We start from the raw sequence: 57,671 nt of genomic DNA, 5'->3' as shown, positions 1-57,671 counted from the left end.
CGGCGCCGTCTATCAGCAGCACGGTGTGGCCGGCACGATGCGTTAATTCGTGCAGCCGGCTGACTTCGCCGCTCGCCGGAAACACCTCGATCGTGTTGGGCAGTCGCTGTCCCGGGCCGATCGTTGAGTTTGCATCGCCGAGTACGATCGGAGAGGTGGCGTAGTCGATGTCGAGTTCGGCCTCCGAGATCGATTCGCGATAGCAAGACGCAGGGTCGGTAAATGTGGCCGTGAGTCCCTTGTCGCGCTGGCGTCGTTGTTCCGGGTCGGTGAGGTCCTGAGCTCGTTCGAACTCGTCCCCCGAGAGGGCGTTCTTCTGAGCGACGGGGCGCCGCTCGGCTTCATAACTGTTCAGCAAGTCCTGCGCGCAATGGCGGCCTGCGACAAGAGCCAGCTTCCAGGCCAGATTGAATGCGTCTTGCAGACCACTGTTCATGCCATGTCCTTGCGACGGAGAACAGATGTGGGCCGCATCGCCTGCCAGCAGCACGCGGCCCGCTCGAAAACTGGTTGCAACCTTGGCGTGGCAACGAAAGCGCGTCGGATTGGCAACGTCTGCGAATGCGATCGCCGGAAAATACGGCTGAAGCGTAGCCGCCGCATCGTCCAGCAGATCGGAGTCAAGAGCACTTGGCCTCAGATAGACGCGCCATCGCGATCGAGGCAGCGAGGTGAGGATCACCGGCACCACGTCTAGATATCCATAAATGGCTTCATGCGAACCATGCCAGCCGATCAGCGTGGTATCGAATACGGCCCAGGGATCGTCCGAATCGCTGCCGCGGAGCTCGATTCCACATTGCTGCCGCACAGCGCTATGGTATCCGTCGCAACCGACCACCCAGTCGGCCGAAATAACTTTCGTGGCGCCTTCGCAGAGGATGGTGGCCGTAACACACTCTGACTGCTGGTCCAGCTTGACCAATTGCGATGTGCGAGTAACGCGGCCCCCCTGCCGGTGAAGATAGTCGGTCAGAATCGACTCGGTCACTTCCTCGGAAATGCCGATGTTGAATTCGTACCGGCTGCCGCACAGCGAAAGATCAATGTCACCCAGCACGCATCCCGCCGAGTGCAGCCGGGCGAAGCGTTGCTTCACGCCGCGCTCGAGAAAGGCATCGACGATCCCCAGCGACTCGAACACCTCGAGCGAACGTGGGTGAACGATCGTGGCCCGATCCCACACCGACGGCGTCGGCTGGCGATCGATGATCGTGCAATCGATCCCGCGACGAATCAGCTCGGCAGCCAAGAGCAATCCTGTCGGCCCGGCCCCCACGACGAGAACGGTTGTATCAGCAGCCACGTGGCACCTGTGCGACGAAACGGGATTAAAGCGTGCTCGATTCTCGTTACCTCGCCCAGGAAAATCAATCCAACCTGCGGCGCCGCCGCGACACACCGCACAAATCCGCCCGTGGGCAACGACCAAGGCACGTCATTACAATCTCAGGTCGTGGCTTAGATAGGTTCGTGATGTGCGCGCGGCCAGTGACCGCATGGCACCTGGGCGACGAAACGAGATCAAAGCGAGCCTGATTCTCATTGGCATTGCCGTGAAACTCGATCCGACCGGCCGCTGCGGTGCAACAATGAACGAACGCGTCATAGGTCGATGTGATCGGCGGCAGACTCACGATCAACGCTCACAGCCCTCCCGGTTACCTCGTATTCGCATCATACGGCGACGTGCATTGCCAGGCCCTTGGCGTCTAACCGGTCCGTGCCGTCGATTTGTCGGGCTGCACGATAAGGACTCAAGAGTGCGACCCGCGATACTATCATGCGGGGATCCGTCGAAGCTACGGTCATCAGCCCCCGCGCAGCAACGAGTAAAAGCGCCTCGACAATCCGCTTCCAAGCAAAGCTCCGGCCACCGGCAGAGACTACGCAGGGCAAGTTCTTGGTCCCTTCTTGTCCTGCCAGATACCTGAGCGACGAAACCTGATCAAAGCGACCTTGATTCTCGTCAGCTCCCCCCTGGGATCCAATCCGACCTGGCCACCGCGCTCGTGCCACTGCGCTGCCACACGCCGAATTTAACCCGCCTGCGGGCAACATGAGCTAAGCGGACAATGTCCGGCAGCGTCTCTCGTTGCGGATGTGCTATCCCGTCCCGTCACCGTAAGATCGCCTAACACTGGCTCTACACTGCCGTTATAGTTTTCGAAAGATCCGCTGCTTTCATTCCCCAGGAGAGCTCGATGACGCGCCCCCAGCACACGGAACCTGCACGCAAGAAAGCTGTGGTCGCAGGCGCCTTGGGCGTGAGCGGCCGGGCGATTGTGAACCACCTGACGGCGCTGGGCGATTGGGAGGTTATCGGCATCTCGCGCCGGGCTCCCGAATTTCCAACGTCGGCCCGGTTCCTGACGGTCGACCTGCTCGATCCGTTGGAGGTCGCGCGGTGCCAAGGCGAGTTTCACGACGTCAGCCACGTCTTCTACACGGCGCTGCAGATGCGGCCGAGTCCGTTCGAAGAGGTCGGGCTCAACCTGGCAATGCTGCGGAACGCGGTCGAGGCCGTCGAGCGCTCGTCGAGCCGACTCAGGAAGGTCGTGCTCATGGAGGGGGCCAAGTACTACGGCGCCCATCTGGGTCCCTACAAGACACCGGCCCGCGAGCAGGATCCGCGTCACTTGCCGCCCAATTTCTATTACGACCAGGAGGATTATCTCCAGGCCAAGTCTGCCGGTCGGAACTGGTCGTGGACCGCGCTGCGCCCCTCGTGCATCTGCGGCTTTGCGGTGGGCAACCCGATGAACATGGCCACGGTCATCGCCGTCTACGCGTCGTTCTGTCGCGAGCTTGGCCTGCCCCTGCGCTTCCCGGGCTCGGCCAAAGCCTATGGCGGCCTGATGGAAATGACCGACGCCGACTTGCTGGCCAAGGCCGCTATCTGGGCTGCCGAGAGCGACTGCTGCGATGGAGAAGCCTTTAACATCACCAACGGCGACTTCCACCGCTGGGAGAACCTCTGGCCGCGCTTGGCAGACTTTTTTCAACTTCCGCTCGCGCCCCCCTTACGCCTCCCGCTGACCCAATTCATGGCCGACAAGGAGCCGTTGTGGCGCAGTATGGTTCAGAAGTACGGCCTCTTGGATTACTCGTTCCGCGACGCGGCGGCCTGGCCCTTCGGCGAAGCGGTCTTCAATCTCGAATACGACGTGATGTCCGATACAACGAAGGCCCGACGGTTCGGGTTCCACGACGTCGTCGATACCGAGGAAATGCTACTCCGGCAGATGCAGGACTTTCAACAACGGCGCTTCATTCCCAAACCTTGAGCCGCCGGCCACTCGCAAGGCCGGGATAAAGTTTCCCGTTGGCACGGCCCAGCCATCAACGCTGCAGGACCAGCGAACGGTGGCGATGGCCAGAGAGAATGCTGATAATCGAGCTGTCTCTGGCATAACCTCGGCGGAAGCAGGAGAAGAGAAATGAGACACAGAGAATGCGAGAGTCGACGGTCTCGTGGCGCGATCGAGCCGCAGCCACGTCGGGTGGCCTTGTGCATACTGGTATTGGTAGCGCTGACGAATGCCGCCTACCCACAGCGACTCGCGAGCGGACTCAGCGAGTTTCACCAGGCCGGCACGGCTGAATCCGCCGATGCGTGCAGCGGTGTACCAGCCTCTCGACGCGACGGACCATCAGGCGACTGGCTCGCGCGGCTGGTTACGGATCTTCGCAAGCACAATGAACTTGTTGGCCTTGGGGCTATCGTAGTCGTTGACGGCCAGACTGTAGCGACTGCCGTTGATGGAGAGCGCAAGATTGGCAGTAGTGTGTCCGTCGAACTTGGCGACCGCTGGCACATCGGTTCGGTCACGAAGTCGGTCACGGCCACCATGATCGCGCGCTTGGTCGAGTCGGGAAAGATGCAATGGTCGGACTCGATCGGCGAGTGCTTTCCTGACGCAACGGTCCAAGACGACTGGAAGCGAGTTTCGCTCCTGCAACTGCTGACGCACACCTCGGGTGCGCCGGCCAACTTTCCCATGTGGGTACTGCTATTACGACCTGTGCCTGGTCCCGAGTGCACCCAGAAGCGCCGAGAAGCGGTTATGGATGTGATCGCCAAAAAACCGGCAAGCCCGCCGGGAGACAAGTATGCCTACTCAAATATCGGGTACACGATCGCCGGTGCGATGGCCGAGAGAGCAACCGGCATGAGTTGGGAAGATCTTGTCAAAAAAGAAGTCTTTGAGCCGCTCGCACTCACCAGCGCCGGATTCGGCCCACCAAAAAGCCCGCATGAAACGCTTGCTCAACCTAGAGGTCATCTCAGGACGCGCGATGGGAAAACGAGCGTGAGCGACAACTCAGACATCACTCCGATCATCGGCCCTGCCGGGACCATACACATGACGTTGACGGACCTTGGCACGTATGCCACTGAACACCTGCGTGGCGACCTGGGGACCGGAAGACTACTCACCGCCGAAACCTATAAACGGCTCCATACTCCTAATCTCGAAAACTATGGATGCGGCTGGGTAAAGAAGAATCCAACCGACGAACTCCCGTACACCACATATTGGCACAACGGATCGAACACGATGTGGTACGCGCTGGTCGCATTCATTCCCGATAAGAACATGGCGGTTGCCGTCACATCAAACGATTGCGATATTGCGCGGGCTGAGTCAGTCGCGTGGTCGATCGTCCAGGCCAGCGCGAAGCAGTTCAATGTCGAAGGCGACTGAAGCCGCAGCTGCGGAGTTATCCCCCAGTCGTTTCGACCTAACCGCGCCTGACAGCCAACGGTCGCTGCCGTCAAAGCGGCTCTGGCGATTATTCAGTGAGATACCCACGATGCCAAACGCCGGCCTCAACACCGCAGGTCTAGGTTCATCGTGTAAAGGCGAACCGTTTCCTCCTCCCGCACCACCATCACGATTGCGCCGGAGTGGGCGTGGCCCCAGCCTGGAGTCGTCTTTAGCTTTACCTTGCCCGAGAAATCGCGGAAGCGCCAGTAGACGCCGCCTTGGCTGGTGAACTCGTCCACGGTTGGGTCGGCCCGAAAAATCCGCACGCACCGCGAACGGACGCCTACTTCGACTTTATTGCCTTGCTCGTCAACGGCCGAGGTGATGAGCAAATCGCGACTGTACTTATCGGTGTTGAGCATGAGAATCACCGGCTCGCCGAGCATGAGGCTCTCGGGATATTGCTTGGCTTGCGCTAAAAACGCATCCCGAGTGGTATTGACGTCCGCGGTCTCTGTGGGCTTGTCCGCCTGCTGGCCTAGCGCCAGATCTGCAGTCGTCGCGCCTGCTCCCACGGCCAGCACCGCCGCGAACTTGATTGCGTCTCGGCGACTTACATCGTTTGTCATAGTCACTCCTCGAGATCGGTGCCAAGAAATTAAATAGGCGCGGGTTCCTAAGAAGTGCAACGGGCGACACTAATGCTTGCCGCGCAACAGGTCCTTTAACTAAAGACCGTTTGGCTGCTGTGCAAATCCATTGTACCGCTTCGCTCGATGCCCACAAAAGTTGGGAATCATGGCAGTCGGCCCACCAGCTACAACGATCACGGATTCAAATTCTGTCCGTGGCGTCCCTGTGCCGGTAGCTCGATCGCCTCGCTTAGCGGAGAACTGCTTTCGTCCTTGAGTAGCTTTCGTCCGCCTTGAAGCTGGGCGAAGAAAAAATAAAGGCCGGGAATGATCAAGACTCCAATGGCCGTGCCGATGAGCATGCCGCCCGCTGCCGTGGTGCCGATGGTCCGGTTGCCGATCGCCCCGGCGCCTGTGGCAATGACCAATGGAATCAGACCGGCGATGAAAGCGAAGGAGGTCATCTGAATCGGCCGGAAACGGAGTTTCGCAGCTTCGACGGCCGCGTCCTGAAGCGAGGCGCCTTCCTGCCGCCGCTGGGTCGCGAATTCTACGATCAAGATCGCATTCTTGCCCAACAGACCGACTAGCATGATCAGCCCGATCTGCGCATAGACATCGTTAGCCAGACCCAGTGCTTTCAGGAAGAAGAAGGAACCAAAAAGCCCGACCGGTAACGACAAGACCACTGCCAGCGGCAGGATGAAACTTTCGTATTGAGCGACCAGCACGAGATAAACAAAGACGACGACAATTAGGAAGATATAAACCGCCTCGTTTCCCTTTCTTGATTCGTCGTAAGCCAGGCCCATCCAGCCGAGATCGAAACCGCGCGGCAACGTCTCGGCGGCAACCTCCTTGATGGCCTGAATGGTCTGACCGGTGCTGTAACCAGCACTCGGCGCGCATTGAATAGCGGCCGAGGTGTACAGGTTGTAGCGCGTGATTTCGTTCAGACCTTGCTTCGTCTTCATCGTCAGAAAGGCGGAATAAGGGACCATTTCCCCTTTGTTGTTCTTGACGAATAGGTTGTCGAGATCCGCCGGGTAGCGCCGAAATTCCGGCTTGGCCTGTACGAAAACCTTGTAGAAGTAGTTGAACCGAATAAATCCCTGCTCCCAGGTGCTACCAATGAGAATGTTGAGGCTGTCCATTGCATCCTTGATGGTCACGCCCTTCTGCATGGCCACGTCATTGTCGATGACCAAATCGTACTGGGGGTAATTAGCAGCATAGAAGGTGAACAGGTTAGTCACCTCTTTGCGCTTTTTCAGGGCGGCCATGAACTTGTTGGTCACCTCTCCGAGTCGCTGGTAATCAGCGGAGAAAGTCGTGTCGAGCACCAAGGTCGAGACACCTCCCGCGTTGCCAAACCCAGGAACTGCGGGCGGTTCAAAGAACTCCAGCTTCACGTTGCTCATCTTGCGGCATTTTTCTTCGAGATCCACGATGAGCTGGCGTGCGGTTCGCTTGCGATCCGACCAGTTTTTCAAGTTAATGATGCAGGTACCCGCGTTCGAGCCGCGACCTTCGGTCAGAACCTCGTATCCGGCCAATGAGGTAACCGAGGCAACTTCCGGGACCTCCTTTGCAATTTTTTCCAGCTCATGAGACTTGGCGTTGGTGTACTCGAGCGTGGAGCCCGGAGGTGTCTGAAGGACCGCGTAAATAATGCCTTGGTCCTCGCCCGGGATAAAGCCCGTCGCCAGCTCCGCGTCGACAACAATAATACCGACGCCAAAGCCCACGACGACGGCCATGGTGAGCGTGCGGCGCGTGACGATCCGCCGTATGACGGCAGCATAACCGCCTGTGACCCTCTCGACGGCGCGATCAAACGGCTTACGCACGAATGGCAGGGCAATGAGTCCGAACCCAATCGGCCCCCACAACTCATAGGCCAGATACGTGACGCCGCACAAGACGATCGCCCCTGCGAGCGCAACAAGCACCTTGACTCCGAGCCCGCGCGGCCGCTTCACGTCGCTCGTGTCCATGCCAGGGCTTGTATGCGAGCCAACGCCGTTGTGGTTGTGCGGCTTCAGAATCATCGCGCAGAGCACGGGTGTTAACGTGAGGGCGATCAGGCCGGATAGGACGATGGACGTGGCCATCGTGATCCCAAACTCACGGTAGAAGGTACCAGTCGCCCCGGGTATGAATGTCACCGGCACAAAAACAGACGTCATTACGAGGGTGATGGCAATGATTGCGCCCGAAATCTCGTGCATGACCTCGCCTGTCGCTACGTAGGGCGATAAATGCTTTTGCGCCATTTTGGCGTGCACCGCTTCGACGACCACGATCGCATCGTCCACCACGACCCCAATCGCGAGAACCATGGCGAAGAGCGTGATCAGGTTGATCGAGAGTCCCATCAACCGCAAAACAAAGAACGTCCCGACCAGCGAAACCGGAACCGCTAGTGTCGGGATCAGCGTGGATCGTAAATCCCCGAGGAACATGTAGACAACGAGCGACACGAGGATAAATGCCTCGAGTAGCGTATGCAGCACCTTTTCGATCGAAGCGTCCAGGAACTTCGAGACGTCATAGGCGAATTCGTAGTCCATCCCTGGAGGAAACGACTGCTTCTTGATTTTTTCGAGTTCGGCCTTGATCGCCTCGATGACCTCGGCCGCGTTCGATCCCGGGGCCTGCTTGAGAGCGATGGACGCTGCGGGATGCCCGTTGATGTCGGAATAAATGTCGAAGAACTGGGAGCCTAACTCGACCTCGCAAACATCCTTGAGCCGCAAGATCTCGCCGTCGGGGTTTGCTTTCAAAATGATGTTTTCATACTGCGCCGACTTGTTGAAGCGCCCGATATACGTCAACACGTACTCTTTGGATTGCGATGTCTTCCCAGTGGCCTCGCCGAGTCGTCCGGGCGAGCCGATCACGCTCTGTTCCGACAGAGCCTTCATGACATCCTCGGTAGACACGTCGTAGGCGCGCATGCGGTCCGGATCAAGCCAAATCCGCATCGCAAAGATGCGGTTGCCGAGGTTTCTGGGGATGCCCATGCCTCTGATCCGCTTCAGCCGGGGCATGACGTAGAGGTTGGCAAAGTTAAAAAGGTCCGTCTGGTCGGCATTGGGATCAGTGCTGTAAATATTCAAGTACATCAGCATGCTCGGCACGACCTGGCTGACGAGGATACCCTCGCGCACCACGAGAGGTGGGAGCTGAAACAGCACGATGTTGACCCGGTTTTGCACGTTCACGACGTTGATGTTCGGATCCGTGCCCGGCTCGAAGTAGATAATGATTGTCGCTTCACCGGCACTGGTCGCAGAGGACGAAATGAAACGCATGTTCTGGACGCCGTTGATGGATTGCTCCATCGGGACCAGTACCGAGTCGACCAGGACATTGGCGCTGGCGCCGGGATAAGAAATGGACACCATCACCGTCGGCGGCGCGATGTTGGGGAACTGTGCGACCGGAAGGGTTTTGATCCCTAAAATTCCTAGGAATAGGAGGACGATGGAAATGACGATCGCGAATGCCGGTCGAGTGAGAATTTTCGTGAACATGGTTCCGCGACTATATTGTTTCCGTTCGGTGTCGAGAATCTCGCGAAGGCGCGGCTATTCGGCGTGGAATTTTTGGTTCTTCAGAGCCTCCTCCGGCGTAACAAAGCTGTATTCCACTTTTGTGCCGTCCTCAACCTCTCGCACCCCTTCCAGAACAATCTTGTCTGTCACCTTAAGTCCGCTTTCGATGACAAAAATGTCCTCCAATTCGTACTTGAGGGTGATCAGGGTTTGATGCGCAACGGAGTCCTCGCCTACGACCCAAACGTACCGCTTGTCAAGGATATCGAACGTGGCCCGCTGAGGAATGACGAGGACGTTCTTCAATGGCCGGAGAATCTTGATGGTGCCGGTCTGGCCGTGGCGCAGCAAGCCATCCGGGTTGGGAAAATCCGCGCGGAATTTGACGTTTCCATTTTCGTTGTTGAAGTCGGCCTCGATTGCCCCGATTTTGCCGGCCTGCGGAAACACCTCGCCGTTCGCCAGCACGAGCTCAATCTTGTCGTCCGTCTCACGCTGCTTCTTGGTCGCCATGTAATGCAGGTAGTATTTCTCCGGTACGTTGAAGTACACCCACATGGTGCTGTTGTCTGCCAAAGTGGTGAGGACGTCCCCCTCCTTGACCAGGCTGCCCTCGCGCTGCAGAAGGCGGTCGACGAGGCCGTCGAACGGTGCTTTCACGTCGGTAAACTTCAACTGCGCGTCGGCATAGTTCGCCTGGGCCTGGGCCTCTTCCATTTCGGCCTTCTGGAGTGACACTTCATTCTGAGAGACTACCTTGTCGTCGGCCAACTGCTGGGTGTACTTATACTTCTGTTGCGCGACGCTGGCCTTCGCCTGCTCGGCGTCCAATTTTGCCCTGTAAAGAACGGGCAGGATTTCGAACATCAAATCGCCCTTCTTCACCGCCTGACCTTCGTTGATCGAGATTTTGTTGATATATCCACCCTCTAAGGTGCGAACGTCGATATGGCGTTGCGAGCGAATCTGGCAGACAAATGACTCGGTAATGGTGACGTCTTCGACCATGGGAGTGGTTACTACGATTTTCTGCTCATTCTGCGCCTCCCCCTCGTCCTTATGTGAATTCGACTTGAACCTGTCGTTGACAAACTGCCGTATGGATTTCATTCCAAACAAAGCACCAGAGGAGCCATCGGCCCCCATCTTCGACAATCCAAGAATTCCGCCAATGGCGAGCGCAACGAATACCACGAGGAAGATGACGGGGCGCCGCGTGACAAGGCTAATGGGTTTCATCGCGCTTGCTGCTCCGAAAATGGGACTCATGTCCAATACTGCTCGTGACTTGTTTTCGGCCGAAGAACTCCGGCGTCGTCCGCCCCGGGTGTCTTGCGTCACACCGTCGGGTTGCTCCTGGCACTGCCGGCCGTTCTCTTGCCATATCGAATCCGCTAATTGAGGAGCTTTCAAAGGATGCGCTGCGAATGGCTCCCGCAGGCAACGATGAGATCGAATTCGGCATCTATGGATCTCGCAGGTATGATTCGGCGGCCTAGCTGAATTTTTCCGAAAAAAGAGGTTAAATGACCTGGCCTTTATTTTCCACCTGTCGACTCCTCAGGCCGAGGTGTCGACGTTGCTACGCCAGCACTCGGCCGGACCAGCCCACGAACGCGCTCGACGGCACTCGGGACTTCTATCGGGTGGCTGCGTATCAGCCATTGATCCTGAAGTTGCAGAGTGGCTCGAAAGGCATCGTAAGTTGCGTAATGCGGCCGGCATTCGCTTGGTGGTCTGTAATGGCCATCCTCCGGGTATCGCAAATGATCGTTGTGCCCGTTCGCATGGAAAGCAATTCATTGACAGTTGCGATTAAAGCCAGCAACCACTGTGCCCCTCGCGAAGAATTCTCGTCAACGGCGTGCGCTAGACGGGTAATTGGCACCGCCAGCGTCGAATCGTTAATCTATCGCAGGGATGGCGTACTCTCCAACTAGCCAATTGTGGGGTAACGTCTTAAGGCTGTGGTGCTGAATCGGGCGGAACCCATACGATACTGTATGGTAGCTGTTGCCGCCTCCTACCTGGCGACCTTCTAGCAGCGTGTTGCCGGCTGATCCGATAGCACCTCAAGATTTGGCCCGTCGACCAATCGATGCCTCGGGGAATAGTTCGGCAGCCCTTTGTCGATCAGCGTCTGTGCTGTCGTTCCAAAGGAAAGCCGATCCTTCTGGCAATACGCGGAGATTCTGCGTGGTCTGCTCGATTCGGATATTGCCTTGGGGACCGCATTACCACATGGATCACCCCGAGATCGATCATGCTCGCAGTCACCACGATTCTTCGCTCATACTGCGATTTTTCTTAGCGGCGACGGCGACAAGTCAGCAATACGAGTCCGCCGAGCGCGGCGAGGATGAGTGTCGAGGGCTCGGGCACGACCGCCGCCTGCTCCATAGGTTTGCAGCCAATGCGTAGCAATCACATTGATGTCGAGCCCGTTCACCGTGCCATCGCCGTTCGCATCACCAGGCAGAGTGGCCGGACTGCCTGTATGCAGCCATTTGTTGGCTATCAAGTTGATGTCGAGCCCGTTCGTAATGCCGTCACCGGTTACATCGCCGGGAATCGACACACGCAGAATCCCTTGCGTGTATAAGAGCGATGTATCCCAGTGCAGGCCTGGATCCAGCGACGGCAGCGTGACTGAGGAAAACGTGCCGCTTTCCGATCCGAATTTAAGCAGGTGAAACTGCTCACCGTTATGCGGGTCGTCACCGCCTGCAAACGTTACAGCAAGGCTGCCCGTCGCCGTCAGGGCGCTGGTCACGCCGAGCTGGCCGTACTGCGTGCCGAGCGTGCCCCCGGCGAGCGCGAATTGCACAGCGCTACCGGATTGCAGCATAAGGTTGGATTGAAAGTTTAAAGTGCCACCGCTGGCGCGCGACAGCGTGCCACCGCTCGTTGCGCTTGACACCACATTCAGTATTTGCCCGCTCGCAGCCTGCACAGTACCGCCAACATTGTTGAACGAACCAACGATGTTCCCTGCACCGTCGATCAATCCGTAGTTTGTGACCGATGTCGCGTTCAACATGGCATGCGCGGCATCCGTAAAACGAATCTCTGCGCCCGCGCTGTTGTACATTGCTGGCCCGTCGAGTGGGGGCGCATTTGCATTGAAGGTTGCGTTGCCGATCTGGAGTAGTCCTCCAGATTGTGTGCGACAAAGACATCTCCGGCGGAGTCCGTTGACACGGATTGAGGCGACGACAGTCCGAAACCGAGAGTGCCCACGTGCCCGGCAGAATCGACGTATTCCACGCGGCCGTTACCGCTATCCGCGACATAGAGTAGCCCGTTAGTGCTGTCGTAAGCCAGGCCCGTCGGAAAGCTGAACTGTCCGACAGCGCTGCCGGCTCCTCCGAAGGAATTCAGAAAGGTCTGACCATGCGAGTCGGTCACGCTCAACACGCAAGTGTCATAGCCGCGTAGGCGATTCGACGGTCGCTTGTCATGACGTTTCTCGCGATCTTGTGGATAGCCGCGCGCCAGTGACCGTGCGAATAGTGAATACGGCCGTAACGTGCCAGATAGGTTGAGCTAATGATGACAAGCTCGCGACCCAATTGCGCCTAGATGGCGGAAGCGTAATCTGGGAGCGCGCACGTTCTGCCGGATTTGCCCTTTCGGAAACTGGTTTCCTAGAGGCGCGTGAAACGGCCACAAGCGCCTTGGGGATCGTTGCGGCCTAATGGCGTCAGTTCATGCGAGCGGGCATGCACTCTGCCGATACCGCATCGGTTCCCGACATCAACGAGAGCGAATAAAACAAAGGCCGCCCCGTCGGACGGCCTGTCGTTTTGATTCACTCTCGGCAGCTAGGCTTTACGCTTTCGCAGGCTATAGCCGACGAGCGAAGCAATGCCTAATCCCAACAGGATCGCAGTCGACGGCTCAGGTACAGGGTGGGAGCTAGACGTAACTAATCCTTGCGCGTTTGAGCCATCGGAGTTGTAAGGGCTGATCCATATCACGTCGCTCAACGGGCTCGTGTTGGTTCCGAGCGCCGCAAGATCCGCATTGTAGAAACCTTGGATAGCAGCACTCGTCTCTCCCGGCCCGGTGGCCAAGCCAAAATTTGCGCCGAAAACCTGCGACCAGATCGCGGCCTGCAAACCTTCCTGAGCATCTGCCGACGTCGCTCCGGGGGCAATGTTATCCAATAGCCAGGCGACCTGTCCCGCATTCGAGAGAAGACCACCATGAACGATCCCGGCATCGGAAAGCGTGGCGAAGTAAGAGCCGGGAACGTTTATGTTCGTGGTAATCTCTACGCAGTAGAGATACGGCACCGGTACGCCATCCAAAAAGCTTGGCGAGATACTTCCACTGCTTGTTTGAAAGGGCTGGCCATCATTCGCACCGGTAAGGGTGATGTAGAGGGGCCCGTTTTGAAAGTTGGCACCGGCGTCGAGAGTCGTGGCACCAACATGGTTCGAGAAAGCCAGCAGCGCAGTGGCTGCTATGGCTGCACGACGAAAGAGTCTCATTAGCGTTCTCCTGTGGTCCGAATGGTGATACTCAACATGCCTTCTGTTCGATCGACGCCAACCGATGATCGTCAACTTCGGACGACGTCAAATCGATCCAGGAATCGCAGTGGTTCCCAGCGTAATCACGGACTTTCCGTAGTCGAGAGTCCGCCGGGGTTTTCGCACCTTATTCTCGCCGCGCATCGCCATTCGCTTTGCTTTGTAGCGACATTACTCGAAATGCGCAGCAGACAAGCAACGTCGTACGCTGGTACGAACGATTTGCTGGACGCGAATTCAGTCTGTTGCTAGGGACGATTCACCGGGCGCTGCAATTGAGGACGGTGTTACGGATCGAACTGCCTGCGGGCACGACGGCATGGCCGTCAGCAAAATGGCAATAGGCTGCCGATCATTTGCTTCAGGCGATCAGCGCCGTGCAAGTGCGGCAAAGAGTGCAGTCGTGGCTGCCGTTCGTGTCACACCGGAAGACGCAACGCGTTCTGGGCAGATGCTCCGGCGATGTCCGCGGAGTTGCGAGTGTCATGAACGTCTCTATGACAACTGGGCGGTAGGGATTTTTCTCCCCGCCTCGCCCACCTCAGTAGCCGTAGTCAGGTATTGCGACGGTATCGCGCAGATCGCGACCGATGAAGAAATCCGTAACGCATGGTAGTCCCATCAGCCGGGTGACGATGTTGCGGAACCGAATTCCGAAAGCACTCTTCGGGGCGAAAGAGCTGGCGAATTTCGCCGCCGATTTCTGCTTGCGCTTCAGCAGCGGCATCATGCGCTCCTGATAGCGGGCAACGGCGATGCAGTGGCCCCCCCCGCAAACGCAAAGCTCACCGGCAAGCACGTAGGCCTCTAGCATCGCCAGTCCGGTGCCTTCACCCGCGAGCAGGGAAACGCAAGCTGCCGCATCACTAATCAGCGCCGTGCGGCCAGTTGTCCAGCGATCCATCCGAATCTGACTGGCCTGGTCGAAATAGATTTCACTGGCCTTCTCCATGGCGGCAAGGATCTCGGGACATTCCCAGCCGAGGCCGGCAAAGACGCTCCTCAGCGCGGATTTGCCTTCTTGTTCAGTCGAGATGTTCTCGACGGGCAAGTATTCGTCACGAAAAACGAAGAGAAAGAGCGTCTTGTTCTCGCGCATGGAAAATCGAGAAATCTGTTTTCCCGGAACGCCGTAGCTGACGTAAACGAGTTCGTCACGCGGCCGGTACCCCTCGACCTCAAACGCAGCGACGTGATAACCCAGCGAGACTTCAAACCCTGCTTCGGGCCCGAACGCGAGCCGGCGGACGCGCGAATGCAGCCCGTCGGCACCGATGACTAGGTCGGCCTCGCGCGGGGCGGCATTATCGAAGCTGACCCGCACGCACTGCCCCGCGTCCTCGACCCTGGCAATGGAGTCGCCGAAGATCGTTTCGACTTGATCATTCAGCGCTTGGTAGATCGTGGCGGAAAGATCAGAGCGCCGTAGGCTTGTGAACCGGCCATGAGTCAGCCGGCCGAAAACGTCGACCGAGAAGCCGCCACGACGGAGCTGTGGCGCCTCCTCAACGAGCGCCACGTCGTGACCGGACTTCGATAGCCAATACGCGAGTGTCGGACCGGCGATGCCTACCCCATTGATAATGATCCTCATCAATGCCTCAGTCGCCTGTTCAGTGAAAAGGTTATCCCGGTCTCTTGGATTACTCGTTCCGCCACGCCGCCGCCTAGCCGTTCGGTGAAGGGCGGTAGATCTCGTCAGCGGATGCCGGGGCGACTCCGAGTTCGCTGGCGACCGCGTTGACCGCCTGCTGAGCAACGTTGAGATCTACCCGACCGTCAGACGTGAAGTAGGGGCCAATGTAGCGATCGTAGTATTGCTGCACTTCATCACGCGTCAGCCGGTTTAGGAAATAGGCGATGTAGTCGATGGCTAACTGGGGTTTTTCGGCGATTGTACGAAGGGCGCGCTGGTTGGCTCGCACCAGCGCCAAAAGCGCCGGGTCGTCGAGCGGGATATGCGTGGGGTCCACAGCGATCCCCACGGTGGGAATCTGAAAGTGGTCGCCGACCCAGGACAGGACCGAATAGCCCTCCTCGGCCGCAACCTGTTCGGGCGCCAAAGTGCTGCCCACGTAGGCCGCATCGATCGAACCGTCGCGAAGGCGGCGTAGATCCATCTGGTAGTCACCCGGGAATCGTGCTAGGCACTGCAGATCGCGATCGGGGTCGAGACCGTGCTTGCGGAGCACGATCCGCGCGAAACAGCCGGGTGCGGTGCGGGGTGGGTGGACCGCCAATCGGCGCCCGCGAAGATCCTGCATGGATTTCACCTCGCCGCGCCCAAGGAACCAGAACAGGGGACGATGCGTGTTGACGGCCAGCATATTCCAGGGGATGCCATCGGTCAGCCGTGACAACAAGGTCCGACCTAAACCGATGGTTGCGCCGCCGCGCAATCGTTCGGTCTTCCACCTGATTCCGTCGCGGACCGCGACGTGGATGCCTTCATCCTCGAAATACCCCTCCTGATCGGCCACAAATGCGATCAGTTCTTCGTGGAGTCCGCGGCCGACGAAGGCCAGATCGATCGTGTGCGCAGGCGGCATAGCCTGTCTCCTTATCTCGGAATCTAGGATCGTGCGTTCGCGCTTGCTGCATTTAGTCCATTGCCAGGCCGCCGTTGACGGGAAGGTAGTGGCCGGTGGTGAAGCCGGAATCCTCGCTTGCCAAGAAGGCAATTGTCTTGGCGATATCTTCGGGCCGCACCAGCCGACGCATCGGTGTGGCGGCGGCCAGCTCGCGCAGCCGCTCGGCCGTCAATTGCTCGGTCACCCTGGTTCCTTCCACCGTAGACGGAGCGACCAGGTTCGCGGTAATTCCCTGCGACGCCAGCTCCAGAGCGACGTACCGCACGAACTGGTCCAGGGCCGCCTTGGCGGTGCCCAGCGCGATCATCCCCTCGCGCGCGTGGCGCGACAGCCCGGCAGTCAGATAGATCAGCCGACCATATCCGCGCGAAGTCATTCCCGGCACAACGGCTTTGGTCATCAGAAAAGCGGCATGCAGCTCACTATCCAACTTGCCGCCGAGTTGCTCCCAGCTCAGCTTGGCGAACGAGGTGATCACGAACGGCGTCATCGCATTGTGTACGAGCACGTCCGTCCCACCCCACCGCCGATCGATTTCATCGACCATGGCGGTGACGTCGTTAGGCACGGTGACGTCGGCTTTAATCGCCACCGCTTCCCCGCCGGCCGCTGCGATGGTGGCCACCACCTCCTCGGCATGCGGCGCACTGGCGCGGTGGTTGACGACCACCCGGTATCCCTGTTTGGCCAGTAACAATGCGGTTGCCGCACCGATTCCCCGGCTGGCACCCGTGATTAGTGCGACTCGTCCCATCGTCTTTACCTCGTCTTCGGTGAAAGTTGAATGAACTCAGGTCGCTGGCACTCCCGGCTTGCCGGTTCGATCAAACCCATCCATCCTTCGGCGCCTAGGCGCCGAACCAGTGTTCGGTGATTACTTTCTTTCGTGTGTAGAAAGCGACGGCGTCAGCCTGCGCATCGACATCACCGTAAAGCGAATTCTTCCAGCCGCCGAACGGAAAGAACGCCATCGGCGCCGGCACGCCGACATTGATGCCGAGCATCCCAACCTGAATGCGCTCGCGGAAGATGCGCGCCGCTGCGCCGGATTGCGTGAACAGTGAGACCGTATTGCCGTATCGGCTGCAGTTCGTCAACGTAATCGCAGCGTCCAGGTCCGCGGCGCGCATCACGCTCACCACCGGGCCAAAAATCTCCTCCCGCCCCACGAACATCTCCGGCGTTACATCGTCTAAGACCGTCGGCCCGATGAAGCAGCCGCGCGGCCTATGGGGGACTGTTTGGCGACGGCCGTCGAGGCGAAGCCGCGCTCCTTCCGTCACCCCGCGCTCGATCGCAGCCCGAATCCGCTTTTCCTCCTTTGCGTTCACCACGGGACAGAGCGTCGCGGAGTCGTCCAGGCCGTCTCCCAATTTCAGTTCACTCGCCGAGCGAATGAAGGCATCGACGACAGCGTCCTGTCGCGCCCGATCGCCGACCGCCACCAGCACACTGCCGGCCAGACAGCGCTGTCCGGCAGAGCCGAAGCACGATCCCATCAAGGCGGGTAAGCTGCGCCCCAAGTCAGCATCAGGCAGGACGATCAGATGGTTCTTCGCTCCGCCGTGCGCCTGAACGCGCTTGCCGTGCGCTGCCGCGATGCGGTAGACCGACTCCGCCACCGCCGATGTTCCGACAAAGGAAATGGCCTGGACATGTGGGTTGGCGATGAGCCGTTCGCTTACTTCCTTACTGCCCTGCACGACGCCGACGACACCCGGCGGCAAGCCGGCCTCAGCGAACAGCTCGATCAGTCGCGTGCCCGTGAGGGGTGCCTTCTCGGCAGGCTTAAGGACGAACGTGTTCCCGCAGGCGACGGCGAGCGACATCATCCACAGCGGAATCAAGGCCGGGAAATTAAATGGCGGAATGCCGACCACCACACCCACAGGTTCGCGGATCGTATGGCAGTCGACGTCGCGCGAAATGCCGGTCAGCGACTGTCCCATCAACTGAGAGGGTATGCCGCAGGCAAATTCGACGACGTCAAGCCCACGCCGTAGCGAACCATGTGCCTCGCTGAGCAACTTGCCGTTTTCGCGGACGATGCTGTGCGCCAACTCAGAGAGGTTCTGTTCCAATAGGCCCCGGAACTTGAACAAGACATGAGCCCGATCCGGCGCCGGCGTAGCGCGCCAGCCAGGTAAGGCACGGGCGGCGGCAGCGCAGGCCTCGTCCACCTGCTCCGGCGCGGCTTCGCGCACCGGCGCCAACAGCTCGGCCGCGTCGGCCGGATTGCAGATATCGCGGCTCGCGTTCCCACGACCGTCGATCCAGGCTCCGCCAATCAAATTCGGCGCGGAAGCCGATCGCGAAGATGTTGCAGTCGACCGATCAGGGACAGCATTGGTGCCCATGAAGTGTTCCAGAAGCTAATGAGTGCCTGTCCAGGGACAGATGCCTATCGAATCATCGGACTCGCTGGCAGAAAAACCCGGGGCCGATGTCGGACCAGAACGGCCCATCGAGAAGTTCGCATAAAGCCTCACTACTCCATCGATCTCGATCTGGGCCATACATGGCGCTACACCGGCTTGGTCGTGTTGGAACGATGAGTTTCAAGCCGAGGAACATCTCAATATCACTTCTCTCTCGGAATGAACCCGGGAACGCCAGTCTCCACAACGGCGTTAAACCTGACCCGCGACGTGATTCCTTCGTTAATCTCCCGCATGGCATCTTCTGGAATCGTCGAGATGTCAAAGTTCTCGTTGATCCAGCGAGGGGTCGTCGCCGTGGTCAGGAGTGCCGTCCCGCGTTGGATCGCCCAGGCGAGCAAGACCTGGGCTGGCGTCTTGTTGACGCGCTTGGCAATTGCGGTGACGACAGGATTTTCGATTAACTTGGGCTCGCTACTGTGTCCCAGCGCCGCGAATGCTTGCAGCACGATGCCATTCGCTTTGCAATAGTTCAAAAGGTCCCATTCGGGGAGGTATGGATGGGACTCAACGTGAACGACCGCAGGCTTGATTCGCGCGGCTTCAAAAATCTCCTTCGCCTGTTCCAGGCTGACGTCGGATAATCCGATGGCTTTGCACTTGCCACCGTCCACGAGGCCCTCCAACGCCCTCCATGTATCCAGGAGCGTCACCCCTTTGTCATAGAGCACATTGCCATTTGCATCCCTGGGGTCTTGCTCGTCTCCAGGTTGAAACGCAAAAGGAGTGTGGATGAGATAGAGATCAACGTAGTCGACTTGGAGTCTCTTGAGGCTGGCCTCGAAGGCGGGTTTGACGCGCTCGGGGCGATGGTTGTTATTCCAGAGCTTCGTGGCGACGAACACTTCCTCCCGCTTGATCCTCCCGGCCTTGAATACCTCCTGCACCGCTTCGCCGACCTCCTTTTCATTTCGGTAACGTTCCGACGCGTCGAGCGCACGAAATCCTGTCTCCAGCGCCGCCTTGGTCGCGGTTCTGGTTGCGATGGGGTCGGGAATGAGTGTGCCAAAGCCGAGCGCGGGAATTGCGCCCGATCCATTGTTGAGGGCGATCTTTGTATAGCGAAGTTTGTCGTTATCGACCATTGTCGCACCGCTCCGTATAACGCAGGTGAACGTCAGCCACGCGACGTCGCAGGGCCATCTCTAGTCAGTGGAACGCCACTGCCCGGTAACTGTTCGGATTGTTCTTGATCGTCCCGGTCGAAGCTGTGCAAACAATCGCCAACTCGGCAGCCAGTGCGACGACTTGCGACGCGTCAAACGCAACGTCCAGTGCGATCATCGCAAATAACCCGGCGTTGGCTTGCCGAAGGGCGGCAGAACTCGCAGCCGGGGGCGACTTCCTGCGACATGAGTACCAGCGCCCTCCGTGTAGAACCTTGTAACGACACCCAAATCGGCTGCTTTCAGTGCCACGGCGTAGTTCGCGAAGACAGAGACAATCCCGGAATGGTTTTTCGTCATCGCGACTGCTTCATGCTGATGGCGCGCAACATATGACGGTCTGCAGCGGGAATCAACAAGTGCCGCCGTGTATTGCGGACTTGTAAGGAGTCATCGAGTGACGACACTCAAATTCGCAACCCGCCGCGTGTCCAACTGCCGAGCCCTAGTCTGCACACCATCCGTCGCATTGTCGCGCGAATATACAAGAAACGACAGACGACGTTCGTCCCTTTCGCGAAATTGTGCCAGCGGATGTGCAAGAGTTCTGACGGGCCGGAAGCCCGGCAAGGATTCCTTCAAATGAAACAGAACCGGCACACCGTCAGCGCGGGCATGACTGGTTACAGAATCAGCCCGAAGCTAGTGGTGCAGGACCGCAGCGGCAAAGCCCAGATTAGCGGGAGGACGGAGAGACGATCGGCTATTTGCCGACCGACGCTTCATCCTTTGTTGGCTTGACGTCAAAGCCCAGATCCTCGCCTTCGTGCGTCACCAAGCCGATCTGCTCCAAACCACCACGACGACCGTTGTACCACAACATCCAGTGCCCGCCGTCGAATATTGCATAAGGCTTATAGCAGGCGTCGTGATCCCATTGGTTCTTGCCGGGCCGCACGATCGGATTTGCCCCGTGACGGCACCAATTCGTGACGCCATCCTTGGATCGTGCCAGGCCGATTTGAGCCGTGCTCTCGTCGCGAAAACCAATATAGAACATGACATAGCCGTCGGGTTGCTGAATCACCTGACAGGCAGTGACTTTGTGCCGCTCCCAAATACTTTGCGGATCTGGCACGAAGATGGGGTTGCCCGAGTGCTTCTTCCAGGAGAGGCCATCCCTGCTTGTGGCATAGCCAATGGCGTTAGGCTCGTTTCGCTCGCCCGCGCTGTACCACATTTTGTAAAGCTGTTCAGCATCGTCCCAAAGCACGTGCGGGCACATCACGCACGCTTCTTCCCACGGCTGATCGGAAATGAGCACTGGCTTTTCGCTCATGCGTTGCCAATTGCGGCCATCATGGCTTGTGGCGTAACCCAGGGCCGACCCCTTTGCGTTGAAGCCTGTGTACCACATGTGATACGTCTTGCCGCGTTTCAGCACGACAGGACGGTTGATGTCATCTTCCCATCCGCTTTCTGCGCGCGGAGCGACGACGATTTCCGGCGGCGTCCAATGCAAACCGTCGAGGCTTTCGACTAAAGCGACCGACGCCTTCGGCCGCCAAGAAAGCCACATGCGATATTTTCCGTCGTCCTTCAAAACCGATATATCAAAGCACGTCCCCAGCGCGCCGCCCAGAAACGGATTGCCCTTCGATTTAAGCCAACCCGCGGTTGTCTGCGGCCCGGTGGTCGTGGCCGGTGCTGCGGAATTGCTTGTGGCAAATTGCCACTGACGAGGCTTCAATCCGGCGGCTTCGGCGTGTGCTCGCACGCGATCGGCTGAAAGCACCGTGCGATAGATGGCGACTTCTGCCAACGACCCCATGAGCGACCTGCCTTTCAGCCACGGATCGCCACCGCACTGAATCGGACGGTCGTTGACAATGCTGCCTCCGCCGTCAGCGGCCTCGTTCGCCAATCCTCCGTCGACGTAGAGCCTATTGAGTCCCCGACTCGACCGCGTCCACACAAGATGATGCCAAGCTCCGTCGTTGAGGGCGCCGGGAGATTCGACCAACACATCGTGTGCCGTTTTTGGTCCCACTCCCACGATCACGCAGCCTTGCCGATCGCCATCCCGGGTCGACCCGCCCAGCAGGGCCCAATCGCCCGAGCCATCGCCCGCGGTCGCGTTGCTGATCAACGTCGCACTCGCGGGCCAAAAAGGGGCTACCCAAGACTGCGTCGATTTCAACCACAACTCAACGCTCATTTCGTCGAGCGCGAAATCCGCATGCGAAGGTATCTCAACATAAGCGGACTTGCCGTCAAATCGTGCCGCTTTGCCGCCAGTCGCGGGTGCGTCCACATCGAGCGTTATACCGCCGTGATAGACTCCCGGGTGCCGACCGATCTCATCCTTGGCGAGCATGCCCTCGTCGGCGGACTCATCAACAAACCGCCAATAGCCGATCGGCAGATCTTGTCGGACTTCATCGGGGTAATCCGCGAGCGCCACGGTCCCCAACAAGGCCATGACCCAAAAACCCGCTAAGTGGCCGCACGATCTAAGCATGAATGCACCCAGTACGGAGTCCGCTACGCTTCAACGACATAACGCACTTGAATCTGGCCGCGAGCTGGGTCTGCAACACTGGATGCTACACTGACGAGCCGAAGCGTCCGGTGCGGTAGCTGCGCGGGACAGCCCTTGGTCCTTTCTCGCCGAGACTGCATCCATTGGACCACTTCCGCCAAACAGCCAGCGACGCGCGCACGTCGGGTCGCAAATGCCTGCCAAATGCTGGCTGCCGGAATACGACGCGTATGCTGCTTCGATCGGTCAGGATTTTTTAGGGCTCGCGACCCTTGCGAATTTTTGATCTCGCGGGCGCGCGAGCTAGCCGATCCTTTTTCGTCTCAAGCGGCGCACACCCACTGGCGCCAGACAGGCCAGCCCGATTCCGATCAGCGCCATGCTGGTGGGCTCCGGCACGACCGCAAAGGCCGCGATTGAACCACTAAAGGTAAAGCTGATCGTGCCCGTCGCACTCGGCGAGAATCCCGTAAGCGTTTCGGTGATCGTCGTCTGGAACGGAATCGAGAGCCGCAATAATGTCTGGCCCGCGCCCAGGGGCACAGAGGTCAGATGGGCTGCGACGTCATTTGCAGGAGAGAGGGTAGTGCTGCCAATCGAGCCGGAGCCAAGGAAGCTAGGATACTGCACCCCTAGAGATGCGCTGCCGGTCATGTTGTAGTCTAAATCGGCCGAGGTTAGGCCGAGGCTTAGGTTGCCAGTTGTTGGGAATGTCTGGTCTCCGGCCGGCCCCGAAAGTGGTGCGCTCGACAGGGGCACCGTCTGGGCAATGTCCCCTACGACATTCCGCAACGCAGCGTTGCCATTTATGGGCGCAGTGGCGATGGAGGAAAGCATCAGCCGAATGCCGAAGTCGGCGGGAGCTTTTCCAGGAGTAGCGAGCGTGCCGCCACCAATCGCAGGCGCCAGTGAAAAAACAGGGTTTCCAGGGGTTTCAGCGTATGCCCTGTTGTAGTTGATGCCAGCGATGTTACTGCCGCCCGTCAATGCGATCGAGGATGGATTGGCAAGGTTGTCGAGATCGACATTGAGTGTGCCGCCGAAGAAACCGGTCAGACTGCCAGGATCGCCTGTCGGAAACGAGCCGCTGCTCGTTGATGTGGCTTTGAGATTGCCGGAGGCCGCGACCGGACTGAAGGGAACGTTCATGTTTCCGCTGAGATTCAAATAGCTACCGGCGGCGTAGATGCCACGATTGGCCGCGGTCGGCGCGACCCCCACTAGACCATTGGCCGTGCCGCTGGGATCGATCGTGAATTGAATCTGCGTCGCGTGGACTGATGGCGCCAAAACGCAAAGGTAGAGGGCGGCAAGACCGCCATATAGAACGCGACTACTGATCTTCATTAGCGTTCTCCCCGTTGAAAATTCTCGGCTAACTTCCCGATGGTCTCGAGTGCGTCTGTTGGGACGCCAGCCTAGAGCACTATACGAGCCATATGGGTGAACACAAGCAAAAAGACGCTCCCGTGCCAACGGCGTCCAGTGCGGCCAATGGTACCGTCCGCCTAGGCGATTTCAGCTCATGACGCTGTTCGCCGGGCCGTCCCCCAGGAGCATTGCAAAGTCGCTGGGTGCCTGGGGTCGGCGCATTCGCCGCCCCCCAGATCTTGGCGACAAACTAGGGGCTTGCTCCGCTCGACCCGAGCCACCCCAAAAAAAATTGGACTTCGCAATCGTCCGAGGCCGTCCCCCCCAAATCAAAAATGCAAACGGCTTCCATATAGGCTGAGGCAGCCGTTTGCGTTTCTGCAATGGGCCTGCACTCCCGTCGTCGATGTCCAGGGCTGCGAAGCAAAAAAGCCCCGCCAGGCTAACGCGTCGGGCGGGGCTGGAGCGGGAAGAAATTACGCGGCCGGGGCGCGCTGAACGTGGCGATTTGTTTTCCGCATCGCGACAAGGATAAGCCCTGCCAGGCCTGCGATGCCGAGGACGAATGTCGAGGGCTCCGGCACGAGCGGGCCAACTACGGCGATGCCAAATGGCTGAAACAATCCTGTGACCAATGCGGCATTGATCGGGCTCCCGGTTGCGATATCGTATTCACCAATCGAACCGCTGCTAGACGTTCCGGCGGTTTCGTTCGTGACAAAAAGGCTGGTTCCAAACACCGCGAGATATTGAGGGAAATCATTCAGTCCGGTCACCAACGCGGCATTCACCGTCACCCCTGCGGTAGTGTACTCTCCGATCGAACCGCTCACGGCACCACCGCCGTTATTTACGACAAACAGGTTCGATCCAGACACCGTAACCCCTACGGGATAATTCAGGCCCGTCACTAGCGAGGGGTTGATGAGCGCACCCGTGGTTGCGTCGTATTCGAGAACCGATCCGGCGCCCACAGTGCCATCGCCAGTTGTCGTGACAAATAGGTCATTACCCGAGATGGCAATGCCAGACGAGCCGTCCAAGCCGGTGACCAGCGCCGTGTTTATCGCTGCGCCTGTGACGGCATCGTACTCGCCAATCGTGCCGAGATTAAAATTCGCGACATAAACGTTCGTACTCGATACCGCGATCCCTGTTGGGCTTGTCAGCCCAGAGACCAGCGGCGTATTCAAGGACGCGCCTGCAATTGTGTATTGGCAATCGAACCGTCGCTAGCAAGGCCGCTGCCGAAGTTTGTGAGGTAGAGATCCATTCCAGACACTGCCAAGTCGTAGGCGACATCAACCCCTGTGATCAACGACGGGTTCAACGTCGCACCATTGTTATAGTACTCGCGAACCGCCCTGTTGTCGGCGACCAGTATCTGCCCGTACGCGATGGTGGGCATGACCCAGAGTGCTGCGGCGCTGAGCACCGTGCAGACGATACGCCGGCGCACGTCAGATTTGACGTTGTGTATTGAGGACGCGCAGGATTCGCGAGCTGTTACGCTCCGCACAACACGGACCCGTCGAATGTTCGAATGCACGGGCATCCTCCTTTCTGACATTTCCGACAAAACGTGAGCACAGAGACGAGCTCAGACAGCCAATAGCGGCGATTATAGTAACTGGTCCTTTCCATGGTCCAGCACACGGTAAAAGTTCCTATGGATATTCTCTCCCGCCCTGTCTTTCCGGCCTCGCCTGGCTAGGAAGTGCTGCAATGCCGGCTGGGCTAGGGGCGTAGCCATTTGCTTAAGTTCGTGGCCCGGTTCGTCGTTGTCGTTTGCCGAGGAGCCAGATCGTTCCATTGGGATCGGCAGAACGATTTGCCACGCGGTGAACCCTAACGCGCGCCGTCGGGCTTCCTCCACGATGCACCGTCGGGACACGCGGAATATATCCAAAGCGCAACGGTTGCGGAGTTGCACTGCGCCTGCCGCTCTGCGTTGTGTCGCGCCGTCGGCGAGAGCGATTGCGGGCAGCCGGTTGGGGAAGTCTCCTTGGGCGGCGCGCCCTAAAAGGTGGCACGTGACGCCGTCGCCGCGGTCGGCAATTCGGCCTGCGGGGCCGGGGGGGGCGGTGGCAAAATTCATTATCGTGATGGCCAGCCGAGAAAAACCGCCCCGCGGACAGAATCGGACGCAATACGTCGATTTCCCTGGGAATTTGTGCACGGTCGTCGGTCAAGTGATCAATTCTCCGACCGGTGAATAATTCCATTAATTGAATAAATCGGAGCGCCCCGGACGGCGACAAACTGGGGTTTTTACCCCAATGGAACGCGATTACTTCTGCCGCGACGGTTGGGAGCAAACCGTCATTGCTGTTTTCCGTGCAGCCACGGTAAACTAACGTCTGTCACAAGGCGTTTAGTACGACGCTGTTCCTTCAACCCGCTTGGGTGCATCGATGAAACTTCGCTGCGCATGTCTGCTGGTCATGCTGGTCGTTTTCGCCGCGGCGCCGGTCTCTGCCGCTGAACCGTCCGCTGCGGATGCCGTGTTGGGCAAATGGTGGTTTCCCAAGAAAAACGGCAAGATGGAAGTTCGCCTGGAGAAGGGGAAATACTTCGGCAAGGTGATCGAGTACGACAAGCCGGGCGCACTCGACAAATACAACCCCGATCTCGAGCTGCGCAAGCGCCCCTTTGTGGGCGTCGAGATGCTGCAAGACTTTACGTACGACCCCAAGAAAAAAGAATGGGTCGGCGGCACCATTTACGACGGCGACAGCGGCAAAACCTATAACGCTACGCTGTGGTTCGAGAACGGCGACACCAGCCGGCTCAGCGCCCGCGGTTATGTGGGCATCTCGCTATTCGGACGAACCGAGGTCTTTGTGCGCGTGAAAGACACGGACGAAATAACAAAGTCACCGTCCGGCGAGGGAGACAAGAAGCCCAGCCCGTAGATTTTCCGGCCGGGGATGCAAAGTTTAGGTCCGGTCGAGTGGAAACGCCGCGAATACTAACCACGCACGCTATGAAATAAACGAAGGGGAGACCGTAAACGGAATGCCCATTCGTGTCATTTGTGTGATTCGTGGTTCCCCGATTGCTTTTGGCGGAACTGCAGCTGGGGTGGTGGCAATTTATATCCGTCGGCCATTTGTCCCGCCCTCTACTCATCCCACTGGCGCAGCAGTTGCGCGTACTCGGCCAGCGATAACGGTACCCGCTTCAGGCGGCGCGCCAGCACGTCGGCCGATTCTCGATCTGCGATCGGCATTTGCGCAAGTGCGGCTTCTTCCTCAAGCGCCGCGAGCCAGGGGGGGACTTCCAAGCCCGAGCCGGTCGGTTGATCGGCAAATTCGGCGATCTCTTGCTCCAACCGCGCAAAGGCCTCGCCTGGTCCGGCGGTGCGAACCTCGTCGATGGCGGGCCGCACCAACGCCCGCATGCCGTCGACCGCCAGCGGACGCACGAATCGCTCTGCCAGCCGGGCTGTGATGCTGGGGAGACGCATTTGATAACGGTCGGCCAAGGTGCTGGCCTGTTTCAGCAGGGCATCCGCAGCTTCGGTCGTTTGTTCGGCCAGGGCGCGGCGCCACAGCTCGGCGGCAGCCAATTGGCCGCGGCGCACGAGAATCTCGTGCGCCTGCACGATCGGTCGAATATTCCAGCACACCCGTTCGTTACTGGCCTTCAGCCGCAGGAAATCCAGCAACGTGTACAACAGCTCGCCGTGGTCGGACTGCGTCGTGGTGGTATTGAAATCCTTGTATTCCGCGTAGTTCTCGACCACCGCCTCGACGACGGTCTGCAAATGCTCGACCACCTCGGCGCGGGTGAAGCCACGCAAGGTACCGGCCGACAGATCGTCGGTCAGTAGACAGCTATGTGCCGGGTCGGGATTCTCTTCTAACAGTCGCAGGTAGGCGTCTGCCCCTTGGTCGAGAATTGCCCGCAACCGTCCCAGGTTCAGGAATTTTTGCGTGAACAGGTCGTGGCCGTATGTTTCGATGAACTTGACCAAAGCCTGCCAGCGGTCAGGCTCGGCAACCCGTTCCAAGACCGACAAGCGGACCGAGCGGCTATGTTCCAACCACAACTGCAACAAAGGCTGAGTCAGCGCTTGCAAGCACTCGACGAGCTTGGCCTCGGTCGACGTGTCAGCCTGGGGATTGTCTTGCTGCGCATCAACGGCCGCGGCGTCGACAATGCTTTCGACCAACGGCCGATATCCGACCTCGAACAAGCGATCGAACTCGGTGACGACCCGGTCTCCCTTGGGGCGATGCCGCTCCATGGCGTAGGCCGTGGCAATCAGCTGGCAGGCTTCAATCGGCAGACCCAACCGTGGCAGTGCCACCAGCAGATCGACCACCAGTTGCTTGATCGACAGCGTGAGGACCAATTGCTCTGGATCGCCGCCGCGTGCCAGGGGCACATACAGGATCGGCCGGCTTTCCAGCTCGGCACGGAGCGCCGGAAAGGCCGCGCGCACGCGTTCCGGATCGGAATCGAGGATGCCGCGGAGTACCGGCGTGGCCAAGACCTCCCACCGTGGTCGATCGGTCGCTTCCGCCGTTTCTGGCGCGTCAGGCTGCTCGTGGGCCGCCGGACTGATTGCGGCGCGAATCCAGCGCACCGACCCGCCGGATTCGACGGTCGCCGAAGCCACATCGGCGAGCAGCGATTCCTTGACTCGTCGGCGCCGATCGTACTCGACCAACGAGCTATGCTCGGCCGATGGTTGCGGGATCCGAAAGTGATCGATCGCCGAGAGTAGCCCGACCAGCCCACGTTCCAGCGCGACGGAATGGTCCAGCTGCGCGGTAAGGCTCTTGGCGCCGGAGTGTTTTTGCTCGGTTGCGTTTGCCTGCGGCGGCGCGCCACAGTTGATCGCGGCGATGACGCGCAAGCGTGCCAGCGTACGCAGGAAGGCCAGCCGAGATCGCAGCCGCCCGCTCTCGAGTTCGAGTTCGTAGTCGCTTGCCTGTTCGTCGCCGGAAAGCGTTGCCCCCTCGACGCCATCGTCGGTCGTGTCGAGATAGGTTACCCCTTCATAGGCGGCGTCAAAGCGATTTTGCCCGTCTTCGTCATCGTCCTCATCGGCCGGTGCGAGATTCTGCGTGGCCGCGAAGGCCAGGCGCGGGGCCTCCCAATAGTCGCCGGCGTTGGCCTCGAGGTAGTCGAAAAATTTGGCCGCTAGCGCCCAACGCTCGGAACCCGTGCCGGCCTCGGCCTCGCCGGTTTCTGCCTGCGGCAGCAGTGAAGTCAGCCATTGCTGCGATAGGCGATGAAACGAAGCTTCGCCATCGGATAGCGACGTCTGTTCCGATTCCGAAAGCCATTGGACCAGCAACCCCATGGCGGCGACGAAATCGCGTTTCACGAGCAGAGTTTGGATCACCAGCGCATAGGCGCGTGGCGAGTGGAAGCGACTGACGTGCTTTCGCCAAAAGGCGATGTCGCCGCCGGTCGCACCGGCTTGTCGCCAGGCGGTCAACGCGGTGACGACAGCATTGGCCGCATCGACCGATTCGCGGCCAGAGACGCTTTCGACGCTCGATACGTCGAACGTCGCGAAGCCGTCCCACCATTGGGCAATCGCGCTCAGACGTTGGGTCACCGCGGATAGTGCGTCGTCGGCGCCTACGGCCGCTGCTTCGGCAGCCGTTTGCACAGCCAGGTTGAGCATTTGTGTGACCAGGTGAATCAAGACGTCGACGCGATGGTCACGAACACTATTCTCCAACCCAGGGAAGAGGCTGAATTGTCCGTGAAATCCGAGGATGTTCCAGGGGTCGACGACAGCGCCGCACTGGATGGCCCGTTTGAGCAGATCGTCGGCCTCGGCCAGGTGTTGGGCGGCATCGTTCACATTCCCGCGGGCGAGCGCCAGGTGGCCAATCGTGATGCGCCCACTGATTTCGGAGAGCATCCGTGCCGAGGCCACCGGCACGACCTGCGCCTGACGAGAACTGGCGTCGAGATTGCCGATCGCGGCGAACAGCCGCGCCAGGTGAACGTGCTGCAGCTGCACCGCACGCAGACGGGCCAGCCGTTGATTGAGATCATGCCTGGCGCCGCCAAAAGGCTGTCGCAATGTTTGCGCTTCGGTACGTAGCCGGTCGCCATGATGGCCCGGGAATCGTGCCAGCAAGCTGCGATAGAACTCGTCGCGGTAAGCGGCAATGCGTGGTAGCAAATTGGCCAGGGTCGTCGTCGAATCGTGCGTTTCAGGACCACGACCCGAGACGCCGGCTGCCATCAACATTGTGCCGGCCAATACGGCCGCGGACTCGGCCAGCAGTTCCCCCTTATCGCCCGGACTGTCGTCGACCCGTTCCAACAAGGCGTCCAGAGTAACGGCCTGCAACACGAAACGGCGATAATTCCCGGAGTTGTCGATCGCGTGCGGATCCCACTGGCCAAACTGGTAATTGGGGCGCTTGTTGACCGGATGGTCGAAATCGTAGGCACGCGGGTCCAGGGCCAACTCATTGAGCAGCTCGGGATCGAAGCAGGCCTGGTCCAGGATTCGTCGATCACTCGTGCGCAAAATGTCGAGTGTCGCCACAATTAGGTCGTGATACCGGCCCTGGGCGACGCCGGCGCCCACGACGTACAGAGGAAGGGGGCAAACCCATTCGTGCGGATACGGTTCGATCTTCTGAGCTGTGCGTAGCACGGCCACCGGGCGATGGCCGATGAAGCTGTTGAGTCCCTCGATCGCCCCAGCGATGATCCGGTCTCCCTCGGGCCAGGGGGGCTGCTCGCGCAGGACCGCCTGGATAGCCTTGGCGATAAAAAACGGCTGCCAGAGTTCTGCATCACTATGATGCCCCAAGAGGTCGCTATGAAACGCCCGATACTCGGCCAGCAGCCTTTGGAAGACCAGCGGCAAGACCGCTGACGCCTGGTCGATGCTCTCGAATCCCGGCGCACTGGCGGCAGAAAGCGCCGCCAACTCCTTATCAAGCTTCGTGCCCAAGGCTCGCCACGGTGCTTGGGATGCCCCGGCAGCTGACAGGAGCCCAAATGCCTCGTTGACGCTGCGGAACAACTGGGGATCAGGGGCACCCGAGGACAGGTTGAGATACCCGAGCAGCTTCTGCAGAGCAGCGTTGTTCATGGGGGCGCGGCACAGAATTCATCGGATAGGTGCCATCTCGTCGGGCGCAAAGACCGCCAAAAACTACCCCCCGTTGTGGTGGAACCCCGCCTCTCAGGGAGACCAGCGTTGCAATTGCGATCTCGCAGCAGGCACCGGGCCGGGTCGTGGTGGATATGGGCGGACATTGCGGCGTGGGCGTTGGCATTCCTAACGAATCTGCCACCGCCGGTCACATCCTAAGAGTGGCCCTGAAAATGCACAACCCATCGGCATCATCCAATCTGTGGCGCACCGCGGGACAGGTCACGTCCCAGGAGCCATCAAATCCGCAGCGGCGCGGGTCATTTGGGATTACTATGAACACATTGACCGCGAGTTTGTTTCGCCCCTTCGACGCCTGCAGATAACTCACACTAACGGTTGACATGATGCGCTTCACCCCCCGTTCGTCACGCATTTTGATAGTCAGCATGCTATGGGTGAGCGCCTGGGCCGAGTGCGTATTCGGCCAGGCCGGTCACCCTGAACTGATTCCCGAAACCATGGCCCGCAGCCATGGACTGACCCGCGCCTGGGCCACCCGACTGCAGGTGGATCCTGGTCGGGGACGAATCAAGGAAATCACGCTGCACGAGGGGACGCTGATCAGCGTCACCGACCAGGGAACAGTGCAGGCGCTGGACGCCGAGAGCGGGCGGACGCTTTGGATCACGCCCATCGGCAAGCCCGGCCACCCCTGCACGGCCGTTGGTGCCAGTGCTTCGTATGTGGCCGTCTGCAACGGATCGACCTTGTTCGTCCTGGGCCGAATGGACGGCAAGATTCTGTTTACTCGTCGCATGCAGGGTTCGCCTTCGGCGGCCCCGGCGGTGAGCGAAGATCGCGTTTATATTCCAACGTTTGCCGGAGCCGTGGAGAGCTACGAAATCAATTTGGTAGAACCCAAACTCTGGCCAACGACGTACCGCACCCGCGGCACAATCGAGGAAGCGCCAGTGCTTGCCGGAGAGAACGTGATCTGGGCAACGCACGTGGGTGCAGTCTATTCGGCAACCACGAAAGATCTCACGGCCGTCTATCGCTTTATGACGCGGGGTGAGATCACAGCTGGTTTGGGATATTGGCCGCCTTTGGTCTATGTCGCCTCGGCGGATGGCTATGTTTATGCGATCGACGAGAAGTCCGGCAAGCGACGCTGGCAGTTCTCGACCGGTTCTCCTTCCCGCGAGGCACCGGTCGCACTCGACGGCAACCTTTATACGATTTCCGAGATATCCGGAATGTACTGCTTGTCGGCGGAAAAGGGAGCCGAACGATGGTTTACGGGAAACGTGTCGAAATTCATTTCTGCTAGCGCTACGAGACTTTATACGGCCGACGAAACGGGGCGTCTCATGATTCTCGACCGCCGCAGTGGCGCGCATCTCGATCGTTTGTCGACGGAGTTGCTACCCATCAAAGTCGTCAACATTCAAACGGATCGCATTTACCTGGCCACCAAGAAAGGCCTCGTGCAGTGTTTGCGCGAGATCGAGCGGGTGACCCCGCTGGTTCATGCCCTGCCGCCAGATCCCAACCTGGCACCGGCCCCTGCTGCCGCCGCTCGGCAACCCGCTGCGACGGCTGAAGCACCGGCCGCCGACGAGGGCGCGCCGGCCGAAGATCCCTTCGGCAGCGTTTCCCAACCATAAACCCGACGAACGCCATGCGCTGCTAGCGCGGCATGGTGCCTGGGATGCGGCCTGGCGGAAACGCTCGCGCCGCACGGACTGCTTGTGTCTAGGGAAGGATGCGGTCCTGTCGGTGTGTGACAGGGCGCGGTATCTTCTAGGGCAGTGTGGGGGATCATGGCGCGCCTGATTCAGTAGCGGGCGCCGTTTCAGCGGTAGAGTTGCGAGGGGAACGACGGATCGTGAATACTTCATCAGACCGGGCAGTCAAAGTCGGCCGCGCACTGATCAGCGTCAGCGATAAAACAGGATTGGCGGAATTTGCCCATGGACTGGCCGCAGCGGGCGTAGATATCTACAGCACAGGCGGCACGCGGAGGTTCCTGGTCGAGCAAGGGTTGGCCGTCCGAGACATCGCCGCCTACACCGGTTTTCCCGAGATGATGGACGGCCGCGTCAAGACGCTGCACCCCAAGGTCTTCGGCGGCATCCTCTGGAGGCGAGACCACGACGAAGACAAGCGCGCCCTGGTCGAGCATGGCATGGAATCGTTCGAACTGGTTGTGGTAAACCTCTATCCGTTCGAGCAAACGGTGGCGCGCGGCGCCAGCGCCGAAGAAACGATCGAAAACATCGATATCGGTGGACCATCGCTCGTACGGGCGGCCGCGAAGAACCATGCTTTCGTGGCCATCGCCACCAGCCCCCGCCAATACCGGGCCATTCTCGAACAAATGACGTCCCACGGCGGACTCACTTTCGAGTTGCGGCGGCGGCTAGCGGCCGAGGCCTTCGCGCACACGGCGCGGTATGACGCGATGATCGCCCATTGGTTCGCCGCGGCCGAGCCCGGCAGCGATAGTGATTTCCCCGCCAGCCTGAATCCGGCACTGGAACTGAAGGAAGTGCTTCGCTATGGAGAGAATCCACACCAGCGGGCAGCACTTTACTCTGATCGCACGCTGGAGCCGAACCTTGTCGGAGGGCGGCAATTGCACGGCAAAGAGTTGTCGTACAACAACTTGCTCGATCTGGATAGCGCCCTGACAATCGTGCGTGGCGTCAAGGAAGCGGCGGCTGTCGTGATCAAGCACAATAATCCGTGCGGCGCTGCCGCCGGTAGCTCGCTCGGTGATGCGACCCGGCGCGCGTTGGCTGGCGATCCGCTCAGTGCCTTCGGCTCAGTCTTGGGCTTTAACCGCACGGTTGACCTGGCAACGGCCGAGGTGCTGTGCGAGCCGGGGCTGTTTATCGAAGCGATCGTGGCCCCGAAATTCGATCCAGAAGCCATTGCCGCACTGACGACACGTCCGAAATGGAAAGCCAACGTGCGGTTGCTGGAAGTCGGTGAGTGGGGGCCACCACAGCCGCGCTGGGAGCACCGGCAAGTCCATGGTGGTTGGTTACGGCAAGAGGCCGATGCGTTGCCCGACCCGAACGATCAGTGGTCGACCGTCACGGCGACGAGCCCCACGGACGCACAGCGTGCCGACTTGGACTTCGCTTGGGGCGTCGTTCGCCACGTGAAGAGCAATGCCATTGTATTGGTGAAGGATCTCACGCTGATCGGCACGGGGGCCGGCCAAATGAGTCGTGTGGACAGTGTACGAATCGCCATCGAAAAGGCTGCGGATCGCGCCCCGGGGGCAGTGCTCGCTTCGGATGCCTTCTTCCCCTTTGCCGATTCAATCGAGTTGGCCGCTGCGGCGGGCATCAAGGCCGTGATCCAGCCCGGTGGCTCGCGCAATGACGACGAAGTGACGGCCGCCTGCAATCGGCACGGCATCTCGATGACTGTTACCGGTCGCCGTCATTTCAAGCATTGACGCGGCAGCATGTTCAACGCGTATCGATTAGGGAATAGTTGGCGTTCCGCATTAGCGAGCCCTTTGCAAGTTTTTCCTCAATGCGTGATTGTTAGTCATGTCGACGATTCTCGACGAGATTGTCGCCCACAAGCGCCGTGAAATCGCGGCGGCGCAAGCCGCTTGCCCGGCAAAGGTCCTGGAACGACAAATTGCCGACGCCCAGCCGGCGCGCAACTTCTTCGCCGCACTGGCGGCCCCTGGGCCCATTCGACTGATTGCCGAAGTAAAAAAAGCGAGCCCTTCGCAAGGGGTTATTCGCGCGGACTTCGACCCTTTGACGATCGCGCGCACTTACGAGCAGCACGGCGCCACCTGCCTGAGCGTGCTCACCGACGAGCATTTCTTTCAAGGCAGCCTGGAATACCTGCGAACCATTAGGGAAGACGTCTCGCTGCCGGTGTTACGGAAAGACTTCATCCTCGATACGTATCAGCTGCTGGAAGCCCGGGCGGCAGGCGCCGATGCGGTGTTGCTGATCGCCGAGTGCTTGGACGATTGCCACCTCCGTTCCTTACATAACGAAGCCGTCCAACTAGGCATGTCGCCGTTGGTGGAGTTGTACGAACCGCAGAACCTGCAGCGCGTGTTTGATGCCGGTGCGACATTGATCGGCATCAATAATCGTGATCTGCGCACTTTTGTCACGGATCTCGATCACACGTTGAGGATGCGCGAGCGCGTGCCCGACGAATGTGTGCTAGTGGCCGAGAGTGGTATTCGCAATCGTGCGGATGTGGAACGCCTGGAGCAAGCCGGGGTCGACGCCATTTTGGTAGGCGAATCGCTCATGGCCAGCCCGGATATTGGTGCCGCGGTCGACGCGATTCTGGGGCGATCGGCACAAGATCCATAACGCCCTGCGCGGATTCTCGACCGGTACGCTGCGTCGCGCGGAACTCCGGCAATCGCACGGAAATGCTCACGGCCGTTCCAGCAAGAAAGCTCCTATTGCGGATATTCCTCACGAGGAGTATATCTACCCGGCATGGGACGCCTGCAACAGGAAATCAAGAAACGCGGGCCTTTCCAGAGCCTGGAACAAGAAGTCTTTTTGAATCTGGTTCGTACCGTCGATCAACTGTCGGGGGATAGCGCGCAACTGTTGCGCCGGCAGGGTTTGACCGGATCGCAATACAACGTGTTGCGCATCTTGCGTGGCGCGGCCGAGCCGCTTCCCTGCAGCGAGATCGCCGAGCGCATGATCGCCCGCGATCCGGATATGACGCGGCTCCTCGACACGCTCGAGCGGCAAGGTTGGATTAGCCGCACGCGTTCGCAGGCCGATCGGCGAATGGTGTTAAGCGAGATCACGCCGGCCGGGCTCGCGCTACTGGCCCCCTTGGACTCCGCTGTGGTCGCCATGCACGCCGCACAGTTCAAGCATGTCACTCGCAGCAAACTGCAACAGCTCAACGCCTTATTGGAAGAAGTGCGGCCTCCGCGCGAGAACAAAGCAAGCGAGTAATCGTAACGTTTCAATAACGCCACACCGTGCGCGCGAACGATTGAGCGACGCGCGTCGTGAGCGGCTTTTAACGAGAGGTGAATACCATGCGCATCCGTCAGATGTTGTCCGCGGCATTGTTGATTGCCGTTTCGTCCGGCGTTGGGCTTGCCCAGGAGACGTTTACCGTCGACACGGCGCACTCCACCGTGCTGTTTCGCATCAAGCATTTGAACACGTCATATTCTTACGGACGGTTCAACGACGTCTCTGGTAGTTTTGTCATCGACAAGACGGCGCCGGCCAAAAGCGCACTGGATCTAACGGTGAAAACCGCCAGTGTCGACACGGCCAACGCCGACCGTGACAAGCATCTCAAGGGTCCCGATTTCTTCAACGTCAAACAATTTCCCACGGCCACGTTTAAGAGTACCGCGGTGCGGCCCGGCAAAGATGCCAGCACCTTAGACGTTACCGGAAACCTGACGATCAACGGTGTCACCAAGTCCGTGCCGATCGTGGTCGAATTGACTGGCGGAGGACCAAGCCCCTTCAAGGACTATCGCGAAGGTCTAGAAGCCCGACTGCGGATCAACCGGCACGACTTTGGGATTCAGTTTATGCCGCAAGGATTAGGGGATGACGTCGTCTTGATCGTAAGTCTGGAAGGGATTCGCAAGTAAGTGCTTCCATGACCGATATCGAGTTGCACGCCGCGCTAGTGACCATTTTGTTGCCCGCTTGCGCGACGGCGGTGGGTCTTTGCCTGGCGATGGCGATGGCCACAGGCCGGCCCACCACGCAGGGGCTGGCGGTCGCATTGACGCTCGCTATCGGAATCACCGTCGCGGATGTGGGTATTCGAGGCTGGCAGAACTTCTGGCCGGCCGATATTACCCGCCGATTACCGTATGTGGCTTTGCTCGTGGTGGCAGCCAGCGCCGTGGCGCTGGCTGCCGCGCGCGCCGGCCGGTGGCGGACCTCGCGTGCAACGATTCTAAGTAGCGCGCTGGCGGCAGGAGGCATTGCCTCGGTTTTTGCTCCCTCGCCGCCGACCAGCGAGTTGCCACCACTATCAAAAGGTTTGTGGTGGGGCACGCTGGGAACAATGATCTTGGCGGGGCAGGTCGCGCTGGGACAAATCGCGCTGCGTCGCCCGGGAGTTGGCTTGCCGCTCTTATTGGCCGCGTGCTCGTCCGCCTGTGCAGTCGCTGTCGCTATGGGCGGGAGCCTGAGCCTGGGACAGATCTGCGGTGGCTTTGCGGTATGCCTGACGGTTCTCGCGGCATTTGCCTGGCGTCAGCCGTGGCTAGCCGCAAATGGCACGGTAGGTCAGCTGTCGGCAGCAGTGTTGGGCGCCACGCTGGCGGCGGCCCACCTGTTTGCCGAACTGCCGCTTGCGTCCGCCCTTACACTGCACTCCTTCACCGTAGTTCCCTGGCTCGGAGAGGTGCCGGGCTTTCGCCATCGTCCGCTCATCGGATGGTGCGTGCAGGCGGCGATCTTACTGGCCCTGGCGGCGGTGGCTATCGCGATCGTTCTGGCAGATCGTCCCGCCGAGAGTAGCGTCTATGGTTAACCGTGCTCGCCCCAGTTGTTACCCCTTACCACCAAAGCTTTTTCTATCACGAGCGAGAATTCCTCTGGCGTAGCGAACCACATGAAGTTGACATGCGTACACTATGTAGGTATGCTATGAAAACCATGCACGGAGGGCGTTTCGATGGGAATCGGCTTCGATGTTTTGTGCACGGACCCCACGATCTGTCCGGCAGAGCGTCAACAAGTCACCGTCAGGATCATTGGCGAGATCCTGCCTTTCGTCATCGCGAAGTATCAGTCCCGATCCGTTGCTCGGCGGCCGAAGAGCGAGCTAGCGCTTTGGCATGCCCGGCGTCTTCATAATCAGGACCAATAGCGCACCGATCAATAGTTCGACGGTCAATATTCGACACGGTCAAGGAGGACATTACCATGCTTGTTCTATCGCGCAAAAAGGGAGAGTCAGTCGTCATCGACGGTGACATCAAGATTACGGTGTTGAGCGTGCAAGGTCAGACGATCCGCCTAGGAATCGAAGCACCGCGCGAGACACCGGTATTCCGTAGTGAGGTTCTCGAGCGTCTTCGCACCGACACGGGCAACGCCGACTCGCTGCCGAAAAATCGTCTCTGGCCCACGGTGCGACTGGCGTCCGCTTCGCTCGCTCCGGCTTTATCGCACGAAATGGGACAATAATGATGCGCCGCCTGGCAGCGTTGATATAGAGGGTGTCCCATTTGCGCCGGCCTGCGCAGCAGGATCACTCGTCTTTGTCGGCGGGTACCGTCGTGCGATCGGCCTCGTGGGCATCAATGAAACCGTCTTGGTCGTTGTCCAATTGCACGAAGCGATCGTGCGAGCCCAAAAACTCGCGCCGCGACACATCGCCGTCCCCGTTAGAGTCCATGCGTTGAAACCACGTGGGTCCTTGCCGTCGCGGGACGATCACCGGGCTCGTGCTCGGTACGTCGGCCATCATGCCACCCGTGGTCGTACCGCGCGACAACTCGATCATCATCCGGTCTGGGATCTCGTCGGACGTAACGGATCCATCGCCGTTGGCGTCGAAAGTCGCGAGGCGCCCCGCGGCACCGTCGATTTCCCGCGCGCCGAGCCTTTCGTCATAATCGGCATCGAGTGCCCCAAAGACCGGATCCGCCGCGCGGGTGACGAGGACTTGCACCTGCGAGAGCGAGGCAGTGCGCTGCCGCGTGAGATACGTCGCGAATTCTTCCGGAAAAACCCGATCATCCTCGTTTGCGTCAAGGCCGTCGAAGGGTCCGATCGCTTGTTCCGCGGCACTCCCCTCTTCACGATCCAGATAGCCGTTGGCGTCCCGGTCGTAGCGAGATAGCTGCGACTGTGCGGTCATTTCCGTATCGCCTGTCGCGGCGGATGCTGGCGACAGGAACCATTGCAGTGTCAGCCCGCTCGTTTCGAGCGAAACGCGCGCCGCGACCGCATCCGTTTGAACCGATTTCCAAACGTCCGCCGAAACCGCGGGCACGATCGCCAGCGGCCGTTGATCAGGAGACTCCGTGTCCTGCGCGCCGAAACTTGCCTCGATCTGTAGATGGGGTTCGTCCGTGACAAACAACTGCCGCTCCTCGTCCGACAAATAGCCGTCTAAATTGCGATCGAGTTCTTGCAGCAGTTCTACGGCGCGCTGCGCACCGACCGCCGTAGACTTTTGGCCGCGAGGGTAGGCAACACGGAAAATGCCTGGCAATTCATCCCACTTCGTGTCCGTCGATAAGAGCATTGCCAAGGCGGTTTGTGGTGACGCGATGGGGCGTCGCCCTGATTCCAGCGGTTCGACGCGGGGCGCGACCTCGCCGGTGGTCAGCAGATCGTCGTCGCGCTCGTCTCGGCTGTGCAATCGCGCCGGGGCTGCTTGCATCTCACCTGGTGAGAGGATCTGGTCGCCGTCCGTGTCGATCAATCGCCACGTCGGCGCGGCAACCGCGTCTTGCCCTGCTCGCGGGTCGTTCGAGCGTACGGTCAGGAATCCGTCGCCACTGCGCCGATTGCGCGTCAAAAAGCGGCGCATCTCCTCACGATTAATTCGTCCGTCTCGATTCCAATCGTAGTCCCTGATCGCTTTCTGGCGCTCTTCGCTTGTCTTCAATGCCAGATTACCGAATTGACCATAGCGAAACGGCCGGCTCTCGACGGCGGCTTGCCACGTCGGTGTCTCCTGGCCCACAGGTAGGGCGGTCTGCATCGCTTCATCGACGAGCTTCTCCAGTTCCTCGACCTGGCGTTGACCATCGCCGCCAACCGCTACCGCGCAGATGAAAGGCCCTGCGGGCGTAATCAGTAGGAATCTCCCCACAGGGATCGCGCACACGGTAGGTTCAGCGGGTTCGGTGACCACGTCGACCGCGGCGGCAGATGCAGCAGAATCGCTCGCAGCGCTGTCGGCGGGCAATTTCGCGTTTTCGTCCGCTGGTGTTTTTTCGGAAGGCGGCAGCGCGTCTTTCTTATCAACAAGAGATGCGGGTCCGGCCGCTGGATCCGATGTAGCGCTCTCACCCGGCGCTACTCCGCACCCGCAGACGTTTGCGACTAAGCAGAGTGCCATGAAAAGGCCGCCGCGACGCAGCACATCGCGGCTACTGCATCCTGCGACAAGTAACGATCGGTGCGCAATTTCAGGCGAGGATTTCACGGATCGGCTCACCTTCGGCGATGCGGATGGGCCGCCCTTGCTCCGACGTGTTCTTCTGCTCGGGATCGACCCCGAGGGCCTGGCACAAGGTGGCGAGTACATCCCCGACGGCCACCTTTCCTTCCTCGATCGCAGTGCCATCGGCGCTTGTGCGACCGCAGGCGCGGCCTCCTTGTATGCCCCCTCCCGCCATGACGCAGCTCCACGCGTTGGGGTAGTGGTCGCGGCCACCCATCTGGTTGATGATAGGCGTGCGGCCGAATTCTCCCATCCAGAGTATTGTCGTCGAGTCGAGCAGGCCGCGATCTTCAAGATCCTGCATGAGCGACGCCCAGCCGGCGTCAAGTTGCGCGGAGAGCACTTTGACCGTGGCAAAGTTGTTCTGATGTGTGTCCCAATTGTTCGTCCCGTTGCTGAAATCGCCGAGGCTCACCTCGACAAACGGAACGCGCTGCTCGATCAATCGCCGCGCGAGCAGGCAACCTTGACCGAATACGCCTCGCCCATAAGTGTCACGCACGGCGTCCGGCTCAGAAGTAAGATCAAAGGCCGCGGCGGCGGGGCTGCGCATCATGCGCATCGCCCGTTGATAGACCGTTTTATGCCCGACCACGGACGGAGCATGGTGCGACGCCAGGAAATTGGTCTCAAACTGTTGCCATAAATCGACGCGATTTGGCAATCGCGCGGCGGCGGCATCACCGGGCAATAAGTTCTCGATACGCAGGTCGGCATAGCTGGAGGCTTGGTTGGCGTCGCCGCCCGTGCGCCGCGCGTCGACGACGGCTGGCGCGTACTTGGGCCCCAGGAATCCTGGTCCGAAGGCGGCCTGGTTGAATTGTTGGTAAGGGGCGATGCTGATGTAATGCGGCAGTTCGGCGTCATCGCTGCCCAATTCCTTCGACAAAGACGATCCGATCGCCGGATAACGCACCGGCCCTCCCGGCGAGTGTCCGGTGCGCATTAGATATGTACCGCGACCGTGATCCCCCTCCTTCGTGCTGAGGCCGCGTAGGATCGCCAGCCGCTGGGCTTGGGTCGCCAAACGTGGCAGATGTTCGCTAATCCGCAGGCCCGGCACGGTGGTATCAATCTCCTTGAACTCTCCTCCGTTGGCGTGCCCTGGCTTCAGATCGAAGGTATCGAGCTGACTGGGACCACCATTCATCCACAGCAAGATGCACTGCCGACGACGCTTGTCGTCCGTTGCCAGCGCGTGCGCCAAACGCGGCAACCAGCCGCTGGCACTACAACCCAAGGCGGACCAGCCTGCAGCCTTGAGAAACTGACGTCGCGAGGGCGTTTCCGCGAGCAATTTCAGCAGATTATTTTTCATAGGGTCCTCGGGCGTAACCTAAACTCGACTCCCGGACAAAGTGTGCCGGTGCTTCTGACAGGCGTCAATGATTCAAGCCGAACTCCGCGCTATTAGCTAGGGCCCACAAGATATCTCCCAGGGCGCTACTGGTATCACCACTTGCCGAGTTGCCTTGAGCGAGGTGTTCAAGCGATCGAGTCAGTTCGTTCTCGTCCGGGCCGCGCGACAACGTCGCCAGGAAAAGGACTTCGATCCGTTCACGGTCCGTGAATACTGGCGCTTCGAGTGCCGCCAACATTCCGCTCGTCGGATTGGCCGTTACCGATGCCATCTCCGATCCGTTTAATAGTTCCAGCACTTGCGCGACGCCCGCGTCGTAGTCGAGCTTCGATTGTGCTTGCGACTGCATTTTGGCGACGAATGCCTGCCGCCGCACGTCAAAACCGCTATCCGATTGCCCGCGGGCCGCGCCCGCGTCGTCGGCAAGTGCTACGCGCATTACCGAATCGTAGAGTTGCTCTGCAGTGAGAGACCTTACCGTGGCGCGTGCGAACAATTCCGGCCGGCCCGGTGCGTTGTCCCACGTGCGGCTCGAAAGTTGATACGCGCGCGTGTTGGCCAGCGTGTGGAACAGGTTTCGCAGATCGTAGCCAGTCTCCGTAAAATACGCCGCCAATTCCTCGAAAAGCTCTGGATGGCTGGCAGGATTGCGCACCGACAGATCATCGACGGGTTCGACCAGGCCGCGCCCGAACAAATTGGCCCACACCCGATTCACCGCCGCACGCGCGAGAAAAGGATTGTCCCGCGAAACCATCCACACGCCGAGTTTCATCCGACGGGTGCCGAAGCCATCATCTATAGTCACCTCGCCACGCGGATATCGCGGCGGCACCACGACGTCCGTGGCAGGCAGCATGACTTCGCCGGCCCGCTTGTCGATCAGTCGCATTGTTTGTCCGGGCCGCATGTCTCCATCGCGCCCGAGCCTGGCAAAGAATGCAGCGTAGCCCCAAAAATCTTGCTGCGTCCATTTGTCAAAGGGGTGGTCATGACACTGGGCACACTCAATCTGAATGCCCAGGAACATGCGCGCCGTATTGGCCGCGAGTTCCTCCGGCTTGAGATCAAATGCGGTGAAAAACAGCCCCGGTCCTTGCCGTGCGGCACCCGTGGCTACCAACAGATCGGCCACCAGGTGATCGTAGCGAGCGTTTTTTGCAAACTCGGTACGCAGCCAAGTTTGTAAGCCTGCCTGGCCATCGAAGCCGTCCACTGTGCTGCCCCGTGGCACCATCATGTTGCGCCAGGTGGTAGCCAAATGGTCGGCATGCCGATGCGAATCGAGCAAGCGATCAATGACCCGCGCGCGCTTTGCGGGATCAGCGTCTGTGAGGAAGGCCCGGACTTCGGCGACCGTCGGCACGACGCCTGTCAGATCCAGGCTGACACGGCGCAGAAATTCCGCGTCGCTCGCAAGAGGAGCCGGCTCCATGTGCTGGCCAGTCCAGGCGGCGGTTAACAGTTCATCGATCCGTGCCGTCATGCGCTGGTCGGCGCGCTCTGCCCGAGGTTCCACGGAATCGGAAACCACCGTTGGCGACTCGGCGGTAGCTTGGCGCGCGTCAGTGAGGAGTAGCGCGAGCGACGCTAAAGGAACCGCAATAACCGACGATACGGATCGGCCAATGCGCGACATGTCTGACCCCTTAGATCCATGAAACGTGGGCGCACCGTCAAGCGGTGCGAACGTTGGCCCGTGGAAACGTGCATTCATTGTATCGCCTGCAAGCGTCCCCGGCGCCAGGCTTTTTGTGCGGCCTATCGGGCATATTTCGGATGCCACGGGTAAAAGTGCGTAATATGGAGGTCTACGGAATCATTTTTCGGGCCTTAAATCACCTCCATTGCCAGCACTGTGACGTCGTCATGTTCCAGTGGTCCGCCCGTATGTTCGCGTACGGCATCCATCACCGCCGTTTTGAACTCGAAGAGCGTTTTTCCATTCGAAGCCTGGGCGATCGAAACCAATCGCTCCAGGCCGAATTGCGATCCGTCGCGACCCGGAGCTTCGAGCACACCATCGGTATATAGGAGGACCCGGTCTCCGCTTGCCAAAGGTATGGCGTGCTGCTGGTAGTGCGTCTGATCGCTAACGCCAATCGGCAGGTTCACGAGGCCCGCGCCCTCCGGTACTTCGGCCGGTTGCCAGGTGCGCAGTTGCTGTCGAAAGACGAGCGCTGGAGGGTGGCCCGCGTAAGAGACATAAAGCCGCGTCTTGCGACGATAGTATTGCACCACAGCCAGCGTGCTGATGGCAGCGAAGCCGTAGTGTTCTGCCAGATCGTTCAACTCGCCTAGCACCCGGTCGCCGCGCAGCGAATTCATTCGTGCCGCGAGGGCGTCGTACAGCCATTGTCCCACGCGGCTCACGGCTTCGCCATGACCCGTTACGTCGGCCAGTGCGACGCGCGTCAAGGAGTCCGCGCCGCAGACGCTAAAGTAATAGACGTCGCCCCCGCGCCCGCCGTCGCAGGCGCTACTGTGCAAGCTAGCGCGGACGCCGCTGGTGACACATTCGAGATCGGCATTATGAATGCCACCCCACACCTCGGCACAGCGGATACGATGCACCGCGCGAGCAGGCGTGCCGTCGACCGTGGTCGCGGGGGGCGCATCGGGGACACTCCACCGGCTGAGCTGACGCCGCGGAAAATAGACAATCCTACGCAGGGCACTCAGACCAACGCGAAATGCTTTTCGCAGCGCGTATCTCCACGAGTCGGCCACAGGCATCTGCTCCGGGTGTCGATCTGATGCGAGGCGCGCCGGGCGACGCCCGACATCTTCAGCCCGCACTATCGAGAGGACGGCGCCTACTTTTTCGCGGGCAGTTGATATCCGGCACGGTTCACATGCACGCGATACAGGCTCTTGCCAGCCGTAATGTACAGCGTCTTGTTCTCGCGTCCGCGACCGAACCCGACGTTCGTCGGCACCTCGGTCTTGAGATAGGCCAATTCCTTTCCTTCCGGAGAATAGACGTAGATACCCGGTCGGTTCTCGGCACGCACGGCAACCCACAGGTTGCCGTCGGCGTCACAGATCATGCCATCGGGGCCATCGTAAGGAGAGTAGTCGACGAGGACCTTGCGAAATTTTGCGGTTCCATCGGCCGCCAGGTCGTATGCCTGCAGAACCATGAGTCCCTTGCGGAGAGGGACTGCGACTTTGTCGGCTTGACCGGTCGAACTTCCCAATCGATCAATGCTGGTGGCGCCGTTTTCATTACTAATTACGTACAGAGTCTTTTGATCGGGAGAAACGGCAACCCCATTTGCTTTGCCAGCATCAGTGACAATGCGGTGTACTTTGCCGTCGGGATCGATGCGATACACGCCCACCAGAGGCTGGTCGATCGGCTCGTGCCCCATGTAGCGAGGATCGCTGAAGTAGATCCGTCCCTTTTCGTCGATAGTTACATCATTCGGCGAGTTGAAGGGACGCCCTTCGAACAACCCGGCAATGATGTAGCTTTTGCCCGTCTTCATGTCGGTACGCGTAACACGGCGCCCACCGTAGTCGGCGCCCTCGGCCACAATCATGTTACCTGCGGCATCGAATTTAATGCCATTCGACATGCCGCTAGGCGAGCGGAAGACGACGGTTTTTCCAGTTGTTGGATCGTAACGATAAATGTGCCCGGCTTCGATCACGCCCTGCGCATCGCGCGACACGTGCGAGAACGTGATGTCGCTGAAATAGACCATGCCGTCGGGAGCCACGGCCACCCCCTCGGTCAACACGCTTCCCTCGTAGAGCTTTTCGAGCTTGGCGTTAGCGGGGATGATTGGCTCGTCGGCGCGGACCTGTCGAGAAGTCAACGTCAGGCAGGAAAGGGTTACCAGAAAGAAGATCATCAAGGGCCTGGGCGAGCGTAGCATTCGTAGCATGTCTTCTCCCGCGTTGTAGTCGTTGTTGGGGCTGGCGATGGATCGTAGAGGTAGTCGATCTCTCAGAGTGGTGTTCACGGAGCAACCCTTTGCAGCCGGGCGACTCGCACAGTTATCAAGCGACTTTTTCCAGAGGTTGGTCATGTCGCTGTACGATAGATGCTTAGTTGCGCGTCGCAACAGGGCGGCCCGGAAGCATTTTCCCTTGTATTGACGGCCCATTCGCCACGGTTTATCAATTAGATTACCATTGGTCTAAGTGGCCGCCTGAGGTGAGTCAAGGGACGACCCTCGCGGCTGCCGGCGCTGCCCTGACTACACCCACCTTGTTGGCAGCGAGGAGAATCCCCCTATGCGACGACCCGTGGCCCTGCCGAGCCTGATAGTCGCATTCGTTTTGTTCCCAGCGGTTGTTTGGGCCGCGGACGCTGGCAGCGAGTATTTCGAGGCCAAGATTCGCCCCGTGCTTGTCGAGCATTGTTATGAATGCCACTCGGCGCAGGCCAAGAAGCTGGGTGGCAATCTACTGCTCGACAGCCGTGACGCCGTGCGTAAAGGGGGGGAATCGGGCGAGGTGATCGTGCCGGGCAAACCGGACGAGAGTCTGTTGGTGGCAGCGGTGCGCTACAGCGCGGATTCCGTCCACATGCCTCCCAACGGAAAGCTGTCGGCGGAGGTAATCGCTGATTTCGAAGAGTGGGTTAAGCTCGGCGCGCCCGACCCGCGCGATACCGCACCGCCGCCTGCTACGTCTGCCGAGCCGTGGGAGCAGACTTTGCAGGTACGCCGCGCCTGGTGGAGCATGCAGCCCGTACGCCGACCGGAATTACCTCCGTTGGCCGACGCGTCATGGTCGACACATCCTGTAGATCGATTCCTCCAGGCCGCGCTGGCATCGCAAGGGCTGACTCCGGCGAATGCCGCCGACCCTCGCACATTGTTGCGCCGACTTTCGTTGGTGATTACCGGCTTGCCGCCGACTCTTGAACAGACAACAACGTTCCTCACCGATTGGGATATTACGCGCGAGCAAAGCGCATCAGGCGACGCGCAAGCTGCCATTGAGCGGCTTGTTGACAGGCTGCTTGCATCGCCTCATTTTGGCGAGCGTTTTGCGCGGCATTGGCTGGACATTGTGAGATTCTCAGAGACGCATGGCAACGAGTGGAATTACGAAGTACATCATGCCTGGCGTTATCGGGACTATTTAATCCGCGCCTTCAACAATGATCTCCCCTACGATCAGTTTGTGCGCGAGCACATTGCCGGAGATTTGCTGCCGCAACCGCGCTACAACCCTCAAGAGCAGTTCAACGAATCGGTGATCGGCACCGCGTTTTATCGCTTCGGCGAGGCGAATCACGACGATTGCATCGCTCTGCGGCAAATCGGCTACGACCTGGCCGATAATCAGATCGACACGCTCAGCAAGGCCTTTCAGGCCACCACGATTGCCTGCGCAAGGTGCCATAATCACAAGCTCGATGCTGTCTCGACCGAGGATTACTATGCACTGCTGGGCGTCGTGCGCGGCAGTCGGCAGGTCAGTCATACGATCGATGCCCCGGAAGTAAATGCCGAACGGATCCAGCGACTGCGCGAAACCAAAGGGCGTCTGCGCAAGGAACTTGCAGAACTATGGCAGCATGATGCGACGGAATTCGCCCGTTACCTGTTGGCGGCGCAGGCCAAGCGCACCAAGAGTTCCGCGGTTGAATCGCTGATCACGGGGCTCGATCCACAACGATTAGAAAAGTGGGTCGCGGCACTGTCAGTTGAAAAAGCCCCGCGCGAAGATCCCCTCGAGCCTTGGCGCGCTGCTGCGGCCGCGGACGAGTCGGAATTCGTGGCCAAGTGGCGCGAACTGGCGACCGCACTGGCGCGCGATGACAACGAACGCACCGTTGCCAATGAGCAGCAATTCCAGACTTATGCCGATTTTCGCCACGGCGACCATGCCGGCTGGCAGGTCGGGGGTCAAGGCCTGCGCGAGCCACCGGGCCGGAGTGGCGATTTCGTTGTCAGTGTTGATGGTGACGCCGTGGTCCGCGCCGTTCTGCCGGCAGGCTGCTTTACGCATGCCGTTTCGGACAAGCTCAACGGCACGCTCCGTTCGCCGGTGCTCGCGACAGGAAAACAATACATCAGCTTTCAGGTCATGGGCCAGCGCAGCAGCGCGCTACGGCTCGTGTCGAACAACTGCCAACTTAACTACAAGAATTATAAAGCACTAACGAGCGGCGACCTGACCTGGATCACCTTCGAGCCGCCGGATGATCGCGAAAGCTTGCGCACATACGCCGAGCTGATGACGATGTTCGACAATCCGAAGTTTCCCGACCAACTTAGCGCTCTCGGCGGCGACAAAGAGAACTACAAGCTGCCGTGGGAAAAGGCAGCTGAGAATCCTCGTTCGTATTTCGGAATCACGCGCGCCGTTGTGCACGACGGCGAAAATCCGCCCCAGCCTGAGCTTGCACACCTGCGATCTCTGTTCGCCGGAGCCGAGCCAACGACCCTGACCGAACTGGCGAACCGCTATGCGACAATCGTCGCGGCGGCGGTGCAGGCTTGGGGAGCGAATCAGGCGACCGACGACGATGTACGCTGGCTCGACACGCTCGCGCGCGGTGGGCTACTCTCGAATTCCAGCGCGCGCTACCCTCAATTGGCATCGCTTGTCTCGCAATACCAAAAGATCGAAGCCGAGCTGTCGTTGCCGCGCGTCGTGCCTGGGGTGGCCGACTTTGGGCCAGGATTAGACCAGGCTGTACTCCTCCGCGGCGATTGCTGGCGGCCGGGGCAGACTGTACCTCGCCGCTATCTCGAGGCGCTCTCGACGTCCGTCGCCCCCTTTGCGGATCCTGGTAGCGGTCGCCTGGAAATAGCTAATCGCATCGCCAGTTCTGATAATCCTTTCACCGCACGTGTCATGGTCAATCGTATTTGGCATCACGTGTTCGGCACGGGCTTGGTCCGTACGGTTGACGATTTTGGACATGTCGGCGACCTTCCTTCACATCCCGAATTGCTCGACTATCTGGCGGCCACCTTTGTCGAAGAGGGGTGGTCGGTCAAGCAGTTGATACGCTCGTTGGTGCTAACGCGGGCGTTTCGCGCCGCTAATCGTCCAGGCGCCGGCGAGACGGAAATCGACCCACAGAACCGGATGTTGGCGCACTATCCCGCGCGTCGGATGGAAGCCGAGACGATTCGTGATTCCATCTTGGCGACCTCGGGTCGGCTGGATGGCACGCTGTACGGCATGAGCATCCAGCCGTATCGCGACAAGGAGAATGCGGACCGGCGACTGTTCCCCGGCCCGCTCGACGGTGCCGGACGGCGGAGCATTTATATCAAGAACAACTTGATGGAAGCGCCCAAGTTCCTCAGCGCCTTCGACCTGCCCGGCGGCAAAGTGTCGCGCGGCCGCCGTGACATGACCAATGTGCCGGCCCAGGCTTTGGCACTTTTGAACGATCCGTTTGTGCTCGGTCAGGCAGACGAATGGGCAGGTCGACTAGTATCGCGAGATGACTTGTCGGTAGCCGCGCGGATCGATGCCGTATTCCGGCAAGCTCTTTGTCGGGCTCCGACCGACGAAGAACAGCTTCGGTTCGCCGAGACGGTTACGACGTTTGCCGCACTTCACGAGGTGCCGACGACGGACATATTACGTAGCCGAGACGTGTGGCGGGATGTGGCGCACACGGTCTTCAATCTCAAGGAGTTCATTTTTATTCCTTGATGGAGTTGGAACGTTCCTTGTCGAACGGGACAAATCCTAGGGAAGAAGAAAAGCCACGCCCGCGATTTCGTTCAACGTTTCCGTCTACGATTGCAGAGACCGAGTAATGACGGCGCCAAAGTCTTCCCGAACCAGTTGCCTCGGCAGACATCCCGGCGGCCTGTCGCGTCGCCAGCTGCTCGCTTCGTCGGCGACGGGCTTTGGGATGCTTGCGCTGGCAGGATTGATCGATCAAGACGCTGGCGCGACGCCAGTACCGGCCGGCGCGTCGCCACGGGCGCATTTCTCGCCAAGAGCCAAGAGTGTCATTTTTTGCTTCATGGACGGCGGCGTATCGCATGTAGACTCGTTCGATCCGAAGCCCAAGCTTGCAGAGCTCGACAGTCAGCCGTTCACGACATCGACCAATCCCACAGCCAACGGCAACCGCCAATGGCTGAAGAGTCCTTGGACCTTTCGCCAGCACGGCGAATCGGGCATGCCGGTCAGCGAATTGTTTCCACATATTGCGGCCTGCGTAGATGACCTGGCCGTCGTCCGCTCGATGAAAGCCGATTTGCCGCTGCATTCCACCGGCGTGCTGCGGCTGCACACCGGCGTCAACAACGCCGGCCGCCCGAGCCTGGGGTCGTGGGTCACCTATGGCCTGGGAAGCGAAAACGAGAACCTGCCAGGCTTCGTCGTGCTGAGCTTTGGTGTGGTTCCTTGCGGAGGACTGGAGAATTTTTCTGGCGGCTTTCTGCCAGCCAATTACCAGGCCACGTTGTTTGCCGCCGACGGAACGCCGATCGATAACATCCAGCCTGCCGATAAGGACCAACGACTCCAGCAAGCTAAGTTGGCTCTGCTGGCCGGCGAAGACAGGGCCTTTTCTCGCGCCCTCGGAGGTGACGACGCGGTCGAAAGTGCCGTCAAGAATTATGAGATGGCCGCCCGCATGCAACTACTTGTGCCCGACGTGCTCGACCTGGGTCGCGAGACGGCTGCCACGCACAAGATGTACGGCATCGATTCCGATGTACCGACCAAGCGGCTTTACGGCATTCAATGCTTGCGTGCCCGCAGGCTGGTCGAGGCGGGCGTCCGTTTTGTCGAGATCACCTGCCCTCCGGGTGCATCAAACGGAACTTGGGACCAACATGGCGATTTGAAAAAAGGACACGAAAAGAACGCGCTAGATACCGATCAGGCCGTAGCTGGATTGATTCGCGATCTCAAAGCGCGTGGGCTGTTTGACGAAACGCTCGTCGTGTGGGCCGGCGAGTTTGGTCGCACTCCCCATTCTGCGGGCCGCGACGGACGAGACCACCATCCCGAAGGATTCTCTGTCTGGATGGCCGGTGGTGGCATCCGCGGCGGCACGATTTATGGAGCGACCGACGAGCTTGGCATGCAAGCCGTCGACGGTGTCTGCACGATCCATGATCTGCACGCCACGATTCTGCATCTGCTTGGCATGGACCACGAACGGTTGACCTATCGCTTTGGCGGCCGCGACTTTCGACTGACCGACGTGCATGGCCGCGTAGTGCGCGAGATCATCGCGTAGCTACGCGCTGCCGAGATGCGGAAAGCCGTGCGACGATCTAATCTTTTACAGGCTCGCTTGCCGCGGGGTTGTACCACGGGCCGTGGCCATCAATCAGTGCCTTGTCGGCATCGGGCGGTCCCCACGTGTTCGGCTCGTAAATGTGCAGCGGCGTGGCATTGCCTAGCACAGGGTCGACAACGCGCCAGGCTGCCTCGACGGCATCCTGCCGCGTGAACAGTGTTTGGTCGCCATCAATGGCGTCTCCCAGCAGTCGTTCGTACGGTTCGCGATCTTCGGGACTCTGGTGCTGCGCGTGCAATTCGACTTCCTCTCCGATCATTTGCTCGCCGGGCACCTTGGCGCGCGTTGAGAGGGCCAGCACCACCTCGGGGTTGAGCCGGAAGCGGAGATAGTTCGACCAGGAGGGGGTCGTCTCGCCCAGAATCGTCTGCGGATACTTTTTCAGGATGACCCTCACTTCGGTCGAGGTGACGGGCAAACACTTGCCGACCCGCACGTAGAACGGCACGCCGGCCCAGCGCCAGTTGTTTACCGAGAAGCGGCAAGCGGCGAAGGTCTCGACGGTCGAATCCGGAGCCACTCCCTTCTCTTGCAGATAACCGCGAAATTGGCCGCGTACAACCGACTCGGGGCAGAGCGGCTCCATCATCCGCAGCACCTTATACTTTTCATCGCGCATCGACTCGGCATCGCGTCCCGCTGGCGGTTCCATGGCGATCTCTGCCACCAGTTGCAGCATGTGGTTTTGCACCACATCGCGAATGGCGCCGGCCTCTTCGTAGAATCTGCCGCGCCCCTCAACGCCAAAGCTCTCGGCCATCGTGATCTGCACGCAGTCTAAATAGTGCCGGTTCCAGATCGGCTCCAGGATAGGATTGGCGAAACGGAAGTAAACCAGGTTCATGACCGGTTCTTTGCCCAGGTAATGGTCGATTCGGTAGACCGCCGACTCGGGAAAGAACTTGTGCAGAATGCGGTTCAGTTCTTGGGCCGATGCTAGATCCTGGCCGAATGGCTTTTCGACTACAACACGAGAGTGCATCGTGCAGCTGGCCGAGGCCAGTCCTTCGGCAACACGCTCGAACAAGCTGGGCGGGATGGCCAGGTAGTGCAACGGCCGCTGTGCGCTGGCCAGTTGCTTCTTCAGCTCCACGTATGTAGCCGGATCATTATAGTCACCGTCCACGTACCGGAGTCGTTCCGAGAGCTTGGCGAAGGCCGCTTCATCGACGCCTCCATGCTCGGCCAGGCTGGCTCGCGCCCGTGCTCGCAACTGGTCCAGGTTCCAGCCCGCCTTGGCGACGCCGATGACCGGCATGTCGAGATTGCCATGTTTGATCATCGCCTGAAGCGATGGAAAGATTTTCTTGTAGGCGAGATCTCCCGTCGCGCCGAAGAAGACTAGCGCATCGGACTTTTCATTGGGCATCGTACCCTCCCGCGAAAAACACGTTCCGTATTATCACTCGTTGTGTTCGTGCTGCCTCGAGTCAGCTTGTCTGAATAACCAACAGTTGAAAGCACGAAAAGAATTCAGTTGGCTCTTGAGATTTCTGCAAGTGCATTGTCCGGGTCACTTTCGAGGCCGATTTCTGTCGATGGGTCGTTATCATCCTTGTGCAGGCGTGCGGGGCAGAATTCGTTTCGACCTCTCGCATTTGCCGCTCAAGTCGCGCCGCGGGCCTCGCGGTAACGGTGAATCAGCGCCGTGGTCGAGCTATCGTGCTTCAACTCCGGTTCTTTCGGTGATTTCAGCTCCGGGATAATCCGGTTGGCCAGCACCTTGCCCAACTCGACTCCCCATTGATCGAACGAGTCGATGTCCCAGATTACGCCCTGCGTAAAAACGCTGTGCTCGTATAGAGCCACCAGTTTGCCAAGCACCTCGGGCGTCAGTCGATCGGCCAGGATCGTATTCGTCGGCCTATTTCCCTCAAACACCCTGTGCGGCACGAGCCAGTCCGGCGTCCCCTCGGCCTTGACCTCGGCGGGCGTTTTGCCGAAGGCCAGGGCCTCGGTTTGCGCAAACAGATTGGCGGTGAGAATATCGTGATGATCCCCAAGCGCATTAAGCGTGTGCAAAAAGCCAAGAAAGTCGCAGGGAATGAGCCGCGTTCCCTGATGGATCAATTGATAAAACGAATGCTGGCCGTTGGTGCCAGGCTCGCCCCAATAGATGGGGCCGGTTTTGTGCGCAACTGGCGCGCCGGCGAGCGTGACGTGCTTGCCATTGCTCTCCATCGTCAGCTGCTGCAAGTACGCTGGAAAGCGTTTCAAATACTGATCGTACGGCAGCACTGCAACGGTTTCTGCTCCGAAGAAATCGTTGTACCAGATCGACAACAACCCCATGATCACCGGCAGATTGCCCTCCCAGGGCGCCGTGCGAAAATGCTCGTCCATGGCGTGGAAGCCGGCCAACATCGCGCGAAAGTTATCGGGCCCTACGGCTAGCATCGTCGATAATCCGATAGCCGAGTCCATCGAATAGCGGCCGCCGACCCAATCCCAGAAGCCGAACATATTGTCGGTGTCGATGCCGAACTTCTTCACCTCTTTATCGTTGGTCGAAACGGCCACGAAGTGCTTCGCCACCGCCGACTCGTCCTTCAAGGTACGCAGAGACCAGTCGCGGGCCGTGTGGGCGTTGGTCATCGTCTCAAGCGTGGTGAAAGTCTTCGAAGAGACGATTAATAGCGTCTCGGCGGCATCGAGGCCCTGCACCGCCTCGGCGAAGTCGGTGCCGTCCACGTTCGATACGAAACGAAACGTCAGGCTGCGGTCGCTGTAATGCCGCAGCGCCTCGTAGGCCATGACTGGTCCCAAGTCCGAGCCGCCGATGCCAATGTTGATCACATTGCGGATCGGCCGCCCGGTATGCCCCAGCCAGCGACCGCTGCGCACAAGGTCGGCGAACTCGGTCATCTTGTCGAGCACCGCGTGAACCTCGGGCACCACGTCCTGGCCATCGAAGAGGATCTTTTCACCGCGCGGGGCACGTAGCGCGACGTGCAACACTGCACGATTTTCGGTAATGTTAATCCGCTCGCCACGGAACATGGCATCGCGTCGCTCGGCCAGGCGCGACTCGTCGGCCAGTTGCCGCAACAGGCGCATGGTCTCGTCCGTGATGCGATTCTTCGAGTAGTCCAGATGCAGGCCAACAGCGTCGATCGAGAATCGCTCGGCGCGGCCCGGGTCATCGGCAAAGAATTGCCGCAGGTGCGTGTTCCTTATTTTTTCGTAATGGGCTTGCAGGGCTGACCATGTTTTCGATGGGGCGGAAGTCGGCTTGCCTGTGCTCATTGTTGTCGCGTCCATGGTCGAGGGTGCGGCGGCCGACACTTGGGCGGCCATAGGTGTCGCCGCCAGCGTACCGCTTTGTTCCCACAGGCGGAAGCCGCCACGGAACGCGTTGACATTGTCGCCGGCGCGGCAGTTTTTGGGGAGCGTCTCAAGTTTCTTGACGTTACCTCCGCCGAGTACGACGTAGTCTGGTTCCAGCGCGGCCGACAAGGTAACGACCACGTCATTGACTAAGGCACGCCATTTCTTCTTGCCGAATCGCTCTAGGCCACGCAGACCCACATAGTCTTCATAGGTGCGTTTGCGATACCTGAGATGCGCAAGCTCCAGTGGCTCGAGGACGCCGTCGATCACCATCGCCGAACCTAGTCCGGTGCCCAGACCCAGGAACAGCATCTTGCCCCCTTCGTAACTACCGAGCGCCTGCATGGCCGCGTCGTTGATGAGCTGGACCGGTCGGTCGAAGGCGGCAGCGAAATCGAAGCCAACCCAGCCCGGGGCGAGATTATACGGCTCGGAGATCGGCTTGCCCCGCAGCACGGGGCCGGGAAAGCCGATAGCGATATGGTCGTATTGCCAATCGGCGGCCAACTGCTGAACCAGTGGCACCATTTGTGCCGCCGAAAGCGTGGGGCCCGAAACGAACTTGCGCGGAGTGTCTGCCCCCGAGGCAAGTATCTTGACATGCGTTCCTCCCACATCGATGGCCAGCACCTGCATCGCTTTCTCCTTCGCACTCAGAATCAAACTTTAGTCGACCGACAACTCATGCGTCACCGACGGGTGTTTTGCCCATGCTCGGCCCAGATTTTACCCACCGACACAATACACTCTTGCCGCGCCGCGAGACATGGTAATCCGGGCTGTGGACACTTTGGGACTTTCGATCGTCGCCGTCCGTTTTTTTCCTTGGTCCGAGGAAGTTTGGTCGACGCAGCTAGAATGTCGGGCCGGTGAAACGCTAGACTGTTGGACCGTCAGACGCTAGACCCGGTAGTTTGCCCAGCTAATGTCTTGCCGCCCAAACGGGGTCGGCACGACGACTTTGCCACGTGTGATGACGCTGATCGAGGACGCGTGCATGAATCGGGAAATCCGCATCGCCAAGGACGCCGACGAATTGGCCGCGCTTGCGGCGGATTTAATCCAGAGGGCTGCAACTACCGCGGTGGCCCAACGCGGCCGGTTTACTTTGGTGCTAGCCGGCGGCCATACGCCGGAGAAGGCGTATTCACTGCTCGTCACGGCGCCTGCCTCGGTACAGATCCCGTGGAGTAAGACTTATTTCTTTTTTGGCGACGAACGCTTCGTGCCGCACGACGACTCGCGCAGTAATTTCGCGATGGCGCGTCGCGCACTACTTGCACAGGCACCAATCGCTGCGGATCATGCCTTGTCGATTCCGACCAATCTGGCCACGCCCGCCGACAGCGCCGCGGCATATGCCAACGATTTAGCGCGATTCTTCGGTGTGCCGCTGTCCGCGGCTCCGCCAGCGTTCGATCTGGTATTGTTGGGCCTGGGAGACGACGGACATACCGCATCGCTGTTTCCCCGCGCCGCGGCGCTCGCCGAACAACGGGCCTGGGTCATCAGCAGCCCACCCGGCGTTTTGCCCCCTCCGGTCGATCGTGTGACGCTGACGTTTCCTGTATTGAACGCGGCGCGGCATGTTGTCTTCTTGGTTGCAGGAACCAACAAAGCCGAGCCCGTGCGCGACGTGCTCGGCGGACAGGCCACGATCGCGGATCGTCCGGCCGCGGGCGTGCAGCCGCAAAATGGTACGATAACGTGGCTTTTGGACGAGGCGGCAGCGGAACTCTTGCCGCGTCCGTAACTCTGCTCGGACGAGAGCTATGACATTGCAAACGTTGAATGATGATCGATGAATGAAGTGGTACGAAGCGCCGTAAGGCTTGCCGTCTTCGCTGTCACTGGTTCATCATTTCGCATTCACCAATTTCTTTTCAAGGGAGTTTCGGCATGCAACTCGGAATGATCGGCCTGGGACGGATGGGGGCCAACATGGTTCGCCGGTTGATTAAGGCGGGCCACCAGTGCGTCGTTTACGACCGCAATCTCGACGCGGTGCAGGAACTGGCCAAGGACGGTGCCACGGCTGCGACGTCGATCGAAGATTTTGTGGCCAAGCTCGCACCGCCGCGCGCGGTGTGGCTAATGGTGCCGGCTGCCGTGGTAGAAAGCTCGGTATCTGACCTCGCCGCGCGCCTGGCTAAGGACGATATCCTCATCGATGGTGGCAATTCCTACTACATCGACGATATTCGGCGAGCCCAGCTGCTCGCCCCCAAGGGGATTCACTATGTCGACGTCGGCACCTCAGGGGGCGTGTGGGGACTGGACCGTGGGTATTGCATGATGATCGGCGGCCCCGATGCGGCCGTGGCCCGGCTCGACCCGATTCTGAAGACGCTGGCTCCCGGTGTGGGAACGATCGATCGCACGCCCGGCCGCGAGAAACTCGGCGGCACCGCCGAATTGGGCTATCTGCATTGTGGTCCCTCGGGAGCCGGCCATTTCGTCAAGATGGTCCATAACGGCATCGAGTACGGCATCATGGCCGCCTACGCCGAAGGGCTGAACATCCTCAAACACGCCGACGTTGGCACGCGCACACAATCGATCGATGCCGAGACCACGCCGCTACGCAACCCAGAGCACTATCAGTACAAGCTGAATCTGCCCGATGTGGCCGAAGTCTGGCGACGGGGCAGCGTGATTGCCTCGTGGCTGTTGGATCTCACGGCGGCCGCTTTGGCCAAAGATTCTCAGTTGGCGCAATTCACTGGCCGCGTTTCGGATTCGGGCGAGGGGCGCTGGACCATCCTGGCCGCCATCGAGGAAGGCGCGCCGTCACCGGTTTTGAGCACTGCGCTCTATCAACGTTTTACCTCACGCGGCGAAGAAGAATTCGCCGACAAGCTGCTCTCGGCAATGCGCTTTCAATTCGGGGGACATATCGAGAAGAAATAATGAACGATACATGCGGAGTGACGAACAGGCGGAATCGCGCCACGGAACGGCCCTTCAGCCAGTTCATCATTTCCCGTTCATTGTGTCTGCCTTGAATCGAAATGCATCGCCCCCGAGCACGTCGGCACTGGTAATTGTTGGGCACCAGTAACGTTCGATGTGTTCCACGACCAGGTCCGTGCCGCGGAAATGATTGACAAAGGGTCTCATCCGCGAGTTGTACATCGTGTCGGTCAAGTCACGCACCAAGATCACGTTTTTGCCGAGCGCGACCATCTGACGGATGGCGAAGGACCGCCCCAGCACGCACATGTTGAGATGCACTCCGGCGATGAGAATGTTGTCGATGTCACGCTCGGCAAGCAGGTTGTAGACTTCCTGCCCGTCGTCGCTGATGGCATCGGGCTCGGCGATGTCGATCAAGCTGATTTCGCGCGTCCAGGGGCCGCTAATCTCGCATTGCTGCGTGCAATCGCAGCCCATGTCTGAATCGTCGATCGGCAGCTCACTCTCGCGGCGTGGGTCCGGCCAGCACCATTTGGTTCCCCAACGTGTCGCCTGCGAGAGGGGCACGGATGCCTTGGCCACAGGTGCGGCCTGGGCACGTTTGCGTTGCGGCGTGTCTTTGTAGAAGTCAACGCAGGTACTGGGGGCGTGGATCACGAGTACCCCGCGCTGCCGAAGTTCCTGGGCCAGCTTGTTCACGGTCGGCGCCAACTCGACGACGCGCTCGGCGGCGCCCCGGCACCAGTGGTTGTCCCACATATCGCAAATGATGAGGGCCGTCTTCGCCGGATCCCACTCGACCAGCTTTTCGCTAACCGTCGGCTTCGCGGCCTCGATCCCCTCCTTGCCCGATTCCTCCTTGGCCACAGCGTCCCTAGTTCCAGTGGCGTTCTTAACCAATGTGCGGCTGCGGGCGTGTAGTTTGAGTGGTGCAGGCTCCGCGGCCCACGAATGCTGGCCGGCAACGACGTACGACAAAGCCGTGACAAATCCACAGGCAATCCACAACTTCTTGGCCACGATTCATTCCTTTTGAGACGGCT

The 57,671-nt window shown here is 59.7% G+C and carries 39 protein-coding genes (1 of these 39 running past the window's edge); 14 read left to right on the top strand and 25 right to left on the bottom strand.

The features are described 5' to 3' along the window. Positions 1-1,306, bottom strand: partial view of an FAD-dependent monooxygenase gene (locus VGG64_27575; protein HEY1603395.1) — the 5' portion only. It extends 272 nt beyond the left edge of the window; only the first 1,306 of its 1,578 coding nucleotides appear in the window; it begins with the start codon at positions 1,304-1,306; its stop codon lies off the left edge, out of view. A gap of 898 nt (positions 1,307-2,204) precedes the next feature. Here VGG64_27575 and VGG64_27570 point away from each other — a divergent pair. Further along, positions 2,205-3,287: an SDR family oxidoreductase gene (locus VGG64_27570; GenBank protein HEY1603394.1), complete on the top strand. Its 1,083-nt coding sequence runs from the start codon at positions 2,205-2,207 to the stop codon at positions 3,285-3,287. Positions 3,288-3,440: 153 nt separating this feature from the next. Beyond that, the gene (locus tag VGG64_27565; GenBank protein HEY1603393.1) at positions 3,441-4,709 is read left to right on the top strand and encodes a serine hydrolase domain-containing protein; all 1,269 of its coding nucleotides are present in this window, start codon (positions 3,441-3,443) and stop codon (positions 4,707-4,709) included. A 125-nt stretch (positions 4,710-4,834) separates the two neighbouring features. On the opposite strand, the gene VGG64_27560 is transcribed toward VGG64_27565, so the two are convergent. The 15 genes from VGG64_27560 to VGG64_27490 all read right to left on the bottom strand — a co-directional run bounded on the left by VGG64_27560 (position 4,835) and on the right by VGG64_27490 (position 24,898). Then, positions 4,835-5,341, bottom strand: coding sequence for a twin-arginine translocation signal domain-containing protein (locus VGG64_27560; GenBank protein ID HEY1603392.1), 507 nt, complete (start codon positions 5,339-5,341; stop codon positions 4,835-4,837). A 197-nt stretch (positions 5,342-5,538) separates the two neighbouring features. Continuing rightward, entirely contained in the window at positions 5,539-8,883 is a 3,345-nt protein-coding gene (locus VGG64_27555) for an efflux RND transporter permease subunit (protein HEY1603391.1), read from the bottom strand. Positions 8,884-8,937: 54 nt separating this feature from the next. Then, positions 8,938-10,245: an efflux RND transporter periplasmic adaptor subunit gene (locus VGG64_27550; GenBank protein ID HEY1603390.1), complete on the bottom strand. Its 1,308-nt coding sequence runs from the start codon at positions 10,243-10,245 to the stop codon at positions 8,938-8,940. A gap of 949 nt (positions 10,246-11,194) precedes the next feature. Further along, positions 11,195-11,995, bottom strand: coding sequence for a dockerin type I domain-containing protein (locus VGG64_27545; protein ID HEY1603389.1), 801 nt, complete (start codon positions 11,993-11,995; stop codon positions 11,195-11,197). Positions 11,996-12,728: 733 nt separating this feature from the next. After that, positions 12,729-13,400: a PEP-CTERM sorting domain-containing protein gene (locus VGG64_27540; protein ID HEY1603388.1), complete on the bottom strand. Its 672-nt coding sequence runs from the start codon at positions 13,398-13,400 to the stop codon at positions 12,729-12,731. A 583-nt stretch (positions 13,401-13,983) separates the two neighbouring features. Beyond that, the gene (locus VGG64_27535) at positions 13,984-14,961 is read right to left on the bottom strand and encodes an FAD-dependent monooxygenase (GenBank protein ID HEY1603387.1); all 978 of its coding nucleotides are present in this window, start codon (positions 14,959-14,961) and stop codon (positions 13,984-13,986) included. Positions 14,962-15,109: 148 nt separating this feature from the next. After that, entirely contained in the window at positions 15,110-15,991 is an 882-nt protein-coding gene (locus tag VGG64_27530; protein HEY1603386.1) for an ABC transporter substrate-binding protein, read from the bottom strand. A 52-nt stretch (positions 15,992-16,043) separates the two neighbouring features. Further along, positions 16,044-16,787: an SDR family oxidoreductase gene (locus VGG64_27525; GenBank protein HEY1603385.1), complete on the bottom strand. Its 744-nt coding sequence runs from the start codon at positions 16,785-16,787 to the stop codon at positions 16,044-16,046. Between the two features lie 94 nt (positions 16,788-16,881). Continuing rightward, entirely contained in the window at positions 16,882-18,390 is a 1,509-nt protein-coding gene (locus VGG64_27520) for a CoA-acylating methylmalonate-semialdehyde dehydrogenase (protein HEY1603384.1), read from the bottom strand. A 224-nt stretch (positions 18,391-18,614) separates the two neighbouring features. Further along, positions 18,615-19,556, bottom strand: a complete 942-nt coding sequence (locus VGG64_27515; GenBank protein HEY1603383.1) for an aldo/keto reductase — start codon at positions 19,554-19,556, stop codon at positions 18,615-18,617. A gap of 64 nt (positions 19,557-19,620) precedes the next feature. Continuing rightward, complete coding sequence (locus VGG64_27510) at positions 19,621-19,755, bottom strand: hypothetical protein (protein ID HEY1603382.1); 135 nt, start codon at positions 19,753-19,755, stop codon at positions 19,621-19,623. A gap of 585 nt (positions 19,756-20,340) precedes the next feature. Then, on the bottom strand, positions 20,341-22,098 hold the full coding sequence (locus VGG64_27505; protein HEY1603381.1) for a LamG-like jellyroll fold domain-containing protein: 1,758 nt from the start codon (positions 22,096-22,098) through the stop codon (positions 20,341-20,343). 324 nt (positions 22,099-22,422) lie between these two features. Next, entirely contained in the window at positions 22,423-23,466 is a 1,044-nt protein-coding gene (locus tag VGG64_27500; GenBank protein ID HEY1603380.1) for a PEP-CTERM sorting domain-containing protein, read from the bottom strand. Positions 23,467-23,966: 500 nt separating this feature from the next. Beyond that, positions 23,967-24,683, bottom strand: coding sequence for a PEP-CTERM sorting domain-containing protein (locus VGG64_27495; protein HEY1603379.1), 717 nt, complete (start codon positions 24,681-24,683; stop codon positions 23,967-23,969). Next, positions 24,680-24,898, bottom strand: coding sequence for a hypothetical protein (locus VGG64_27490; protein ID HEY1603378.1), 219 nt, complete (start codon positions 24,896-24,898; stop codon positions 24,680-24,682). Before VGG64_27490 ends, VGG64_27495 begins: the two co-directional genes overlap by 4 nt. 1,006 nt (positions 24,899-25,904) lie before the next feature. On the opposite strand from VGG64_27490, the gene VGG64_27485 reads away from it, so the two are divergent. After that, a complete protein-coding gene (locus tag VGG64_27485; GenBank protein HEY1603377.1) occupies positions 25,905-26,405 on the top strand; it encodes a DUF2147 domain-containing protein in 501 nt (166 codons plus the stop codon). Between the two features lie 209 nt (positions 26,406-26,614). Here VGG64_27485 and VGG64_27480 read toward each other — a convergent pair whose 3' ends face one another. Continuing rightward, entirely contained in the window at positions 26,615-30,574 is a 3,960-nt protein-coding gene (locus tag VGG64_27480; GenBank protein HEY1603376.1) for a hypothetical protein, read from the bottom strand. Between the two features lie 407 nt (positions 30,575-30,981). Here VGG64_27480 and VGG64_27475 point away from each other — a divergent pair, with 407 nt between their 5' ends. The 7 genes from VGG64_27475 (at position 30,982) to csrA (ending at position 37,776) form a co-directional block, all read left to right on the top strand. Next, the gene (locus tag VGG64_27475) at positions 30,982-32,247 is read left to right on the top strand and encodes a PQQ-binding-like beta-propeller repeat protein (protein ID HEY1603375.1); all 1,266 of its coding nucleotides are present in this window, start codon (positions 30,982-30,984) and stop codon (positions 32,245-32,247) included. A gap of 221 nt (positions 32,248-32,468) precedes the next feature. Further along, positions 32,469-34,052: a bifunctional phosphoribosylaminoimidazolecarboxamide formyltransferase/IMP cyclohydrolase gene (gene purH, locus VGG64_27470; protein HEY1603374.1), complete on the top strand. Its 1,584-nt coding sequence runs from the start codon at positions 32,469-32,471 to the stop codon at positions 34,050-34,052. A 97-nt stretch (positions 34,053-34,149) separates the two neighbouring features. Further along, positions 34,150-34,947: an indole-3-glycerol phosphate synthase TrpC gene (trpC, locus tag VGG64_27465; GenBank protein HEY1603373.1), complete on the top strand. Its 798-nt coding sequence runs from the start codon at positions 34,150-34,152 to the stop codon at positions 34,945-34,947. A gap of 132 nt (positions 34,948-35,079) precedes the next feature. Continuing rightward, positions 35,080-35,559, top strand: a complete 480-nt coding sequence (locus tag VGG64_27460; GenBank protein ID HEY1603372.1) for a MarR family transcriptional regulator — start codon at positions 35,080-35,082, stop codon at positions 35,557-35,559. 86 nt (positions 35,560-35,645) lie between these two features. After that, complete coding sequence (locus tag VGG64_27455) at positions 35,646-36,221, top strand: YceI family protein (GenBank protein ID HEY1603371.1); 576 nt, start codon at positions 35,646-35,648, stop codon at positions 36,219-36,221. A gap of 8 nt (positions 36,222-36,229) precedes the next feature. Beyond that, positions 36,230-37,117: a hypothetical protein gene (locus VGG64_27450; protein ID HEY1603370.1), complete on the top strand. Its 888-nt coding sequence runs from the start codon at positions 36,230-36,232 to the stop codon at positions 37,115-37,117. 395 nt (positions 37,118-37,512) lie between these two features. Then, positions 37,513-37,776 (top strand): carbon storage regulator CsrA, encoded by a 264-nt coding sequence (gene csrA, locus VGG64_27445; protein HEY1603369.1) that lies wholly within the window; start codon positions 37,513-37,515, stop codon positions 37,774-37,776. A gap of 64 nt (positions 37,777-37,840) precedes the next feature. On the opposite strand, the gene VGG64_27440 is transcribed toward csrA, so the two are convergent. From VGG64_27440 to VGG64_27420, 5 genes are all read right to left on the bottom strand, one after another. Beyond that, entirely contained in the window at positions 37,841-39,430 is a 1,590-nt protein-coding gene (locus VGG64_27440) for a hypothetical protein (protein HEY1603368.1), read from the bottom strand. A 304-nt stretch (positions 39,431-39,734) separates the two neighbouring features. Then, on the bottom strand, positions 39,735-41,087 hold the full coding sequence (locus VGG64_27435; protein ID HEY1603367.1) for a DUF1501 domain-containing protein: 1,353 nt from the start codon (positions 41,085-41,087) through the stop codon (positions 39,735-39,737). 64 nt (positions 41,088-41,151) lie between these two features. Then, positions 41,152-42,768 carry a DUF1549 and DUF1553 domain-containing protein gene (locus VGG64_27430; GenBank protein HEY1603366.1) on the bottom strand — a complete coding sequence of 539 codons (1,617 nt, stop codon included), beginning with the start codon at positions 42,766-42,768 and terminating at the stop codon, positions 41,152-41,154. Positions 42,769-42,962: 194 nt separating this feature from the next. Beyond that, complete coding sequence (locus VGG64_27425; GenBank protein ID HEY1603365.1) at positions 42,963-43,859, bottom strand: PP2C family protein-serine/threonine phosphatase; 897 nt, start codon at positions 43,857-43,859, stop codon at positions 42,963-42,965. Positions 43,860-43,945: 86 nt separating this feature from the next. Then, positions 43,946-45,100, bottom strand: a complete 1,155-nt coding sequence (locus VGG64_27420; GenBank protein ID HEY1603364.1) for an SMP-30/gluconolactonase/LRE family protein — start codon at positions 45,098-45,100, stop codon at positions 43,946-43,948. Between the two features lie 274 nt (positions 45,101-45,374). On the opposite strand from VGG64_27420, the gene VGG64_27415 reads away from it, so the two are divergent. Together VGG64_27415 and VGG64_27410 are read left to right on the top strand one after the other, a co-directional pair. Then, complete coding sequence (locus tag VGG64_27415) at positions 45,375-48,770, top strand: PSD1 and planctomycete cytochrome C domain-containing protein (GenBank protein ID HEY1603363.1); 3,396 nt, start codon at positions 45,375-45,377, stop codon at positions 48,768-48,770. 205 nt (positions 48,771-48,975) lie between these two features. Further along, entirely contained in the window at positions 48,976-50,319 is a 1,344-nt protein-coding gene (locus VGG64_27410) for a DUF1501 domain-containing protein (protein HEY1603362.1), read from the top strand. A gap of 37 nt (positions 50,320-50,356) precedes the next feature. Here VGG64_27410 and zwf read toward each other — a convergent pair whose 3' ends face one another. Beyond that, complete coding sequence (gene zwf, locus VGG64_27405; GenBank protein ID HEY1603361.1) at positions 50,357-51,751, bottom strand: glucose-6-phosphate dehydrogenase; 1,395 nt, start codon at positions 51,749-51,751, stop codon at positions 50,357-50,359. Positions 51,752-51,987: 236 nt separating this feature from the next. Further along, positions 51,988-54,348 (bottom strand): glucose-6-phosphate isomerase, encoded by a 2,361-nt coding sequence (gene pgi, locus VGG64_27400; GenBank protein ID HEY1603360.1) that lies wholly within the window; start codon positions 54,346-54,348, stop codon positions 51,988-51,990. A 361-nt stretch (positions 54,349-54,709) separates the two neighbouring features. Between pgi and pgl the strand changes: the two genes are divergently transcribed. Both pgl and gnd read left to right on the top strand, forming a co-directional pair. Continuing rightward, on the top strand, positions 54,710-55,465 hold the full coding sequence (pgl, locus tag VGG64_27395; protein HEY1603359.1) for a 6-phosphogluconolactonase: 756 nt from the start codon (positions 54,710-54,712) through the stop codon (positions 55,463-55,465). Positions 55,466-55,611: 146 nt separating this feature from the next. Beyond that, on the top strand, positions 55,612-56,622 hold the full coding sequence (gene gnd / locus VGG64_27390) for a decarboxylating 6-phosphogluconate dehydrogenase (protein HEY1603358.1): 1,011 nt from the start codon (positions 55,612-55,614) through the stop codon (positions 56,620-56,622). Positions 56,623-56,688: 66 nt separating this feature from the next. Here the strand turns inward: gnd and VGG64_27385 are convergent, their stop codons facing one another. Further along, positions 56,689-57,648, bottom strand: coding sequence for a cysteine hydrolase family protein (locus VGG64_27385; protein HEY1603357.1), 960 nt, complete (start codon positions 57,646-57,648; stop codon positions 56,689-56,691). Positions 57,649-57,671 lie beyond the last annotated feature (23 nt).

Source organism: Pirellulales bacterium (assembly GCA_036490175.1).
Lineage (GTDB): Bacteria > Planctomycetota > Planctomycetia > Pirellulales > JACPPG01 > JACPPG01.
The sequence above is the reverse complement of the archived record's forward strand: the minus strand, read 5'-3'. Positions and strand labels throughout refer to the sequence as shown.

What these genes read in the sequence shown, in the direction of transcription:
- VGG64_27570 (HEY1603394.1), top strand. Translation starts at nt 2,205, where the DNA reads ATGACGCGCCCCCAGCACACGGAACCTGCACGCAAGAAAGCTGTGGTC.
- VGG64_27565 (HEY1603393.1), top strand. Translation starts at nt 3,441, where the DNA reads ATGAGACACAGAGAATGCGAGAGTCGACGGTCTCGTGGCGCGATCGAG.
- VGG64_27560 (HEY1603392.1), bottom strand. Translation starts at nt 5,341, where the DNA reads ATGACAAACGATGTAAGTCGCCGAGACGCAATCAAGTTCGCGGCGGTG.
- VGG64_27555 (HEY1603391.1), bottom strand. Translation starts at nt 8,883, where the DNA reads ATGTTCACGAAAATTCTCACTCGACCGGCATTCGCGATCGTCATTTCC.
- VGG64_27545 (HEY1603389.1), bottom strand. Translation starts at nt 11,995, where the DNA reads ATGTACAACAGCGCGGGCGCAGAGATTCGTTTTACGGATGCCGCGCAT.
- VGG64_27540 (HEY1603388.1), bottom strand. Translation starts at nt 13,400, where the DNA reads ATGAGACTCTTTCGTCGTGCAGCCATAGCAGCCACTGCGCTGCTGGCT.
- VGG64_27530 (HEY1603386.1), bottom strand. Translation starts at nt 15,991, where the DNA reads ATGCCGCCTGCGCACACGATCGATCTGGCCTTCGTCGGCCGCGGACTC.
- VGG64_27525 (HEY1603385.1), bottom strand. Translation starts at nt 16,787, where the DNA reads ATGGGACGAGTCGCACTAATCACGGGTGCCAGCCGGGGAATCGGTGCG.
- VGG64_27520 (HEY1603384.1), bottom strand. Translation starts at nt 18,390, where the DNA reads ATGGGCACCAATGCTGTCCCTGATCGGTCGACTGCAACATCTTCGCGA.
- VGG64_27515 (HEY1603383.1), bottom strand. Translation starts at nt 19,556, where the DNA reads ATGGTCGATAACGACAAACTTCGCTATACAAAGATCGCCCTCAACAAT.
- VGG64_27510 (HEY1603382.1), bottom strand. Translation starts at nt 19,755, where the DNA reads ATGATCGCACTGGACGTTGCGTTTGACGCGTCGCAAGTCGTCGCACTG.
- VGG64_27505 (HEY1603381.1), bottom strand. Translation starts at nt 22,098, where the DNA reads ATGCTTAGATCGTGCGGCCACTTAGCGGGTTTTTGGGTCATGGCCTTG.
- VGG64_27500 (HEY1603380.1), bottom strand. Translation starts at nt 23,466, where the DNA reads ATGAAGATCAGTAGTCGCGTTCTATATGGCGGTCTTGCCGCCCTCTAC.
- VGG64_27490 (HEY1603378.1), bottom strand. Translation starts at nt 24,898, where the DNA reads ATGCCCACCATCGCGTACGGGCAGATACTGGTCGCCGACAACAGGGCG.
- VGG64_27485 (HEY1603377.1), top strand. Translation starts at nt 25,905, where the DNA reads ATGAAACTTCGCTGCGCATGTCTGCTGGTCATGCTGGTCGTTTTCGCC.
- VGG64_27480 (HEY1603376.1), bottom strand. Translation starts at nt 30,574, where the DNA reads ATGAACAACGCTGCTCTGCAGAAGCTGCTCGGGTATCTCAACCTGTCC.
- VGG64_27475 (HEY1603375.1), top strand. Translation starts at nt 30,982, where the DNA reads ATGATGCGCTTCACCCCCCGTTCGTCACGCATTTTGATAGTCAGCATG.
- trpC (HEY1603373.1), top strand. Translation starts at nt 34,150, where the DNA reads ATGTCGACGATTCTCGACGAGATTGTCGCCCACAAGCGCCGTGAAATC.
- VGG64_27460 (HEY1603372.1), top strand. Translation starts at nt 35,080, where the DNA reads ATGGGACGCCTGCAACAGGAAATCAAGAAACGCGGGCCTTTCCAGAGC.
- VGG64_27455 (HEY1603371.1), top strand. Translation starts at nt 35,646, where the DNA reads ATGCGCATCCGTCAGATGTTGTCCGCGGCATTGTTGATTGCCGTTTCG.
- VGG64_27450 (HEY1603370.1), top strand. Translation starts at nt 36,230, where the DNA reads ATGACCGATATCGAGTTGCACGCCGCGCTAGTGACCATTTTGTTGCCC.
- csrA (HEY1603369.1), top strand. Translation starts at nt 37,513, where the DNA reads ATGCTTGTTCTATCGCGCAAAAAGGGAGAGTCAGTCGTCATCGACGGT.
- VGG64_27435 (HEY1603367.1), bottom strand. Translation starts at nt 41,087, where the DNA reads ATGAAAAATAATCTGCTGAAATTGCTCGCGGAAACGCCCTCGCGACGT.
- VGG64_27430 (HEY1603366.1), bottom strand. Translation starts at nt 42,768, where the DNA reads ATGTCGCGCATTGGCCGATCCGTATCGTCGGTTATTGCGGTTCCTTTA.
- VGG64_27415 (HEY1603363.1), top strand. Translation starts at nt 45,375, where the DNA reads ATGCGACGACCCGTGGCCCTGCCGAGCCTGATAGTCGCATTCGTTTTG.
- VGG64_27410 (HEY1603362.1), top strand. Translation starts at nt 48,976, where the DNA reads ATGCTTGCGCTGGCAGGATTGATCGATCAAGACGCTGGCGCGACGCCA.
- zwf (HEY1603361.1), bottom strand. Translation starts at nt 51,751, where the DNA reads ATGCCCAATGAAAAGTCCGATGCGCTAGTCTTCTTCGGCGCGACGGGA.
- pgi (HEY1603360.1), bottom strand. Translation starts at nt 54,348, where the DNA reads ATGCAGGTGCTGGCCATCGATGTGGGAGGAACGCATGTCAAGATACTT.
- pgl (HEY1603359.1), top strand. Translation starts at nt 54,710, where the DNA reads ATGAATCGGGAAATCCGCATCGCCAAGGACGCCGACGAATTGGCCGCG.
- gnd (HEY1603358.1), top strand. Translation starts at nt 55,612, where the DNA reads ATGCAACTCGGAATGATCGGCCTGGGACGGATGGGGGCCAACATGGTT.